Raw genomic sequence first — 54,715 nt, 5'->3', positions numbered from 1 at the left:
AGCGTCTCCCAAGAACTGGAGCGGCCCGGACGGGCCATGAGCAAACGCCCATTGTATCCCTCCCCACCTGGGTTATCCACATGACTGCGCAGTTTCCCGGCAGATAGCCGCCTCAACCGTCGCGACCGGGCGTATGACCGTCAGCACTGTGGATAAGGCCGTCTGACCTCTCTGGACATCCCGGGGTTTTTCTCTGTGGATAATCCGGCTGTGCGTAACAGCTCTGCTTATCCACAGCCCCTGGACAGCCTGACCACCTTCGGCACACCTGTTGAAAACAGACTTTCCGCTGCCGCTCCGACCAGGCTAGACAAGGGCTGCCACGTTCTATCCACAGAAAACCTCTGCACCATACATATTCACTTCAACAGTCTTTTAAAACCTTCTGACCTGTTGATTTTATTTAAGCGCTCGTCTGCCAGCCGGTGCTGGTTGGAAATTGACCTATACCGAGGCTTTCTCTAGAATCGCCGGTCTCTTTGCGCGGGGCACTCATGCCTTGCCGCTTTCACCTAGGTAAAAGTCCATGAAACGCACCTTCCAACCCAGCACCCTGAAGCGCGCCCGTGTCCACGGTTTCCGTGCTCGTATGGCAACCAAGAACGGCCGTCAGGTTCTCGCCCGTCGCCGTGCCAAAGGCCGCAAGCGTCTGGCGATCTGATTGCCCGGTCAGGTGGTGAGTCAGGGTTTCGGTCGGGACAGGCGCTTACTGAGCTCCCAACAGTTCCAGGCGGTCTTTGACTCTCCCACCCACAAGGCATCCGGCAAGCACCTGCTGCTGCTCGCCCATGCCAATGGGCTCGACCATTCCCGCCTGGGGCTGGTCATCGGCAAGAAAAGCGTCAAGCTTTCTGTCGAGCGCAATCGCATCAAGCGGGTCATCCGGGATTCCTTCCGGCTGAATCAGGACCGCCTCGGCAGCTTCGATCTGGTCTTCGTCGCCCGCAAGGGACTCGGCGAGGTCGACAATCCCGAATTGCACGATCAGCTGCTGCAACTGTGGAAACGTCTCAATCGCCAGGCGAGCAAGACGATTGCCCACCCCATTGACAGTCCCGACGGTGCTCATGCGTAAACCGGCCCTGCTGCTGATTCGCTTCTACCGTTATGCCATCAGCCCCTTGATGGCCAGTCACTGTCGTTTCTATCCGACCTGTTCCGGTTACGCCCTCGAAGCCATCGAGTGCCACGGGCTGCTGCGTGGTGGCTGGCTGACCACACGGCGACTGTGCCGGTGCCATCCCTGGCACTCAGGCGGATACGATCCCGTTCCTCCCGCAAAGAACCCAGCCCCGACCTCTTCGATGGCCGAGTAAACATGGATATCAAGCGCCCGCTACTCATTGCCGCCTTGGCGATCGTGTCCTACACCCTGGTTTTCCAGTGGAACAAGGATTACGGCCAAGGCGATCTGCCAACGGCCAAGACGCAGACCAGCGTCCTGCCGGGCGATACCCCCAACGTGCCCACCGACGTCCCGGCCGATGCCAAGGCAGCTGCCCCGGTGGACAACGCGGCTGCCCAACCGAGCACCGCGCTCATCAAGGTGCGTACCGACGTCCTGGATCTGGCCATCGACCCCCGCGGCGGCGACATCGTCCAGCTCGGCCTGGTGCAGTACCCGAGCCGCCAGGACCATCCCAACGATCCCTTCATGCTGTTCGACAACGGCGCCCAGCGTCTCTACCTGGCGCAGAGCGGCCTGACCGGTGCCAACGGTCCCGATGCCAATAGCGCCGGTCGTCCGCTGTACACCTCGGCGCAGTCCAGCTACGTGCTCGCCGATGGCCAGCAGCAGCTGGTGGTGGATCTCAAGTACCAGGCCAATGGCGTCGACTACATCAAGAGATTCACCTTCCACCGGGGCCTGAAGGTCGACTGCTCGGACGCCGAGAAGGCGCAGAAGAAGATCGCCTGCATCAACCCGGACGCCTACCAGATCCAGGTCAGCTACCTGATCGACAACCAGAGCGCCAGCGCCTGGAACGGCGTGCTCTATGCCCAGCTCAAGCGTGACAAGAGCGGCGATCCCTCGGCCACCACCGCCACCGGCGTGTCCACCTACCTGGGCGCCGCGGTCGGTACCCCGGCCGAGCCCTACCGCAAGGTGTCCATGAGCGACATGGACAAGAATCGCCTGCAGGAAGCGGTGCAGGGCGGCTGGGTCGGTTGGCTGCAGCACTACTTCGTCACCGCCTGGGTGCCGAACAAGGACGAGCAGCACCAGATCACCACCCGCAAGGATGCCCAGGGCAACTACATCGTCGGCTTCACCGGTCCGCAGTTCAGCGTGCCGGCGGGTGGCAAGGGCGAGACCTCGCTGACCCTCTATGCCGGTCCGAAGATCCAGGAGCACCTCAAGACCCTGTCCCACGGTCTGGAACTGACCGTCGACTACGGCTTCCTGTGGTTCATCGCCCAGCCGATCTTCTGGCTGCTGCAGCATATCCACAGCATCCTGGGTAACTGGGGCTGGTCGATCATCGTCCTGACCATCATCATCAAGATGCTGTTCTTCCCGCTGTCCGCCGCCAGCTACCGCTCCATGGCCCGCATGCGTGCCGTCGGCCCGCGACTGCAGGCGCTGAAGGAACAGCATGGCGACGATCGCCAGAAGATGTCCCAGGCGATGATGGAGCTGTACCGCAAGGAGAAGATCAATCCCCTGGGTGGCTGTCTGCCCATCGTGGTGCAGATGCCGGTGTTCCTGGCGCTGTACTGGGTGCTGCTGGAAAGCGTCGAGATGCGCCAGTCGCCCTGGATGTTCTGGATCACCGACCTGTCGGCCAAGGATCCGTTCTTCATCCTGCCGATCATCATGGGCGGCACCATGCTGGTGCAGCAGATGCTCAACCCGGCACCGCCGGATCCCATGCAGGCCAAGGTCATGAAGATGATGCCGATCATCTTCACCTTCTTCTTCCTGTGGTTCCCGGCCGGTCTGGTGCTGTACTGGATCGTCAACAACTGCCTGTCGATCCTGCAGCAGTGGTACATTACCCGGAAGATCGAGGCGGCCAGCAAGAAGGCCTGACCCCGCTCACCCTGTCCACACGACGCCCCTTGATTGGGGCGTCGTGCTTTCTGGAGGATTGTCATGTCCCTGCCTTCCGACAGCATCGCCGCCATCGCCACCGCTACCGGACGCGGCGGAGTCGGTATCGTCCGCGTCTCCGGGCCCCTCGCCGCCCCCCTGGCGCGGGCGATCTGCGGCCGTGAGCTGCCCCCGCGGCATGCCCACTATGGCAACTTCCTCGCCGCCGACGGCAGCGTGCTGGACGCCGGCATCGCGCTGTTCTTTCCCGGTCCCAACTCCTTTACCGGCGAAGATGTGCTGGAACTCCAGGGCCATGGCGGCCCGGTGATCCTCGACCTGCTCCTGCGCCGTACCTTGGAAGAGGGCGCGCGCCTGGCCCGCCCGGGCGAGTTCAGCGAACGCGCCTTTCTCAACGACAAGCTCGACCTGGCCCAGGCCGAGGCCATCGCCGACCTCATCGAGGCCAGCACCGAACAGGCGGCGCGCAATGCCCTGCGCTCGCTGCAGGGCGAATTCTCCCGTCGCGTGGAAAGCCTGGTCGAGCAACTCATCCAGCTGCGTATCTACGTCGAGGCCGCCATCGACTTTCCCGAGGAAGAGATCGACTTCCTCGCCGACGGTCGGGTCCAAGGCCTGCTGGAGGGGGTCCAGGCCGAATTGCAGGAGGTCCGTCGCGAAGCCAATCGCGGTGCCCTGCTGCGTGACGGCATGACCGTGGTGATCGCCGGCCGCCCCAATGCCGGCAAGTCCAGCCTGCTCAATGCCCTGGCCGGCCGCGAAGCCGCCATCGTCACCGACATCGCCGGCACCACCCGCGATGTCCTGCGTGAACATATCCATCTGGATGGCATGCCGCTGCACGTGGTCGATACGGCCGGTCTGCGCGATACCGATGACCGGGTGGAACAGATCGGCGTCCAGCGGGCCCTGGACGCTATCGCCGGAGCCGATCGAGTGCTGCTGGTTGTGGACGCCAGCGCACCGGAAGCCTGCGATCCCCAGGCGCTCTGGCCGGAACTGCTAAGCGCCAGACCGCCGCTGGACAAGCTGACGGTGATCCGCAACAAGGCCGACCTCACCGGTGAGCCCACCGGGTTGCTGGCGTCGACCGCCCCGGTGGAGATCGCCCTCAGCGCCACCGATGGCGGCGGGGTCGAGGCCTTGCGCGAGCATCTCAAGGCCTGCATGGGCTTCGAGCAGACCACCGAGGGCGGCTTCAGCGCCCGCCGCCGTCATCTGGATGCCCTGCAGCGGGCGGCCAGCGCCCTGGACCACGGCTATCGTCAGCTCACCCTGGCTGGTTCCGGCGAGCTCTTGGCCGAGGATCTGCGCCAGGCTCAGCAGGTACTCGGCGAGATCACCGGTGCCTTCAGCTCCGACGATCTGCTCGGCCGCATCTTCTCCAGCTTCTGCATCGGCAAGTAACTCCCGCTCCGCTGTAGCAGGCCTGTGCAATGCAGGCCTTGTCTGTCCTCACTTCCCCCTTCCAGAGCCCTGTTGATAACCCTGCCTGAGGTCTGCCCATAAATCGGTGCACGTCCTGTCCATGATTGTCACTGTGGATAAGCGGGCAAAGGGTCCACAGGATGCTGATAGCTTGTGTTCATCCACAGCACAAGACGTACACCGGGTTCATTTTTTCCCCAGCCCAGACCTGCCAAGGGCTGGATAAGCTTATCCACAGCGAAGGGCCTGCATATACATAAGCTCTATATCAGTCCTTTTAAAATTTTCTTCTCTATTGTTTATATTGAGCGTCTACCACGGCGCCTGGTCATTTTTTGGCCAGGGCCCCTTCTGCAAGACTGGCCTAGGCCTTATACTTGCCGGCTTTCCTTCGAATTCCTGCCAACAGGCACGAGGTGCGTGGTGGACTTTCCTTCCCGTTTCGACGTCATCGTGATCGGTGGCGGCCATGCCGGTACCGAAGCGGCCCTGGCGGCCGCTCGCATGGGTGTGCGCACCCTGCTGCTCACGCATAATGTGGAAACTCTCGGCCAGATGAGCTGCAATCCCGCCATTGGCGGCATCGGCAAGAGCCATCTGGTCAAGGAGATCGATGCCCTGGGCGGCGCCATGGCCGCGGCGACGGATCTCGCCGGCATCCAGTTCCGCATTCTCAACAGCCGCAAGGGACCTGCCGTCCGCGCTACTCGCGCCCAGGCCGATCGCGTGCTGTACAAGGCGGCTATCCGCTACACCCTGGAAAACCAGCCTAACCTGTGGATATTCCAGCAGGCCTGTGACGACCTCATCGTCGAAGGCGATCGGGTCGCTGGGGTGATCACCCAGATGGGCCTGAAATTCCATGCCGACAACGTGGTGCTGACCGCTGGAACCTTCCTCGGCGGTCTTATCCACATCGGCATGCAGAATCACAGCGGTGGACGAGCGGGAGATCCGCCCGCCATCGCCCTGGCCCAGCGCCTGCGGGAACTGCCGCTGCGGGTCTCCCGCTTGAAGACCGGCACGCCGCCACGTATCGACGGCCGCTCGGTGGACTTCTCGGTGATGACCGAACAGCCAGGGGATACCCCGCTGCCGGTGATGTCCTTTCTCGGCAATCGCGAGCAGCATCCGGCGCAGGTCAGCTGCTGGATCACCCACACCAACGCCCGCACCCACGACATCATCCGCGCCAACCTGGATCGTTCGCCGATGTACTCGGGCGTGATCGAAGGGGTAGGGCCGCGCTACTGTCCGTCCATCGAAGACAAGATCCATCGCTTCGCTGACAAGGACAGCCATCAGGTCTTTCTCGAACCCGAGGGTCTGACCACCCACGAGCTCTATCCCAACGGCATCTCCACCTCGCTGCCTTTCGATGTGCAGCTCGAGGTGGTGCGCTCCATGCGCGGCCTGGAGAACGCCCACATCCTGCGACCCGGCTACGCCATCGAATACGATTTCTTCGATCCGCGGGATCTCAAGTACAGCCTGGAAACCAAGGTCATCGCCGGCCTGTTCTTTGCCGGCCAGATCAATGGCACCACCGGTTACGAAGAGGCCGGCGCCCAGGGTCTGCTCGCCGGTGCCAACGCCGCGCTGCGTGCCCAGGGCCGTGAAGCCTGGTGTCCGCGCCGCGACGAGGCCTACCTCGGCGTGCTGGTCGACGATCTCATCACCCTGGGCACCCAGGAGCCCTACCGGATGTTCACCTCCCGCGCCGAGTACCGGCTGATCCTGCGCGAAGACAACGCCGACCTGCGCCTGACCGAAAAGGGTCGCGAGCTGGGTCTGGTGGACGACCAGCGCTGGGCGCTGTTCGAAGCCAAGCGCGAGGGCATCGCCCTGGAAGAGCAGCGTCTCAAAGCGATCTGGATTCGCCCGGGCACGCCCGAGGGCACGGCGGTGGCCGAGCGCTTCGGCACGCCGCTCAATCACGAATACAACCTGCAGAACCTGCTGGCTCGTCCGGAGATCGACTATGCCGGTCTGCTGGCCGCGGTAGGCCAGACACCGGCCGAGACCCAGGTCGCCGAGCAGATCGAGATCAAGACCAAGTACGCCGGCTACATCGATCGCCAGCAGGACGAGATCCAGCGCCTGCGCGCCAGCGACGCCGTGGCGCTGCCGGCGGAGCTCGACTACGCCACCATCTCCGGACTGTCCAAGGAGATCCAGCACAAGCTGGCCCAGGCCCGCCCCGAGACCCTGGGGCAGGCCTCGCGCATTCCGGGCGTCACGCCAGCGGCGGTCTCGCTGCTGCTGATCCACCTCAAGAAGCGCAGCGCCGGTCGCAGCCTGGAGCACAGCGCCTGATGGCCAGCGCGATCCAAGCCAACGAACTGCGCCAGGGCGCCGAGACCCTGGGCGTGGCTCTGAGCGCCGCCGTGGAAGAGCGGTTGCTGGGCTACCTGGACCTGCTGGTCAAGTGGAACAAGGCCTACAACCTCACCGCGGTGCGCGATCCCAACGAGATGGTCTCGCGGCACCTGCTGGACAGCCTCAGCATCGTCCCCTACGTGGGCGCGGGGCAGTGGCTGGACGTGGGCAGCGGCGGCGGCATGCCGGGCATTCCCCTGGCGATCCTCTTTCCCGAGTCGCGCTTCACCCTGCTCGACAGCAACGGCAAGAAGACCCGCTTCCTGACCCAGGCCAAGATCGAGCTGGGCCTGGCCAATCTCGAGGTGGTCCACGCCCGCGTCGAGGCCTTCCAGCCTGCCGCGCCCTTCACCGGCATCGTCTCGCGGGCGTTCAGCGCCATCGACGACTTCGCCACCTGGACGCGCCACCTGGGCGACAACCAAACACAGTGGCTGGCGATGAAGGGACTGCACCCCGACGACGAGCTGGCCAAGCTACCAGCGGATTTCCGGGTTGCGGCGGCGCACGTCCTCACGGTTCCCGGTTGCCAAGGCCAGCGGCACTTGCTGATACTGCGCCGCACGAACGGAGAGGGGTAAGGCGGTACATGGCCAAGGTTTACGCGATAGCCAACCAGAAGGGCGGGGTGGGCAAGACCACGACGTGCATCAATCTCGCCGCTTCTCTGGCCGCCACCAACCGGCGCAAGGTGCTGCTGATCGATCTCGATCCCCAGGGTAACGCCACCATGGGCAGCGGGGTGGACAAGCACGCCCTCGAGCATTCGGTGCTGGACGTCCTCACCGGGGCCTGCGGCCTGCTCGACGCCATGCACTTCTCCGAGCACGGCGGCTACCAGCTGCTGCCCTCGAACCGCGACGTCACCGCCGCGGAAGTCGAGCTGCTGGAGATGACCGGGCGCGAGAGCCGGCTACGCGATGCCCTCGCCCCCGTGCGGGACAACTACGACTACGTCCTCATCGACTGCCCGCCGTCGCTGTCCATGCTGACCATCAACGGCCTGGTGGCCGCCGATGGCGTGATCATTCCCATGCAGTGCGAGTACTTTGCCCTGGAAGGCCTGACCGATCTGGTCGGCAGCATCCAGCACATCGCCCAGCGGCTGAATCCGCAGCTGAAGATCGAGGGCCTGCTGCGCACCATGTTCGATCCGCGCATCGGCCTGGCCAACGACGTCGCCGCCCAGCTCAAGCAGCACTTCGGCGACGAGCTCTACGAAACCATCATTCCGCGCAACGTCCGCCTGGCCGAAGCGCCCAGCTACGGCATGCCCGCCCTGGTCTACGACAAGAGTTCCAAGGGGGCCGCGGCCTACCTGGAACTGGCCAGCGAGCTGGTCAAACGTCAGCGCAAGGCGGCTCGCGTCGCCAAGACTGCCTAAGGAATCCTCATGGCTGTGAAGAAACGAGGTCTGGGCCGCGGTCTCGACGCCCTGCTCGGCGGTGCCAGCGTCAAGGTCCTGCAGGAGCAGGCTGCCGCCACCCCGGTCAGCGAACTGCAATCGCTGCCGCTGGACATCATCCAGCGCGGCAAGTACCAGCCGCGCCGGCACATGGATCCGACCGCTCTGGAAGAGCTGGCCAACTCCATCCGCGTCCAGGGGCTGATGCAGCCCATCGTGGTGCGTGCCATCGGTGAAGGTCGTTACGAGATCATCGCCGGCGAACGCCGCTGGCGGGCCAGCCAGCAGGCCGGTCTGGAGCGGATCCCGGCGCTGGTGCGCGACGTGCCCGATCAGGTGGCCATCGCCCTGGCGCTGATCGAGAACATCCAGCGGCAGAATCTCAATCCGCTGGAAGAGGCCATGGCCCTGCAGCGGCTGCAGGACGAATTCGAGCTGACCCAGGCCCAGGTGGCCGAAGCCGTCGGCAAGTCGCGCTCGGGCGTGACCAACCTGCTGCGCCTGCTGGCGCTGGCCGAAGACGCCAAGGAAATGCTGGCCAAGGGCGAGCTGGAGATGGGCCATGCCCGGGCACTGCTCGGTCTGCCCAAGGCGCGCCAGGCCGAAGGGGCGCGGCACGTTGTCGCACGGGGCCTCACCGTCCGCCAGACCGAAGCCCTGGTGCGCCAGTGGCTCAGCGGCGCGGAGCCGGAGGAGAAGGCCGCGGTGGTCGATCCCGACATCAGTCGGCTGGAGCAGCGTCTGGCCGAACGTTTGGGCGCCAACGTGCAGATCCGCCATGGCGAGAAAGGCAAGGGTCAACTGGTGATCCGTTACACCTCTTTGGACGAACTTCAAGGCGTACTGGCGCACATTCGCTGACACAAATGCCTGCGAGCCTGGACGGCAATCTGTCCGGGGTGGCTTGAACCACTCCGGACGCGCCCCTATACTTTGCCCGCTTTTTGTCGGCACAAAGCATGCCAGTGAAAACAACTATTAAGCCGACACCAGAGGACTTCGAGCCGATGGACCGCCGCACGCCCAAACGCCTGCCTTTCCATCACCAGCCTGCCTTTCGCCTGCTGCTCGTCCAACTGGCTGTCGCGTCGTGTGCCGCCGTTGTCTTGTATTGCTTCGTCGGTAAGGTCGCCGGTTATTCCGGATTGTTGGGCGGGCTGATTGCCTGGCTGCCCAATCTGTATTTTTCGTTCAAGGCGTTCCGCTATCGTGGCGCCCATGCCGCCCAAGACATCGTCCGTTCTTTCTACTCGGGCGAGGCGGGCAAACTGATTCTCACGGCAGTGCTCTTTGCACTGACGTTTGCTGGGGTAAAACCGCTTTCGGCTCCTGCACTGTTCGGCGTCTACCTGTTGACGCTGATGGTCAATGCCGGCGCGCCCCTGCTACTGAAAAAACCGACTAGACCTTAAGGCATTCGAGGCACACATGGCAGCAGACTCCGCTTCGGGCTACATCCAGCACCACCTGCAGAACCTGACCTATGGTATGCACCCGGTGAACGGCTGGAGCTTCGCCCACACCCCCGCTGAAGCTAAGGAAATGGGCTTCTGGGCCTTCCACGTGGACACCCTCGGCTGGTCGGTCGCCCTCGGCCTGATCTTCCTGGTGCTGTTCCGCAGCGTCGCCAAGAAGGCCACCAGCGGTCAGCCCGGCGGCCTGCAGAACTTCGTCGAGGTGCTGGTCGAATTCGTCGACGGCAGCGTCCGCGACACCTTCCATGGCAAGAATCCGCTGATCGCGCCCCTGGCCCTGACCATCTTCGTCTGGATCTTCCTGATGAACCTGATGGACCTGGTGCCGGTGGACTGGCTGCCGTCCGTGGCCGGCATGCTGTTCGGCGAGCACACCTACTTCCGCGTGGTGCCCACCACCGACCCGAACGCCACCCTGGGCATGGCCCTGTCGGTGTTCGCCCTGCTGATCTTCTACAGCATCAAGATGAAGGGCCTGGGCGGCTTCTTCGGCGAGCTGACCCTGCATCCCTTCAGCAGCAAGAACATGCTGCTGCAGATCATCCTGGTCCCGATCAACTTCCTGCTCGAATTCGTCACCCTGATCGCCAAGCCGATCTCGCTGGCACTGCGACTGTTCGGCAACATGTATGCTGGCGAGCTGATCTTCATCCTCATCGCCATCATGTTCGCCAACGGTCTGGCGCTGGGTGGCCTGGGTATCGTGCTGCAGTGGGCGTGGGCGGTGTTCCACATCCTCATCATCACCCTGCAGGCCTTCATCTTCATGATGCTGACCATCGTCTACCTGTCGATGGCGCACGAAGAAAGTCACTAAGGAATGGCCCTCGGACGCTGCTGACGGCGTCCGGAGGCGGTTCTGCCGTGAGTCCCGGAGGACGTTGTCCGCCGGGTAACTTGGGAAAACTTTTTCGCTTCAACCTTAACCAAGACGACTAAAAAAGTCGGGAGGAAAGATGGAAACTGTAGTTGGTTTGACCGCGATCGCCGTTGCTCTGCTGATTGGCCTGGGCGCTCTGGGTACCGCCATTGGCTTCGGTCTGCTGGGTGGCAAGTTCCTCGAAGGCGCCGCTCGTCAGCCGGAAATGGTTCCGATGCTGCAAGTCAAGATGTTCATCGTCGCCGGTCTGCTCGACGCCGTGACCATGATCGGTGTTGGTATCGCCCTGTTCTTCACCTTCGCTAACCCCTTCGTTGGTCAGATCGCCGGCTGATCACCCTCACGGGTGTAGGCAGGACTGATGGACAACGAACGAGCGAGGTGTTGGCGTGAACATTAATGCAACCCTGATAGGCCAGTCCGTTGCCTTCTTCATCTTCGTGCTCTTCTGCATGAAGTACGTGTGGCCGCCGATCATCTCGGCGCTGCGTGAGCGTGAGAAGAAGATTGCCGATGGCCTTGACGCTGCCAACCGCGCGGCTCGTGATCTGGAAGTGGCACAGCAGCAAGCCAACCAGAAAGTGAACGAAGCCAAGGGTCAGGCAGCCGAGATCATCGAGCAAGCCAACAAGCGTGCCGCTCAGATCGTCGAGGACGCACAGGCCAAGGCCCGTGCCGAAGGCGACCGGATCAAGGCGCAGGCTCAGGCGGAAATCGAGCAGGAAATCAACACCGCGAAGGACGCTCTGCGTGCTCGCGTCGGCGTGCTGGCCGTGGCCGGCGCCGAGAAGATCCTCGGATCGACCGTTGATGCCAATGCTCATGCCCAGTTGGTCGACCGACTGGCAGCGGAAATCTAAGCGAGGCCACCAATGGCAGAACTGAACACGCTGGCCCGGCCCTATGCCAAGGCGGCTTTCGAGTTCGCACAGTCCCAGCAGCAGCTGACCCAGTGGTCGGCCGCGCTAGGGCTGCTCGCCGCGGTATCCCAAGATGGGACCGTGCGCCAGCTGCTTCAGCAGCCGCAGTTGACTGCGGACGCCAAGGCCGGATTGCTCATCGATGTATGTGGCGATCAGCTGGATGCACAGTCCCAGAACTTCGTTCGGACCGTGGCAGAAAACAACCGGATCGACCTGTTCCCGGCCATCGCCGAGATCTACGAGGCGTACAAGGCCGAGCAGGAAAAATCCATCGAGGCGGAAGTCACCAGTGCTTTCGCCCTGAGCGACGAACAGCAAGACAAACTCGCCAAGGCTCTCAGCGCAAGGCTAGGTCGACAAGTGCGACTAAATGCATCCGAGGATGCGAGCCTGATCGGTGGTGTGGTTATCCGCGCCGGCGACTTGGTAATCGATGGCTCCGTTCGCGGCAAGCTCGCGCAACTGGCCGAAGCGTTGAAACCTTGAGTTTGAAGGGGCAGTAGCATGCAGCAACTCAATCCTTCCGAAATTAGTGAAATCATCAAGGGTCGCATCGACAAGCTCGACGTGACCTCGCAAGCCCGCAACGAAGGCACCATCGTCAGCGTGTCTGACGGTATCGTGCGGATCTTCGGTCTGGCCGACGTCATGTACGGCGAAATGATCGAATTCCCCGGCGGCATCTACGGCATGGCGCTGAACCTGGAGCAGGACTCCGTCGGCGCCGTGGTCCTGGGTAGCTACCTGGGTCTGGCCGAAGGCATGAGCGCCAAGTGCACCGGCCGCATCCTGGAAGTCCCGGTTGGTCCGGAACTGCTGGGCCGCGTCGTCGACGCCCTGGGCAACCCCATCGATGGCAAGGGTCCGCTGAACGCCAGCGCCACCGACGCCGTCGAGAAGGTCGCACCGGGCGTGATCTGGCGTCAGTCGGTCGACCAGCCGGTGCAGACCGGCTACAAGGCCGTCGATGCCATGATCCCGGTAGGCCGCGGTCAGCGTGAGCTGATCATCGGTGACCGTCAGATCGGCAAGACCGCCATGGCGATCGATGCCATCATCAACCAGAAGAACAGCGGCATCCGCTGCGTCTACGTCGCCATTGGTCAGAAGCAGTCGACCATCGCCAACGTGGTGCGCAAGCTGGAAGAGAACGGCGCTCTGCACAACACCATCGTGGTGGCGGCCAGTGCGTCCGAATCGGCGGCCCTGCAGTTCCTCGCGCCCTACTCGGGTTGCACCATGGGCGAATACTTCCGCGACCGCGGTGAAGACGCCCTGATCGTCTATGACGATCTGTCCAAGCAGGCCGTGGCCTATCGCCAGATCTCCCTGCTGCTGCGTCGTCCGCCGGGCCGTGAAGCCTATCCCGGCGACGTGTTCTATCTCCACAGCCGTCTGCTCGAGCGCGCTTCCCGCGTCTCCGCCGACTACGTCGAGAAGTTCACCAACGGTGCCGTGACCGGCAAGACCGGCTCGCTGACCGCGCTGCCGATCATCGAGACCCAGGCCGGCGACGTGTCCGCCTTCGTTCCGACCAACGTGATCTCCATCACCGACGGCCAGATCTTCCTGGAAGCCGGCCTGTTCAACTCGGGCATCCGCCCGGCGGTCAACGCCGGTGTCTCGGTATCCCGTGTGGGTGGTGCGGCCCAGACCAAGATCATCAAGAAGCTGTCCGGCGGTATCCGTACCGCGCTGGCCCAGTACCGTGAACTGGCGGCCTTCGCCCAGTTCGCCTCGGACCTGGACGAAGCCACCCGCAAGCAGCTCGAGCATGGTCAGCGCGTCACCGAGCTGATGAAGCAGAAGCAGTACGCGCCCATGTCCATCGCCGAGATGTCCCTGAGCCTGTACGCCGCCGAGCGTGGTTTCCTGAGCGATGTGTCCCTGGACAAGATCGGTAGCTTCGAGCAGGCCCTGATCGCCTACTTCAACCGTGATCACGCCGACCTGATGGCCAAGATCAACGTGAAGGGCGACTTCAACGACGAGATCGACGCCGGCATCAAGGCGGGAATCGAGAAGTTCAAGGCCACGCAAACCTGGTAAGCCGCGACGGGGGCGCCAGCCCCCGTTTGCCAACCCGATAGGTGTCACATGGCAGGCGCAAAAGAGATTCGCGGCAAGATCGCGAGCATCAAAAGCACACAGAAGATCACCAGCGCCATGGAAAAGGTTGCGGTCAGCAAGATGCGTAAGGCTCAGGCCCGCATGGCTGCCAGCAAGCCTTATGCCGAGCGCATCCGCGCTGTGATCGGCCACCTGGCCAACGCCAACCCCGAGTACCGCCATGCCTTCATGGTGGAACGCGAGGTCAAGCGCGTCGGCTACATCGTGGTCAGCTCCGATCGGGGTCTGGCCGGTGGTCTGAACACCAACCTGTTCAAGGCTCTGGTTCGCGACATGAGCGACCAGCGCGGCAAGGGTGTGGAAATCGATCTGGCGGTGATCGGGGCCAAGGGTGCCTCCTTCTTCCGTAGCTTCGGCGGCAACGTGGTCGCGGCCATCAGCCACCTCGGCGAAGCCCCGGCGATCGGCGATCTGATCGGCAGCATCAAGGTGATGCTGGATGCCTACCTGAACGGCCGTATCGACCGTCTGTACGTGGTGTCCAACGTCTTCGTCAACACCATGACCCAGAAGCCGACCATCCAGCAGTTGGTGCCCCTGGTGCCGGGCGAGGGCGGTGAGCTGCAGGGCAAGCACTGGGACTACCTCTACGAGCCCGACGCCAAGACCTTGCTCGACGGTCTGCTGGTGCGCTACGTGGAATCCCAGGTGTACCAGGCCGTGGTCGAGAACGCTGCCAGTGAACAGGCCGCGCGGATGATCGCGATGAAGAACGCCACCGACAACGCCGGCGATCTCATCAAGGACCTGCAGCTGGTCTACAACAAGGCTCGCCAGGCTGCGATCACCCAAGAAATTTCGGAAATCGTCGGCGGCGCCGCCGCGGTCTGACGGACAGCTTAAACATTCGAGGAACGCGAAATGAGTAGCGGACGTATCGTACAAATCATCGGCGCCGTGATCGACGTGGAATTCCCGCGCGACGCGGTACCGCGCGTCTATGACGCCCTCAAGGTGCAGGGTGCCGAAACCACCCTGGAAGTCCAGCAGCAGCTGGGCGACGGCGTGGTCCGGACCATCGCCATGGGTAGCACCGAAGGCCTCAAGCGCGGCCTGAACGTGGGCAACACCGGCGAGGCCATCAAGGTCCCGGTCGGCGTCAAGACCCTCGGCCGCATCATGGACGTGCTGGGCAACCCCATCGACGAAGCCGGCCCCATCGGCGAGGAAGAGCGCTGGGAAATCCACCGCAAGGCCCCGTCCTACGCGGAGCAGGCCGGTGGTAACGATCTGCTGGAAACCGGCATCAAGGTCATCGACCTGGTCTGCCCCTTCGCCAAGGGCGGCAAGGTCGGCCTGTTCGGCGGCGCCGGCGTGGGCAAGACCGTCAACATGATGGAACTCATCCGTAACATCGCCATCGAGCACAGCGGTTATTCCGTGTTCGCCGGCGTGGGCGAGCGTACCCGTGAAGGGAACGACTTCTACCACGAGATGAAGGACTCCAACGTTCTGGACAAGGTCGCCCTGGTCTATGGCCAGATGAACGAGCCGCCGGGCAACCGTCTGCGCGTGGCCCTGACCGGTCTGACCATGGCCGAGAAATTCCGTGACGAAGGCCGTGACGTCCTGCTGTTTGTCGACAACATCTACCGCTACACCCTGGCCGGCACCGAAGTGTCCGCGCTGCTGGGTCGTATGCCGTCCGCGGTGGGCTACCAGCCGACCCTGGCCGAGGAGATGGGTGTCCTGCAGGAGCGCATCACCTCCACCAAGCTGGGTTCGATCACCTCCGTCCAGGCCGTTTACGTCCCTGCGGATGACTTGACCGACCCGTCCCCGGCGACCACCTTCGCCCACCTGGACGCCACCGTGGTTCTGTCCCGTGACATCGCCTCCCTGGGTATCTACCCGGCGGTCGATCCCCTGGATTCCACCTCGCGCCAGCTGGACCCGAACGTGATCGGCCAGGAGCACTACGACACCGCTCGCGGCGTCCAGTACGTGCTGCAGCGCTACAAGGAGCTGAAGGACATCATCGCGATCCTGGGCATGGACGAACTGTCCGAGTCCGACAAGCAGCTGGTATCCCGTGCTCGTAAGATCCAGCGCTTCCTGTCCCAGCCGTTCTTCGTGGCCGAGGTCTTCACCGGTTCGCCCGGCAAGTACGTGTCCCTCAAGGACACCATCGCCGGCTTCTCCGGGATCCTGCGTGGCGACTACGATCACCTGCCCGAGCAGGCGTTCTACATGGTCGGCGGCATCGACGAAGCCATCGAGAAAGCCAAGAAACTGTAACTGCCGCGCCCGGCGACGGGCGCTCTTAGAGGCACGCTATGGCCAAGACAGTCCAATGCGACATCGTCAGCGCGGAAGGGGAAATCTTCTCCGGCGCGGTGGAGATGATCATCGCCCACGGCCACCTGGGTGATCTGGGTATCGCCCCGGGCCATGCGCCGCTGCTCACCGATCTGAAACCGGGCCCCATCCGCCTGGTCAAGGCGGGGGGCGTCGAGGAGGTGTTCTACATCTCCGGTGGTTTCCTGGAAGTGCAGCCGAATGTCGTCGAAGTGCTGGCCGATACCGCCAGCCGCGCCGGTGACATCGATGAAGCTGCCGCTCTGGAAGCCAAGCAGCGCGCCGAGGCAGCCCTGAGCGACAAGGGCACGGAGTTCGACTACACCGCTGCCGCCACTCAGCTCGCCGAAGCCGCTGCCCAGCTGCGCACCATTCAGCAGCTCAAGCGGCAGGCCAAGCGCTAAGCGCAAGGTCAGGCTGTAACGACAAGGGTAGCTTCGGCTACCCTTTTCTTTTGTCGCCCGAAAAGTGGGCGAGAAATTTCGCGTGGTCGGACTCGAAACGCGCCTTTCGCCTTCGGTCGCCGGCTCCACTCTTCTTCCTGTCTCCGAGGTTCCGATGTCCCTGGAAATCGTCATCCTGGCTGCTGGCCAGGGCACCCGCATGAGATCCGCTCTACCCAAGGTGCTGCATCCCGTGGCCGGTCGCAGCATGCTGGGGCATGTCCTCGACCGCGCCCGTGAATTGCAGCCAGCCGGCATTCACGTCGTCATCGGGCATGGCGCCGACCAGGTCCGCAGCCAGCTGGCCGCCGACGACGTGAGCTTCGTGGTCCAGGCCGAGCAGCTCGGCACCGGGCATGCCGTGGCCCAGGCGGCGCCGGCGCTGACGGCGGAGCGGGTGCTGATCCTCTATGGCGATGTCCCCCTGATCCAGACCGAGACCCTGCAACGCCTGCTGCAGCAGGGGGATGACGGTCACCTGGCGCTGCTGACCGTGGAGCTGGACGATCCCACCGGCTATGGTCGCATCCTGCGCGATGAGCAGGGGCGGGTCACCACCATCGTCGAGCACAAGGACGCCAGCGACGTCCAGCGCGCCATTCGCGAAGGCAATACCGGCATCCTCGCGGTACCTGGTCGGCGACTGGCGGATTGGCTGGGCCGCCTGTCCAACAGCAATGCCCAGGGCGAGTATTACCTGACCGACGTCATTGCCCTGGCGGTGGCGGACGGCCTGACCATCGCCACCAGCCAGCCGGCGGATGCCATGGAAGTCCAGGGCGCCAACGATCGCCGGCAACTGGCCCAGCTGGAGCGGCACTTCCAGCAACGCGCCGCCGAGCGCCTGATGCTGCAGGGCGTGACCCTGCTGGACCCCCTGCGCTTCGATCAGCGCGGGCAGGTAGAGGCCGGCCGCGACGTCTCCATCGACGTCAACGTCATCCTCGAAGGTCGGGTAGTGCTGGAAGATGGCGTGAGCATCGGCCCGAATTGCGTGATCAAGGACAGCGTGCTCAAGCGCGGCGCCATCATCAAGGCCAACAGTCATCTGGATGGTGCCGTGGTAGGGGAGGGTGCCGACGTCGGTCCCTTCGCTCGCCTGCGACCCGGCAGCGAACTGGGCAGCAAGGCCCATGTGGGTAACTTCGTCGAGCTGAAGAACGCTCATCTGCAGGATGGCGCCAAGGCCGGTCACCTCACCTACCTGGGTGATGCCAGCATCGGTCCAGGCAGTAACATAGGCGCGGGTACCATTACCTGCAACTATGACGGGGCCAACAAGTTTCGAACCGAAATCGGCGCGGACGTCTTCGTGGGGTCCAACAGTTCGCTGGTGGCGCCTGTTGCCCTGGGTGCGAGGGCGACTACCGCTGCAGGTTCGGTCATCACTGCGGATGTACCAGAGGATACCTTGGCACTGGGCCGTGCACGCCAGGTCAACAAGACCGGCTGGCAGCGACCGAAGAAGACCCCCAAGACTTGACGGCCGCCTGCTATTAGGTTTTGATTCGATCCATTATCTTTCGAATCGAAATTTATGACTCGTCGCAATACCGCGCAGCGCCGTCATGCAATCCTCGCCCAGCTCCAGGAGCAGGGCGAGGTCAGCGTGGACGGGCTGGCCCGTCAGCTGGAGACCTCCGAGGTCACCATCCGCAAAGACCTGGCCGCCCTCGAGCGCAATGGCCTGCTCCTGCGTCGCTACGGCGGCGCGGTGGCCATGCCCCAGGAACTGCTGGCCGAGGCACCGCCTCAGGCGTCGCCCTTCAAGCAGGCCATCGCCCGAGCCGCGGCCCAGCGCCTGCGCGAACATGCACGGATCATCATCGACTGCGGCAGCACCACGGCGGCGCTGATTCCCCAGCTCGATCGCCGCCCCGGGCTGGTGGTCATGACCAATTCCCTGCAGGTGGCCATGGCACTGCGCGAGCTGGAGCAGGAACCCATGCTGCTGATGACCGGCGGCACCTGGGATCCGCATTCGGAATCCTTCCAGGGCCAGGTCGCCGAGCAGGTTCTCAGATCCTACGACTTCGACCAGCTGTTCATCGGCGCCGACGGCCTCGATCCAGAGCGCGGCACCACCACCTTCAACGAGCATCTGTCGCTGTCACGAGTGATGGCGGAGGTGGCACGCGAGGTGGTGGTCATGGCTGAAGCGAGCAAGCTGGGCAGGCGAATTCCCAATCTGGAACTACCTTGGGAAAGGGTAGACGTGCTCATCACCGATGAGCGCCTGCCCGCCGAGGCAGCCCGGGCGATCGAAACCCGGGGGGTGCAGGTGGTCTGCGCCCCTGTGGAAAACTAGACAATCAGGTCATCCACAGGCGGCCCTGCCGGGTCGCTGTGGATAAGACGGCAACGGGAGGTAAGCATGTGTGGAATCGTCGGCGCCATTGCCGAGCGTAACATCACCGCCATTCTGGTCGAGGGTCTCAAGCGCCTCGAATATCGCGGCTACGACAGTGCCGGCCTGGCGCTGCTGGATGCGCAGGGCGAGCTGCAGCGCCTACGCCGCATTGGCAAGGTCAGCGAGCTAGAAGCGGCGTTGCTGGCCGACCCCCTGGCCGGTCGCCTAGGCATCGCCCACACCCGCTGGGCGACCCATGGTGCACCCACCGAAGCCAATGCCCACCCGCATTTCTCCCAGGGTGAGGTGGCGGTAGTGCACAACGGCATCATCGAGAACCACGAAGCCCTGCGCGCCCAGCTCAAGGCCCAGGGGTATGTCTTCACCTCCCAGACCGATACCGAGGTCATCGTCCACCTGCTGCACCTCAAGTTGCAGGACAGCGGCGACCTGACCTCGGCGCTCAAGGAAGCGGTCAAGGAGCTGCACGGCGCCTACGGCCTGGCGGCGGTCTGGCGCCAGCAGCCGGATCGCCTGGTGGCGACCCGCAGCGGCAGTCCCCTGGTGATCGGCCTCGGCCTCGGCGAGAACTACCTCGCTTCCGACCAGCTGGCGCTGCGTCAGGTGACCGACCGTTTCGTCTACCTGGAAGAGGGCGACGTGGCCGAGATCCGCCTGGATCAGGTCCACCTCTGGGACGTGAACGGCGTGCCGGTCCAGCGCGAGACGGTGCAGTACCACGAAGGCAGCGAGGCGGCCGACAAGGGCGCCTATCGCCACTTCATGCTCAAGGAGATCCACGAGCAGCCCAGCGTGGTCCAGCGCACCCTGGAAGGGCGCCTGGGTGATGGGCAGGTGCTGCCCGAGGCCTTTGGTCCCTCGGCGTCCGCCTTGTTCGCCAAGGTGCGCCAGGTGCAGATCGTCGCCTGCGGCACCAGCTTCCACGCCGGTTCGGTGGCGCGCTACTGGATCGAGGAATACGTAGGGATTCCCTGCCAAGTGGAGGTGGCCAGCGAATTCCGCTATCGCCGCGTCGCCGTCAGCCCGGATACCCTGTTCGTCACCATCTCCCAGTCCGGCGAGACCGCCGATACCCTGGCCGCGCTACGCATGGCCAAGCAATCCGGCTATCTGAGCAGCCTGGCGATCTGCAACGTGGCGACCAGCTCCCTGGTACGCGAATCCCAGCTGAGCTTCCTGACCCAGGCCGGTCCGGAGATCGGCGTGGCCTCGACCAAGGCCTTCACCACCCAACTGGTCTCCCTGCTGTTGCTGACCCTGAGTCTGGGACGCTGCCAGCAACGCCTGGATACCGGTGTCGAAGCCGAGCTGGTGGCCGAGCTGCGCCGGCTGCCGGCACGCCTGGATGAGGCGCTGGCCATGGACAAGACCGTCGAGAAGCTCGCCGAGTCCTTTGCCGAGAAGCACCACACCCTGTTCCTGGGGCGGGGCGAGCAATATCCCGTGGCGATGGAAGGCGCGCTCAAGCTCAAGGAGATCTCCTATATCCACGCCGAGGCCTATCCGGCCGGCGAACTCAAGCACGGCCCGCTGGCGTTGGTGGATGCCGACATGCCGGTGGTGACGGTGGCGCCCAACAACGAGCTGCTGGAAAAGCTCAAGTCCAACCTGCAGGAGGTGCGGGCGCGGGGTGGTCAGCTGATCGTCTTCGCCGACGAGCGCGCCGCTTTCGAGGAAGGCGAGGGCACGCGGATCGTGCCGATGCCGCACATCCACGATGCCCTGTCGCCGATCCTCTACACCATCCCGTTGCAGTTGCTGTCCTATCACGTGGCAGTGTTCAAGGGCACCGACGTGGATCAGCCGCGCAACCTGGCCAAGTCGGTGACCGTGGAGTAAACGGTTCCACGTGGAACCTCAGGGCACGCGCCAGCTGCCCTGATTCTGCTGACTGCAGGCGACGGCCAGGAAGCGGCCGTCGCCGAGCTCGCCGTAATAGTGGATGTCCTGCCGATAGGGCACACCCGGGCTGCGCGCACCCTGGCAGATACCGATCTCGCCCACCGGGCAGCGGTCGACGAAGCGCACCTCGGTCTGCTGACCCTTGAGCTGCGGCTGGCAGAAGCCGTCACGAAACAGCTGGGCGGGGATATCGATGTTGCTCTGGCAGATCTGCACGTCCACACTGCCCTGACGACTGCGGATCACGCAGGCATCGGCGAGTGCCAGTGACGGCAACAGCAGCAGCGGGATCAGCGATCGCCACATTCCAGCTCCTCTCCTCGATCAAATCGCCACTCTAGCATTCGACCTCCCGCCATGCGCTTCGCCGATATCAAGACCCATGTGATTGCCGGTCCTCTGGGGGCTGGCAAGACCACCCTGATCCGCCAGCTGTTCGCCCAGCGTCCCGCCCATGAACGGTGGGCGATCCTGGTCAATGAATTCGGCCAGGTCGGACTCGATGCGGCGCTGATGACCCCGGACGACGAGGGCCTGAGTATCGCCGAGGTCCCGGGTGGTTGCCTGTGCTGCGTCCAGGGCGTACCCCTGCAGGTGGCCCTCACACGGCTGTTGAGACGTGCTCGGCCGCAGCGGCTGTTCATCGAGCCCTCCGGTCTAGGCCATCCCGCCAGCCTCTATCGGCAACTCCAGGCCTCGCCCTGGGCCGGGGTGCTGAGCCTGCAACCCCTGATCTGGGTAGTGGATGCCCGGCAGGTGCTGCAAGGCCAGCCACTGCCGGAGGCCCAGCAACAGGCGCTGGAGCAGGCCGGTCTGGTCGTGCTCAACAAGAGCGCCGGTCTGGACCGGACACTCCTGCCCGCGCAACTCGGCGACACGCCGCTGTACTGGACCGAAGGCGGGCGGATCCCCCTGGCCGAACTGCCCCTGGCAAGTGCCGAGTTATCGGCTGGCAGCGAGCTGCCCGAGCCTGGTGCCACTGCCAGTCCGCAGGCACTGCTACTGCCCGGGCGCCCGCTGCGCTTCAGCCATATCCAGGAGGGACACCAGGCCGTCGGTTGGCGCTGGCATTCCAGTCACCGCTTCGATGGGCCGGCGCTGCTGGCCCTGCTGGGTGGTCTTCCTGGCCTGCTCAGATTGAAGGCGGTCCTGCAACTGGCGGACGGCTGGCAGGCCTACAACGGTCTTGCCGGAGAAGGTCGCTGGGAACCGACGCTATGGCGGCGTGACAACCGGCTGGAGCTGATCCTAGAGGAGAGGCCGGATCTAGAGGCGCTCGAAAAGGCGCTGCGCGGGACCATTCGCGACATTTGAGGTTGCCAAATTTGTTCAGTTAATGATAATGATTATTAAATTTACTTCCTCTGCGTATTGCTCCCATGGCTCCGACGTCGCTTGCCAAGCCTGAACCTCTCGTAATTGCCGCACGTTCCGACGGCGATGAGGTGGAATCCGTCCAGGGATCCGTCAGGGCCGCCCTGACCGGCGACGTGGAGCCGGTGGCCGGGGTCAATGCCGAGCGAAGCGAGCCTTCGGCCACCATCCTTTCGTTCCGCATGCCCGAGCGTAATGAAGAGATCCTGACACCGGTACTGACCCCGGTCGGTGCGGCCGAGCCGGGCGAGCAGCCACCGCGTGGCCGCGGCTGGGGTGCCGCCTCGGCGCTGTCGCTGATCATGCATGCGAGCATGGCAGCGGCGCTGTTCATGGTGGTCCAGGCGCCGCCGGAGTTGAAGATCGCCAAGGGCGATGAGCCCATGCAGGTCAGCTTTATCCAGTTGCCCAAACCGGTTCCCGAGCCGCCGGCGCCGACCCCCGCACCGCCCACGCCGCCGCCACAACCCGAACCGCCGCCCCCGGAGCCTCCCAAGCCCGTGGAACCACCGAAGCCGGTGGAGCCGCCCAAGCCGGTGGTGGAAAAGCCCAAACCCAAGCCGAAGCCCAAGCCGGTCGAACATAGCCAGCAGAAGCCGCTGCCGAAAAAGGTCGAGCCTGCTCCGGAGCCCGTCGCCCAGGCCGCGCCGTCACCGGCACCCGCGCCTGCGGCTACCGCTGCACCCAGTCAGCCGGCGCCGGCCGCGGCGCCGTCCGGCCCGCCAAAGACCGCGGGTCTGCCTACCGGCAGCATCGACGACGCCGATATCCGGCCGGTCAAGATGACACCGCCGGAATACCCGGAAATGCTCCGTCGTCGCGGTGTGGGTGGCGAGGTGCGGGTGATGTTCACCGTGACCGCTGACGGTCGACTGGCCGACATCCAGGTGCTGGAAGCCTCCAACAAGCAACTGGAGCGCGCCGTGCTCGAGGTGCTGGGCGAGTGGCGCTTCGCCCCGCGGGTCTCCGGTGGTCAGATCGTGCCGCGCAAGGCGACCAAGACCTTCAACTTCAAGATCCAGCGCCGCTAGGTCGTCAGGTCGCATAGTCCCTGTTCGCTGGGCCGCTCCAGGTCTGGATAACGGGACGCGCCATGGTCGAGCATTGCCCGAGCCCGATGCCGTCGAACGACGGCGATCTAACTGGTAAAACTCAAAAGGTTTCCTTGAGCGCCTGATAGCGCTCTTGAAGTTCCCGGCGGATCTGCCGGCGCTGCTGGGCCTGCACACAGCGTCGCTTCTCGTCCGTCGTCGCCGGTTCGAGTTGGGGAACCGGGCAGGATTTGCCGTCTTCGTCCACGGCGACCATGGTGAAGAAACAGCTGTTGGTATGGCGTACCGAGCGTTGCTGGATGTTCTCGGTGATGACCTTGATGCCGATCTCCATGGAGGTGGTCCCGGTGTAGTTCACAGAGGCTAGAAAGGTCACCAACTCACCGACGTGGATAGGTTCGCGAAAGATCACCTGGTCCACCGATAGCGTGACCACGTAGCGCCCGGCATAGCGGCTGGCGCAGGCATAGGCCACTTCGTCGAGATACTTGAGAAGCGCGCCCCCGTGGACCTTGCCGGAAAAGTTGGCCAGGTCCGGGGTCATCAGGATGGTCATGCTCAACTGGTGGTTGCCGGCTTCCATGGGCGAATCCTCGAGGGGAAATCCTGTAGACGGCGCAGCGGCGCCGTCTGTCACAGCCATCAACGGCCGGCGGAGAGACCGAAGTCGATGGGCAGGTCGGCGCCGGAAATGGCTGCCGCCTGGGGCTGACAGAGGAAATAGACGAACTCGGCCACCTCTTCCGGCTGGATGAAACGCGCGGTTTCGCCCTGCGGATAGCGATTGAGCAGGTTGCGACGATAGCCCGCCGGATCGCCGCTGCCGTAGTGGGCAGCCTGGAAGTCCAGCATGGGGGTGTCGATGTCGCCTGGCGAGACGGCGTTGACCCGCACGCCATCGCGCGCCAGCTCCACCGCCAGATTCTGGCTGAAGAAGCGCACCGCCGCCTTGGCGGCACCATAGGCCGCTGCACCGGCGATGGGCTGACGCCCGGCGCCGCTGGCGACATTGATGATGACGCCGCGATTTTCCTTGAGGAAGGGGATGGCCGCCGAGCACATGAAAAAGGTGGCCTTGAGATTGACCGCCATCACCAGGTCGTAGTCGTCCTCGGTAAAGGTCTCCACCTCGCCTTCGCGCCAAATGCCCGCGGCATTGATCAGGGCATCCAGGCGCCCGGTACGGGCCATGACCTTGCTGACCAGGGAGCGGCAGCCCTCGGCGCTGGAGATATCGGCGGTCACGCTGGAATCCAGGCCGACGATGCCGTTCAGCCCATGCAGGCCCTCGGCATCGCGGTCGGCGGCGGCAACGCGCCAGCGACTCTGGGCGAAGCGTTGCGCTAGGGCGCGGCCGAGGCCGCCCGCAGCGCCGGTGATCAGGACGACGGGAGTGCTCATGACGCTTCCTCCGGAGTGATGGCCTTATCCAGACCCGTGTCGGGCGGGGTCGTTCAGTACCGGCCCGGTCAGCCTTCCAGCCAGACGTCGCGGGCCCAGATCCAGACCGAATCCCAGGATTCGTCAGTCAGGTCGCCGTCTTCCCACAACAGTACCTCGCCTTCCTGGCTGACGCAGTAGTAGCCGTCGTCGCTGGCGCAGAGCGGAATGTACTCCCGCGGCAGGCCTTCGTCCCAGGCAGTAGCGGCCACTTCCGGCAGATAGGTGTGGGACTGCGGATCGGTGACGGTCACCGGCTCGATACGGCCATAGACCACGTCGCTAACGGTCAGCAGGAATTCACGGAATTCCGGCGGCAGACTGATGAGCAGTTCTTCCTCGATCTCTACCAGCAGGTCTTCGTCGGGCAGCTCCAGGGGTACGGGAACGGGTTCGTTTTCTTCACGCAGGCGTTCGATGACGTCTTCCATAGCAGGCCTCTCTCGAAATGCGCACCGGATAAGATAAAGGGAAAAGAGGCGCGCAAGGTTAGCAGTTCAGTCCGGGATAACGGCAGCTTCCGTGCGGACTTGATAGCGGTTTCGAGAGATGTTCGGCAGGCGGCGCCCATGAAAAAGCCCGGCGTAGAGCCGGGCTTTTCGGTGAAGCGCCGTTATCAGGCGTTCTGGCGGATACCGGCCAGCAGCCAGGGCTGGTTCTCGCCGGCCATGCGCTCCATGCGCCAGCTTTCGCTGAACGGCTGGCCCTGGTCAAAGCGCGATTCCTTGGATACACCGTTGAAGGTGATGGTGGCGATGGTCTTGCCTTGTAGATCCTCGACACCGTCCAGGGTAGCGTTCAGGTTCTCGATGTAGGTGGACTGGAAGCCTTCGCCCAGCGCAGCGCGCTCGTCACGCAGCCACTGCAGCATCTGTGGGGTGACGAACTCGGAGATCTTGTCCATCTCGTTGGCGTCCCAGTGCTGCTGCAGGCTCATGAAGTGATCACGACCGGCTGCCACGAAGCGCTCGGCATTGAACCAGCTCGGGGCGTTAATCACCGGCGCGGCACCGGCAGCAGCACCCCCGAACAGACCGCCATTGCTGGGCTGGTTGGGCATCTCGCGCTGCATGGGTGCATGACCAGCCACGGCGGGCTGCGGACCGGCCTGCTGCTTGCGACGGGCAATCAGGCGGAAGATCACGAAGGCGATGAGGGCCAGGATCAGGAAGTCGAAGAACTGGAAGCCTTCGAAGCCGTCACCCATGAACATGGAGGCCAGCAGACCACCGGCGGCAATACCGGCCAGCGGGCCGAGCCAGCGCGAGGCGCCACTGGGACGGGCGGCGGCGGCGGCGCCAGCACCGGCGGCAGGAGCGGCCATGCCCGGCTGCTGGGTCGGCGCGGCCTGGCGGGTCTGGTGGATGGGCGCGGCGCCAGCGGACTTGCCGGCGCCCATGCGTTTGGCATTGGCATCCAGGCTGAGCGTGAGGCCCAGGCACAGGATCATGAAGATGCTCATCAGGCGTTGCATGTGGTGTTCTCTCTGTGAAGAGTCTGGTGTTGGATACATCTTGCGCTGCCCGGTCAAGTACAGCCAGCGTGAATTGTTTCGGTATTTTGCCCTGTCGGCGTTCCCTGGAAGCAGGGCACCAAGTGCCTGGGACCGTTGAAAATTTCCAAGCACATCAATCTATTACAGATTTTTGCAAAATCCGTCACAAGAGTTTGCAGATGCTAGTCTTGGTCTCCAGTCAGCGCAGGTGTCGGGAGAGTGCCCGGCCCGTCAGAGGAGGGCCCGGCCGATGCATGCTCTAGCTTTTATTCAGGACATGGCCGTCATCATGCTGGTAGCCGGCGTGGTGACCATCCTCTTCCATCGCCTCAAGCAGCCCGTGGTTCTGGGCTATATCCTCGCCGGCTTCATCATCGGACCCCACACCCCGCCATTCGGTCTGATCCACGATGAAGAAAGCATCAAGACCCTCGCCGAGGTGGGGGTCATCTTCCTGATGTTCAGCCTCGGTCTGGAATTCTCGCTGCGCAAGCTGTTCCGGGTGGGCGCCACGGCCTTCATCGCCGCCTTCCTCGAGATCAGCCTGATGCTCTGGCTGGGTTACCAGGTAGGGCAGATGTTCGGCTGGTCGCATATGGATTCGCTGTTCCTCGGTGCCATCCTGGCCATCTCCTCGACCACTATTATCGTCAAGGCGCTCAACGAGCTGAAGATGAAGCACGAGCGCTTCGCCCAGCAGATCTTTGGCGTGCTGATCGTCGAGGACATCCTCGGCATCGGCATCATCGCCCTGCTGTCGGGCCTGGCGGTGAGCGGCTCGGTGGAGCCGGGCGCGGTGGCCTCGACCCTGGGCAAGCTGAGTCTGTTCATGATCGTGGCTCTGGTCATCGGCATCCTGCTGGTGCCGCGCCTGCTGGCCTACGTGGCCACCTTCGAAAGCAACGAAATGCTGCTGATCACGGTGCTGGGACTTTGCTTCGGCTTCTGCCTGCTGGTGGCCAAGCTGGAGTACAGCGTGGTGCTGGGGGCCTTCCTGATCGGCGCCATCATGGCCGAGTCGCGCCAGCTGCTGCAGATCGAAAAGCTGGTGGAGCCGCTGCGCGACATGTTCAGCGCCATCTTCTTCGTCGCCATCGGCCTGCTGCTCGATCCCAAGGTGCTGGTGGAATACGCCTGGCCGATAACCGTGATCAGCGTCGCCGTGGTCCTGGGCAAGATCCTCGCCTGCAGCCTGGGGACCCTGATCGCCGGCAACGACGGCCGGACTTCGCTGCGGGTAGGCATGGGTCTGGCGCAGATCGGCGAGTTCTCCTTCATCATCGCCACCCTGGGGATCACCCTTGGCGTCACCAGCCATTTCCTCTATCCGGTGGCGGTGGCCGTGTCGGCGGTCACCACGCTGCTCACCCCCTATCTGATCAGAGCGGCCGATCCGCTGGCGCTGTGGATCGGCCGCTGGCTGCCGCAGCCCCTGCAGCGCGTGCTGGGCATCTATGGCGAATGGCTGCGCAGCATCCAGCCCCAGGGCGAGAAGGCGGTCCTGGCCGGCATGATGAGGCGCATCCTGCTGCAGGTCGGCATCAACCTGTCGCTGGTCATCGCCATCTTCCTGGGCGGGGCCTATTTCGCCGGCGGCCTGGCGGGCTGGCTCAGCACCTGGATCGCCGATCCCGATCTGCAGAAGGCCTGCATCTGGGGTGGCGCGCTGCTGCTGTCGCTGCCCTGCCTGATCGCCGCCTATCGCAAGCTCAAGGCCCTGGCCATGCTGATGGCCGAACTCAGCGTCAGGCAGAACCAGGCCGGGCGCTATACGCAGCCGGTGCGGCGACTGGTCAGCGAGTTGATCCCGCTGCTGTCGCTGGCCGGCATCCTGGTACTGCTGGCGGCCCTGAGCAGCAGCATCCTTCCGCGCGGCGAGCTGTTGCTGCTGATCGGCCTGGTCGCGGTGGTGGTGATCGCGGTGCTGTGGCGCTGGTTCATCCGCGTCCATTCGCGGCTGCAGATCGCCTTCATCGAGACCCTGGAACAGGACAAGGGCGGACAGCATTAGGCCGCTTTTGCGCAATCCTGCCATTGCCGGCTGGGAATCGACGCGGCAGAATCGCTCTAAGTCGACCGTTTGAATGAACGGGACGATGGCAAGGGAATGCGCAATGCAGGAAATCGGCTTGGCCGCTTCCTGCCGTCCGGCAATCTCCCACCGGCGGTCAGGCCCTTTTCCTGCGCCCCTTCAAGGTCGCCAGGCGAGCAGCAGCACGCCCCCACCGATGGCGGCGATGCCGCACCACTGCCGCAGGTCCAGGCGCTCACCCAGCAGCGCCACGCCAAAGATCGCCACCAGCACCACGCTCAGCTTGTCTACTGGCGCCACCAGCGACGCCGGGCCCAGCTTGAGCGCCCGGTAGTAGCACAGCCAGGACAGGCCGGTGGCCACGCCCGAGAGCAGCAGGAACAGATAGCTGCGCCCGGCGATGCTGGCCAGGGGTTGCGCCTGCCCGGTGGCCAGGACGATGGCCGCCAGGACCACCACGACCACCAGGGTGCGCAGCAGGGTGGCGAAATCGGCGTTGACGTGTTCCACGCCCAGCTTGCCGAAGATGGCGGTCAGGGCGGCGAAGGCCGCCGCCAAGAGCGCCCAGAACAGCCAGGAGGTGGTCATCGCTAGAGGGGTTCGAGCTTGGCGTAGCTCACCATCAGCCACTTGCTGCCTTCGGACTTGAAGTTCACCTGCACCCGGGCATGGGCGCCGGAGCCCTCGTAGTTGAGGATGACGCCTTCGCCGAACAGCGCATGACGCACCGGCTGACCGAGGCTGAAGGTGGTTTCCGGCACCGGTGCCTGGGCGAAGAGGTTGGGACGACTACCGGCGAAGGGCTGCTTGACCGCATTGGACAGGCGCACCTCCTGGATCAGGCCGTCCGGTACCTCGCGGACGAAGCGCGACACCTTGTTGTAGGTCTCGCTGCCGTAGAGACGGCGGGTCTCCGCATAGCTCATCACCAGGCGGCGCATGGCGCGGGTGATACCCACATAGGCCAGGCGACGTTCCTCTTCCAGACGGCCGGGTTCCTCCAGGCTCATCTTGTGCGGAAACAGCCCTTCCTCCATGCCGGCGAGGAACACCAGGGGGAATTCCAGGCCCTTGGCGCTGTGCAGGGTCATCAGCTGGACGCTGTCTTCGTGGCTGTCGGCCTGGGTGTCCCCGGATTCCAGGGCCGCGTGGTCGAGGAAAGCCGCCAGGGGCGTCATCTCCTCGTCACCGCTGAAATCGAAGGAACGCGCGGCGCTGACCAGTTCTTCCAGGTTTTCCACCCGTGCCTGGCCTTTCTCGCCCTTTTCTTCCTTGTGGAAGGTGACCAGGCCGGTCTGCTCGATGATCTGCTGCACCAGGTTGTGCAGGGACAGGTCCTCGGCCTTGAGGGCCAGGGTATCGACCAGCTCGACGAAGACGTTGAGCGCCGAGGCGGCGCGACCCGACACCGCGCGGGCGCCGACCAGGTCGTGCAGCGCCTGCCACAGTGAGGTGTTCTGCGCCCGGGCCGCGCTGCGCAGCGCCTCCACGGTCTTCTCGCCGATGCCCCGCGGCGGCACGTTGATTACCCGCTCCAGAGCCGCGTCGTCGTGGCGATGCTGGATCAGCCGCAGGTAGGCCATGGCGTTCTTGATCTCGGCGCGCTCGAAGAATCTCAGACCGCCATAGATGCGATAGGGGATCTTCTCGCGCAGCAGCGCCTCTTCCAGCACCCGCGACTGGGCGTTGGAGCGGTAGAGGATGGCCATCTCGCTGCGCCGGTTGCCCTTCTTGAACTCGCTCTCGATGGTTTCGACGATGTAGCGGGCTTCGTCGTGCTCGTTGAAGCCGGCATAGAGGGTGATCGCCTCGCCTTCGCCGGTGTCGGTCCACAGTTCCTTGCCGAGACGGCCGAAGTTGTGGGCGATCAGGCCGTTGGCGGCCTTGAGAATGGTATCGGTGGAGCGGTAGTTCTGCTCCAGGCGGATGATCTCGGCCGAGAAGTCCTCGTTGAACTGCTGGATGTTCTCGATCTTGGCGCCGCGCCAGCCATAGATGGACTGGTCGTCGTCGCCCACCACCATGAGGCTGGCGCCGTTCTGGGCGAGGTGCTTGAGCCAGGCGTACTGGACGGCGTTGGTATCCTGGAATTCGTCGACCAGGAGATGCTGGAAGCGCCGCTGGTAGTGTTCCAGCAGGCTGGGATTGTTGCGCCACAGATCCAGGGCGCGCAGCAGCAGCTCGGAGAAGTCGATCACTCCAGCACGGGCGCAGGCCGCCTCGTAGGCTTCGTAGATGCTGCGCATGGTGCTGAGGAAGAGGTCGCCGGCGGCCTGGATATGCTGCGGCCGCAGGCCTTCGTCCTTCTGGCCGTTGATGAACCACTGCGCCTGGCGTGCCGGCCAGCGCTGCTCGTCGAGGCCCAGCTCGCGGATCACCCGCTTGACGATGCGCTGCTGGTCGTCGCTGTCGAGGATCTGGAAATTCTGCGACAGCCCCGCTTCCTGCCAGTGGGCCCGCAGCAGGCGGTGCGCGAGGCCGTGGAAGGTGCCGACCCACATGCCCTGGGGACTCATGCCGAGCAATTGCTCGATGCGGTGGCGCATCTCGGCGGCGGCCTTGTTGGTGAAGGTCACCGAGAGGATGGAGTGCGGCGAGGCGCGCTCGACCTGGATCAGCCAGGCGATGCGGTGCACCAGCACCCGGGTCTTGCCCGAGCCGGCACCGGCCAGGACCAGTTGGCGACCCAGGGGCGCGGCCACGGCCTGACGCTGGGCATCGTTGAGGGAATTGAGCAGCAGGGAGATGTCGTCATTCATCGCCGCATTCTACCGATGCGGTAGAAGGAGCGCCAAACCGGACGGATGGGAGGCGAGGCGGGTGGCGCGGGGCAGCCGAACCCCCGGCCAGCAGGGCTGGCCGGGGATCAGGGGAAGGCTTGGGAGCGGCGCGTCAGGCGGCGATCGGCGAGCGCCAGTCATCGGAACCGGAGGTGCCGGAGACCTCGTGGGTCCAGACGATCTTGCGGTAGGTGAAGTAGACGTCTTCCAGGTGGGTGAAGTGCGCCATGCTCGGGTCCTGGCAGTTGGGCATGCGCGACTGGACATCGACGATGATGGCGTCCTCCAGCTCGATGGTGAAGTAGTGCTCCTGGGTGCCGGTGGCCGAGGTGCGGTACCACTCCAGGCGGCACTTGCCGAGGCGTTCGCCGGAGGTGAGGGCATTGAAGATCAGCGGCGAGGCCTTGTCGAAGACCTTGGTGATCATCAGCGGCTTGTGCACGCGCTGGCCGGTGGGCTGACCCGACTGGGGATCGCGGGGAATGATCACCTGGTGATTGAAGGCCTGGACCAGGATCTGGTCTTCGTGGCCTTCCTGGAAGATGTTGCCGACCGAGTCTTCGGTAAAGGTGCTGGCGGTGATCAGGCCTTGCTTGGTGCCTTCGAGGGACAGATACGCGGGGGTTGGCATGGTGCTCTCCTTGCCTGGTGATAGGGCTTCATGGCCCGGGTACCAGGTCTTAACAAGGGCCGTGCCATAACCGAAAAATCCTTTCTGATCAGTGACTTGTAAAAGGACTACAAGACGGGGCCGGACTACTGTGCGCCACTGCTCGGGAATCTGCGCAAGGCCTTGCGCAGAGCGTTTCAAAAGCTGCTCCGGCTCAGGTAGTCGCCTGTCCGGGCGACTACCAAGTGCTGGCGGGAGGGCGAAAAAGACCCTGCTGAATCGTAATGACCAAGAGCCTTGGCGATCGTTATGTAGTATAAGTGCGACGCACTACATCCGCCCGCTAGACGAGATACGCCTGTGAACCTCATGCAACACATTGCTCAATCCCGCCACCTGCTGCGCAAGTCGGAGCTCAAGGTCGCCGAGCAGGTCATGGTGGATCCGGCTGCCGTCATGCACAGCTCCATGGCCGACCTCGCCCACAACGTCGGCGTGAGCGAGCCCACCATCGTGCGTTTCTGCCGGGCCATCGGTTGCGATGGCTTCCAGGATCTCAAGCTGCGCCTGGCGCAGAGCCTGGCGGCGGGGGCCAGTTTCGGCCAGTTCGCCATCCACGAGAACGACGCGGTGGAAGACTTCAGCCTGAAGATCTTCGACACCACCCTGCATACCCTCATGGACGTGCGCGAGCGCCTGGACATGCGGGCGCTGGAAACGGCCATCGAGGCGATCGCCAAGGCCCAGCGGGTGATGTTCTACGGCTTCGGCGCCTCGGGTTCGGTGGCCAACGACGCCCAGCACAAGTTCTTTCGCCTGCAGCTCAGCGCCACCGCCTATTCCGATCCGCACATGCAGGCCATGTCGGCGGCGACCCTGACACCGTCCGACGCCGCCATCTGCATCTCCCAGTCGGGGCGTTCCAAGGACCTGCTGATCACCGCCAATCTGGTTCGTGACAACGGCGCCGCGCTGATCACCATCTGCCCGGGACAGACGCCGCTGGCCGACCTGTCGACGGTCAACATCGCCATCGACGTGCACGAAGACACCGACATCTATGTGCCCCTGACCTCGCGCATCGCCCACCTGGTGGTGATCGATGTGCTGGCCATGGGCGTGGCCATGTCGCGGGGTCCGGCGCTGGTCGAGCATCTCAAGAGCGTGAAGCGCAGCCTGCGCAGTCTGCGGCTGTCGTCGAAGTCGACCAAGCACAGCGACACCCAATAGTCGTCTCGCTGTCGCCAAACCGTCACCTGTTAGGGTGAAGCTGCCCATTCCGATCCCAGCCCGGAGGAATTGGCATGACCGCTCTCATCCAGCAATCCAGCGTTCGTCTCGACAGCAAGACTCGCAGAAAGCTACAGGATCAACGGCGGATGAAATTCCGCCGGGCCATCGAGGCCCGAGCCGAGGAACAGCGGCTTGCCGTGGAACTCGATGAACTGCTGTTTCTCAATCAGCTGCTGGACGAGCGCCAGGCCCAGCGCCGGCAGCAGGCTCCAGGGCAATACCTAACGCATTGATCAGGCTGCGCTGGCCGCGCAGATAGTCGACGAAGGCCTGGGCCACTGGCGACAGCGGCTTGCTGCGTACCTGGACCACGCACCAGGAACGGCGCAACGGCAGCTCGGCGACGTCCAGCTCGACCAGGCTGCCGGCGGCGAGATCGCTGCGAATGGCCTGGCGCGGCAGCAGGGCCAGGCCGAGTCCGGCGCGGACCGCTTCGCGTTGCGCTTCGAAGGCGCCGATCTCCAGCTGTTCGGCGAAGTGTGCGCGCTTCTGCTTGAGATAGTCCTCGCAGGCCTGGCGCGTGCCTGAACCGACCTCGCGCACCAGCAGCGGATAGGCCGTCAGGTCGCGCAGGCTGAGGCCGCTGCGCTCGGCCAGGGCATGGCCGGGACGCGCCACGGCGACGATGGCATTGTCCAGCAGTGGCAGAAAATCCAGGTCCGCGTTGCTCGGCACCCCGGACATCAGCGCCACGTCTTCGCGATTCTCCGTCAATCGACGCAGCACCCGGGCATGGTTGCCCACGGTCAGCGCCAGGTCGACCTGGGGATGGCTGCTGCGGAACTGGCTGAACAGGTGCGGCGCCAGGTACTGGGCACTGCTTTCCACTCCCAGGCGCAGCTGGCCGTGCAGGGCGCCGCGCAGATTCGACAGCTGCATGTCCAGGCTGCCCAGCCGGGCGAAGAGATCGCGACCGGTCTGGCGCAGGGCCTCGCCGGCCTCGGTGAGGTAGAGAGTGCGATTGAGGTAGTTGAACAGCGGCGCACCCACCACCTCTTCGAGCTGACGCACCTGCAGGCTCACCGCCGGCTGGGTCAGCGCCATGATGTCGGCCGCCCGGCTGTAGGAGCGGGCCTCGCAGACGGCCTCGAACACCTGCAACTGGCGAAAGGTGAGTCGCATCAATGGCTTGCGCATAGGCATCGGCGAGATCCATAAGGAATGACTTATGGAGTATCCAACAATTATTTATTTTCCATAAGAGAAGCCCTGGCGTAGCTTCAGGTCACCGGCAATAACAAGCGGCTGCACGCTGCAGCAGACAAGGAGCCAGGTGTGATCAAGAAGATACTTATCGCCAATCGGGGCGAGATCGCCGTGCGCATCGTGCGTGCCTGTGCCGAGATGGGCATTCGCTCGGTAGCGGTCTACTCCGACGCCGATCGCCAAGCGCTCCACGTGAAACGTGCCGACGAAGCCCATGGGATCGGCAGCGATCCGCTGGAGGGTTATCTCAATCCGCGCAAGCTTGTGAACCTTGCCGTGGAAACCGGCTGCGATGCCTTGCATCCCGGTTACGGCTTCCTTTCCGAGAATGCCGAACTGGCGGAAATCTGTGCCCAGCGCGGCATTCGCTTCATCGGACCGTCCGCCGAGGTCATCCGCCGCATGGGCGATAAGACCGAGGCGCGGCGCAGCATGATCGCCGCCGGCGTGCCCTGCACCCCTGGCACCGAGGGCAACGTGGCGGACATCGCCGATGCCCTGCGCGAAGGCGATCGTATCGGTTACCCGGTAATGCTCAAGGCTACCTCCGGCGGGGGCGGTCGCGGTATCCGCCGCTGCAACTCCCGCGAGGAACTGGAGCAGGCCTATCCACGGGTGATCTCCGAGGCGACCAAGGCCTTTGGCTCGGCCGAGGTGTTTCTCGAGAAGTGCATCGTCAATCCCAAGCACATCGAGGCGCAGATCCTCGCCGACAGCCATGGCAATACCGTGCACCTGTTCGAGCGTGACTGCTCCATCCAGCGGCGCAACCAGAAGCTGATCGAGATCGCGCCCAGCCCTCAGCTGACCCCCGAGCAGCGCGCCTATATCGGCGACCTGGCGGTACGCGCGGCCAAGGCGGTGGGTTACGAGAACGCCGGTACCGTGGAATTCCTGCTCGCCGAGGGCGAGGTGTATTTCATGGAGATGAATACCCGGGTGCAGGTGGAGCACACCATCACCGAGGAAATCACCGGCATCGACATCGTGCGCGAACAGATCCGCATCGCCTCGGGGCTGCCGCTGTCCTTCGCCCAGGAAGACGTCCTGCACCGCGGTTTCGCCCTGCAGTTCCGCATCAATGCCGAGGACCCGAAGAACAACTTCCTGCCGAGCTTCGGCAAGATCACCCGCTACTACGCACCGGGCGGACCGGGGGTGCGCACCGACACGGCCATCTACACCGGCTACGTGATCCCGCCTTACTACGACTCCATGTGCCTCAAGCTGATCGTCTGGGCGCTGACCTGGGAAGAGGCCATGGACCGCGGCCTGCGCGCGCTGGACGACATGCGCGTGCAGGGGGTGAAGACCACCGCACCCTATTACCAGGCCATCCTGCGCGATCCGGAATTCCGCAGCGGGCGCTTCAACACCAGCTTCGTGGAAAGCCATCCGGAGCTGACCCAGTACTCGATCAAGCGCAACCCGACGCACCTGGCCATCGCCATCGCCGCCGCCATCGCCGCCCACGCCGGTCTGTAAGGACGACAGAACAATGAAAAGCATCCAGATCACCGACACCATCCTGCGCGACGCCCACCAATCGCTGCTGGCGACCCGCATGCGCACCGAAGACATGCTGCCGATCTGCGCCAAGCTCGACCAGGTCGGCTACTGGTCGCTGGAAGTCTGGGGCGGCGCCACCTTCGACGCCTGCGTGCGCTTCCTCAAGGAAGATCCCTGGGAGCGCCTGCGCCAGTTGCGCCAGGCGCTGCCCAACACCCGGCTGCAGATGCTGCTGCGCGGCCAGAATCTGCTCGGCTACCGGCACTACAGCGACGACGTGGTCGAGGCCTTCGTCGAGCGCGCCGCAGCCAATGGCACTGACGTCTTCCGCATCTTCGATGCCATGAACGATGTGCGTAACCTGGAAACCGCCATCCGCGCGGTCAAGGCCAGCGGCAAGCATGCCCAGGGTACCCTCTGCTACACCACCAGCCCGGTGCACACGGTGGCGGCCTTCGTCGAGCAGGCGCGGCGCATGGCCGACCTGGGCGTAGACTCCATCGCCATCAAGGACATGGCCGGTCTGCTGACGCCCTATGCCACCGGCGAACTGGTCAAGGCGCTCAAGGCGGCCCTGAGCCTGGACGTGGTGGTGCACTCCCACGACACCGCCGGGGTGGCCGCCATGTGCCAGCTCAAGGCGGTGGAAAACGGCGCCGATCGCATCGACACGGCGATCTCCAGCCTGGCCTGGGGCACCAGCCACCCGGGGACCGAGTCCATGGTCGCAGCCCTGCGCGACACGCCCTACGACACCGGCCTGAACCTGGAACTGCTACAGGAGATCGGCCTGTACTTCCATGCGGTGCGCAAGAAGTACCACCAGTTCGAGAGTGAATTCACCGGGGTCGACACCCGGGTACAGGTCAACCAGGTGCCGGGCGGCATGATCTCCAACCTCGCCAACCAGTTGCGCGAGCAGGGCGCCCTCAATCGCATGAACGAGGTGCTGGAAGAGATCCCGCGGGTACGCAAGGACCTGGGCTACCCGCCCCTGGTGACCCCGACCTCGCAGATCGTCGGCACCCAGGCCTTCTTCAACGTGCTGGCCGGCGAGCGCTACAAGACCATCACCAACGAGGTGAAGCTCTATCTGCAGGGTCGCTACGGCAAGGCGCCGGGCGCCATCTGCGAGCAGCTGCGCAAGCAGGCCATCGGCCAGGAAGAGGTCATCGAAGTGCGCCCGGCTGATCTGCTCAGCCCCGAGCTGGCGCGACTGCGTGCCGAGATCGGCGACCTGGCCAAGAGCGAAGAGGACGTGATGACCTTCGCCATGTTCCCCGACATCGGGCGCAAGTTCCTCGAGGAACGCGCCGCCGGAACCCTGGTGCCGGAACCCCTGCTGCCCATGCCGTCGGCCGATGGCGTGGCCGCGGTGGGTGGCCAGGGCGTGCCGACCGCGTTCAGCGTCGACGTGCATGGCGAGACCTATCAGGTGGACATCACCGGTATCGGCCTCAAGAGCGAGGGCAAGCGGCACTTCTACCTGTCCATCGACGGGGTGCCGGAAGAGGTGGTGTTCGAAGCCAGCGGTGAGTTCGTCGCCGAGGGCGGCCAACGACGCCGTCAGGCGGAGCGTCCGGGCGACGTCAGCACCACCATGCCGGGCAACATCGTCGAGGTGCTGGTCAAGGAGGGTGATCAGGTCAAGGCCGGGCAGGGCGTGCTGGTCACCGAAGCCATGAAGATGGAAACCGAGATCCAGTCCCCCATCGCCGGCACCGTCACCGCGGTACGGGTGGCCAAGGGTGACCGGGTCAATCCGGGCGAGGTGTTGATCGAAATCGAAGGCTGAGATCACTTCGATTTCCCTTGGGGCCCTCGGGCCCCTTTTTTTGTTTCCGCTGGCGGGCTAGTCGGGCCGGTCGTCCGGGCGCAGGCGCCAGGCGCCCTCGTGGCGCTCGGCCAGGCCGCGCTGCTCCAGGTCGCTGAGATAGCGACGCAGACCGCGTTCGCCACGGCGCTGAAAGAACGGCAACAGGCGGGGCAGCAGGTTGGGGACCAGCATCGCCAGCCGGCTCAGCCAGAGTTCGCCGGCGCGCGGGGCGCTTTCCAGCCGCGGTCGATCCAGCACCCGGACCAGCAGCCGCGCCACCGTCTCGGGTGACTGGGGCGGATCCATGAATTGCAGGGCATTGCCGCCCCCGATGGCTTCGCGGCGCAGCATCGGGGTGTCGGTGGCCGACGGCAGGACGCAGCAGACGCGAATGCCCTGGGGCGCGAGATCCTGGGCCAGGGCGAGCATGGCGCCGCGCAGGCCGAACTTGCTGGCGCAATAGACGGGGCTCTCCGGGGTGGGAAAGATGCCCGCCAGGGAGACGGTGGTGACCAGCCGGCCATTGGTCGAGCGCCTGAGCAGGGGGATGGCCAGGCGCGCGAGCAGCAGGGGCGCCAGCAGGTTGATGTCGAGCTCCTGGCGAATGCTGGCCGGACTGCGTTCGGTCAGGGGGCCGACGCGGACGATGGCGGCGTTGTTGACCAGGGCGTCGAGGCGACCGCAGCGCTGCTGTACAAAGTCGATCAGGGCGGCGAGCTGGTCTTCGTCGCAGAGATCGGCGACGTAGGTCAGGGTGGCTTCGCCCAGCTCGGCGCGCAGGGCGGCCAGGCCCCTGGCGTCGCGGTCCACCAGGACCAACTGGACGGGCCGGCGGCTGAGTTGCCGCGCCAGGCATTGACCGATGCCGCCGGCGGCACCGGTGATCAGGATGACGTCGCTCATGGGCAGGCTCGCTCAGGACGGGGTGGCCAGGCTGGCAGGAAGCGGCTCGGGCGCCTGGCGCAGGGGATCGAAATAGCCCGGGGTCAGGTCGCTCCAGCCCAGCCGGCGGCGCAGCTGGCGCAGGTAGGTCTGCAGGGCGTGCACCTCCAGGTAGACGGCGTGGCGTGGCGAGTCGACGAAGCGGATGCCGCCGGAGAGGTCCGGATCGTCCTGCTGGATCAGCGCCTGGAATTCGCGCGCCTGGTGCGGCCGCTGCAGCTGGTCGGCCAGGTGGCAGGCGATCAGGTGGGCTTCCTGGTCGAACAGCTTGTAGGCACTGGAATTGGTCTCCAGGTAGCCGATGCCGAACAGGTTGCGGTGCTCGCGACTGAAGATGGACAGGTAGAGCTGCGGCCGGCCGTGCTGCCAGGTGAAGTAGTCGGCGGCGTAGCGGCAACTCCAGCGATAGCCGGTGGCATAGAGCACCAGGTCGAGACTCTCCCGGCTGCCATCGCGAAACACCACCTGGTCGCCCTCGAAGTGGGCGATGTCCGGACGCGCCTGGATGTTGCCGTGCTGCAGATGGTGCAACAGCTGGCTGTTGAGCAGCGGATGGCTCTCGAACAGGCGATGGTCCGGCCTGGGCAGGCCGAAGCGGGTCAGGTCGCCCTGCAGCAGGCGCAGCAGCCCTTGGAACAATGGGCGCTCCAGCCACAGCGGCAGGCGCGGACCGCGTTCGTCGAAGACGTCCGCCGGCACGCCAAAGAGGTGCTTGGGGATGAAGTGATAGCCGCGCCTCAGGCTGATGAAGGCGCGCCCGGCGTTGGCCGCGGCGTCACAGGCGATGTCGGCCCCGGAGTTGCCGGCGCCGACGATCAGTACCCGCTTGCCCTGGAATTCCGACGCACGCCGGTAGCTGACCGCATGGCGGATCTCGCCGCTGAAGTGCCCCGGGATCTCCGGCAGGTTGGGGTCCCAGTTGCAGCCGGTGGCGCAGATCAGCGCCCGGTAGCGGCGGCGTTCACCGCTGTCGAGGGTGACGATCCAGCGGCCGTCCGTATCCTGGTCGACCCGCTCGACTGCGGTGTTGAAGCGGGCCTGGGCGTAGAGCCCGAAGGTGCGGGCGAAGGCGCGCAGGTAGTCGAGGATCTGGCGATTGCCCGGATAGTCGGGAAAGGTGGCGGGCATCGGATAGTCGAGAAAGCCCGAGAGGTCCCGCGACGAGATGAAGTGGGCGGATTCGTACATGGGGGTGCCGGGATTATCCAGGTCCCAGACGCCGCCGAAGTCGCTGTGGCGCTCGAACTGCTCGTAGTCCAGGCCGCGGCGCTTGAGGGCACGGGCCATGCACAGGCCGCCGGGGCCGCCGCCGACGATGCAGATGCGCTCGCCGCAATCCTGGTAGGGAAGGTCGTCGTTCATGCGGGTCTCCACGGATGGGTGTCGAGGCAACCTTAGCGGCGGGTCGAGGGCCCCCGGCAGGGTGGCGGTGGCCAGCGAGGGGGGCCGAAACGGACAGCCGTTGCCAGGGGATGTCCGCCTGGTCGCCACTGGGTTAACGTCCAGGCAGGTTCTCGTCCGTGGAGCGTCGTCATGCCAGACCCCATCGATCCGCGCTTTTCCCGTGCCTCGGCGCCGCCGCAGGTGTCGCGGCTGCTGCTGCGGGTGGCGGCCGAACGCCAGGGCGATGTCGAGCGACTTTGCCGCGGCCTGGGGTTCACGGCGGCCGATGTGCAGCGACCAGGCTTTCGGTTGTCGCACCGGCAGGGCTATCTGCTGGTCAGGCGCTGCCTGGCGCAGCTGGGCGACGAGGGCCTGGGCCTGGCCGTGGGCGCCCGGCAGACCAGCGTCTCGCTCGGCCTGGTCGGACTCGGCATGCAGGCTTGCGCCACGCTGGGCGCGGCCCTGGAGCTAGGGCTGCACTATCAGCGGCAGGCCGGTGCCATGCTCGACTATGCCTTGGAGCAGGAGCGCTCGGCGGTGCGACTGGTGCTGACGCCACGCTTCCACGAGCCGGCGGTGACCGCCTTCTACACGGAGGAGGGGCTGGCCAGCGTGCTGAGCGTCGCCCGGCATCTGGCCGGGACCCGACTGCCGCCGCGGGCGCTGAGTCTGGACTATCCCGCGCCGCCGCATGGCGAGCGCTATCCGGCTTTGTTCGAGTGCCCGGTGCGCTTTGCCGCACTAACGACCGCCATCGAATTCGACTCCGCCTGGCTGGACCTGCCCCTCGCCACCCGCGACGATGCGGTGGCCGCCGAGGTGATCGAATTGCTGGACGCAGCTGCCGGCCACGATCCGCTGCGAACGGATCTGGTCGAGGGCTTGCAGCGCGAGATCCGCAAGCGGCTGGATGCGCCGCCGACCCTGGCGCAACTGGCCGCGCCGCTCAATCTCAGCGAGCGTACGCTAAGGCGTCGACTCGAGGCAGCGGGTACCCGCTACCAGGCCCTGGTCGACGAAGCGCGTCGTGAGCGGGCCCTGACGCTGCTCGGTCGGGCTGACCTGGCCCTGGCCGAGGTGGCCTTTCAGACCGGCTTCGGCGATCTGCGCAACTTCCGTCGGGCCTTCCGGCGCTGGACCGGCCTGGCGCCGCAGGAAGCCCGGCGCCGCCTGAATGCGCGGGTGGCGGAAGGCGACCAGGCGTCGCCTGTGGCACGTCCGAGCGCGCTAGCGCCTGCTGTTTAGGGCGCCTCTATTTATCTGATTGAGAAAAAGCACTAACACCTCTCGATAGGGTCTGCTATTTAATATAGCCAAGGCTATAACGATCCCGGGAGGATTCGCGATGCTGAAAGATCTCAAGAAACGCGCCCTGCGTGGTCTGCTGGACAAGCTGCTCGACGGGCACGCCGAACGTCGCCCGCTGGAGACCCAGCCCGAGCGCTCTCGCGGCATGACGGTCCACGCCGCGCACTGATCCTTGCCGATCAGGTAGGCGCCACTCGGCCTCTACCGCCCTCATAGGCGCCTCCGCCATGTCCCGAGCGAGGTGTCTTGTCCTGTTCGTCTCTGTCCTGGACTCCTCTCATCCCAGGTTACAAAGTCTTCCTGCACCTCTGATAGGTTGTGCTATCTAATTTAGCCAAGGCTATAACCACCGAGAGGCGGGCCGGATGCTGGAGAAGACGAGACGCTGGACCCTGGCGGGTCTGCTGGGAGTGCTGCTGGGCAACGCCGCCCAGGCCGCGGAGCCGTTCAAGGTGGTCACCACCTTCACGGTGATCGCCGACATGGCGCGCAACGTGGCGGGCGACGCCGCACGGGTGGAATCCATCACCAAGCCCGGCGCCGAGATCCACAACTACCAGCCTACCCCGGGCGATCTGCTCAAGACACGCGATGCCCAGCTGGTGCTGTGGAACGGCCTGAATCTGGAGCTCTGGTTCGAGCGCTTCTTCAGCCGCATGAAGGACGTGCCCAGCGCGGTGGTCTCGCGGGGCGTCGAGCCCATCGCCATCGCCCAGGGCCCCTATGCCGGCAAGCCCAATCCCCATGCCTGGATGTCGCCCCGGGCAGCGCTGATCTACGTCGACAATATCCGCGATGCCCTGGTGGCGCATGACCCGGGCCAGGCCGACACCTACCGGCGCAACGCCGAGGCCTACAAGACGCGCATCACCGCCACCCTCGAACCCCTGCGCCAGCAGCTGCAGGGGATTCCCGAACAGCGACGCTGGCTGGTGTCCAGTGAGGGCGCCTTCAGCTACCTCGCGCGCGACCTGGGGCTCAGGGAGCTCTATCTCTGGCCGATCAACGCCGATGCCCAGGGCACCCCGCAGCAGGTCCGCCGGGTGATCGAGACGGTGCGCGCCGAGCGGATTCCGGCGGTGTTCAGCGAAAGCACGGTTTCCGCGGCCCCGGCCGAGCAGGTGGCACGGGAGAGCGGCGCGCGCTACGGCGGGGTGCTCTATGTGGATTCCCTGAGCGCCGCCCACGGGCCGGTGCCCACCTATCTCGACCTGCTGCGGGTCACCACCGAAACCCTGGTCAAGGGACTGGCGCCATGATCGCCCTCGACGGAGTCGGCGTTACCTATCGCAATGGCCACACCGCCCTGCGCGACGCCAGTCTGGTGGTGCCCGGCGGCTCCATCACCGCCCTGGTGGGCGTCAATGGCAGCGGCAAGTCGACGCTGTTCAAGGCGATCATGGGCTTCGTACCCCTGCGCACTGGCCAGGTACGGGTCGATGACCTGCCGGTGGCCCAGGCGCTCAAGCGCAACCTCGTCGCCTACGTCCCCCAGAGCGAAGACGTGGACTGGGACTTTCCGGTGCGGGTGGAAGACGTGGTGCTCATGGGTCGCTATGGCCGCATGAATTTCCTGCGCCTGGCCCGCGCCGCCGATCATCAGGCGGTGGACGCCGCCCTGGCCCGGGTGGGGCTGACCGACTTGCGCAAGCGGCAGATCGGCGAACTCTCCGGCGGCCAGAAGAAGCGGGTCTTCCTCGCGCGCGCCCTGGCCCAGGACAGCCGGGTGATCCTGCTGGACGAACCCTTCACCGGGGTGGACGCCACCTCCGAGCGCGCCATCATCGAATTGCTCCAGGCCCTGCGCGCCGAGGGTCGCTCGATGCTGGTGTCGACCCATGACCTGGCCAGCATCGAGCGCTTCTGCGACCGCACCGTATTGCTCGATCGCACCGTGCTGGCCCAGGGGCCGACGGCCGAGGTCTTTACCCGGGAAAATCTGGAACGCACCTTTGGCGGTGCGCTGCGCCTGTTCGAGGCGAGCCAGGCTGCGCCGCGGCGCCGGGAGCGTGCCTGATGGAAGGGCTGCTGGAACCCCTGGCCTATGGCTACATGAGAAACGCCCTGGGCGCGGCGGCGCTGGTGGGCGGACTGTGCGCCTTTCTCTCCGCCTACCTGATGCTCAAGGGCTGGTCGCTGATCGGCGATGCCCTGTCCCATGCCGTGGTACCCGGCGTGGCTGGCGCCTATCTGCTCGGCCTGCCGCTGGCCCTCGGCGCCTTTCTCGCCGGTGGCGCGGCGGCCGGGGCCATGCTCGGCCTGCGGCAGTACACCCGGCTCAAGGAAGACGTCATCATCGGGCTGATCTTCAGCGCCTTCTTTGGCGGCGGGCTGTTCCTGGTCTCGCTGGCGCCGGTCGCGGTGGACATCCAGACCATCGTCTTCGGCAACATCCTGGCCATCACCCCCGAGGCCAGTCGCCAGTTGCTGATCATCGCCACCCTCTCTCTGCTGGTTTTGCTGCTCAAGTGGCGCGATCTGCTGCTGGTGTTCTTCGACGAGGGCCAGGCGCGTGCCTGCGGCCTCAATCCCACCGGCTACAAGCTACTGTTCTTCATCCTGCTGGCGCTGAGCACCGTGGCGGCGATGCAGACGGTGGGCGCCTTCCTGGTCATCGCCCTGGTGGTGACGCCGGGGGCGACGGCCTATCTGCTCAGCGACCGCTTCTCCCGGGTGGTGCTGATCAGCGTCGCCATCGGCGTCGGCAGCGGGCTGCTGGGCACCTATTTAAGCTACTTCCTCGACGGCGCCACCGGTGGCTGCGTGGTGGTCTTGCAGACCCTGATCTTCCTGCTGGCCTTCGTGCTGGCGCCGCGTCACGGCCTGCTGGCCAACCGCCGGCGGGCGCGGCAGACGGCGGAGGCGGGCTGATGGACTGGCTGTGGCTGACCCTGGAAGTCGACTTCATGCGCCAAGCACTGCTGATGGCCGTGCTGGTGGCGGTGCCCGCGGCACTGCTGTCCTGCTTTCTGGTGCTCAAGGGCTGGGCGCTGCTGGGCGATGCCATCGCCCACGCGGTGTTTCCCGGCCTGGTGCTGGCGTCGGCGCTGGGCGCGCCGCTGGTGGCGGGCGCCTTTGTCGCAGGACTGGGCTGCGCCCTGGCCACCGGCTATCTCAAGCGGCACAGCCGGGTAAAGCAGGACAGTCTGATGGGCGTGGTCTTTTCCGGCATGTTCGGCCTGGGCCTGGTGCTGCACGCCAGGCTGCCTACCGAGCTGCACCTGGACCACATCCTGCTCGGCGACCTGCTGGGGGTGACCTCGGAGGCCTTCTCGCAGATGGCGGTGATCGCCGGTCTGGTGGTGCTGGCGCTGGCCTGTCGCTGGCGCGACTTGCTGGTACTGGCCTTCGATGCGGCCCAGGCACGGGCCCTGGGCCTGCGGGTAGGGCTGCTGCACTACGGCCTGCTCGGCCTGATCGCCCTGACCGTGGTCGGCGCCCTGCAGGCGGTGGGCATGGTGCCAGTGGTGGCGCTGTTGATCGCCCCCGGCGCCACCGCCTTCCTGCTGACCCGCTCCTTTGGCTGGATGATGCTGGTGGCCACCGCGCTGGCCGTGACGGCGGCCCTGGGCGGGGTGCTGCTGAGCCTGGTCTGGGACAGCGCGCCGGCGCCGACCCTGGTGGTGTTGCTGACGGCCGGTTTCCTGTTGGCCCTGGCATGGCGCCTGTGGCGGGATCGACGTCGTTCGGGCGACAAGGGCGTTCAGGTGGCCTGATGTAATCGGCTGACCGGCCCTGCCAGGCGTTTCCGGTCACGCTCGCCTCACCTCAGGAGAACCACAATGAAAACCGTCGCCCAGTTGCTCGCCCTGAAGACCCAGCAGGACGTCTACACCATCGCCCCCGACGCCTGGGTGCTCGACGCCCTGCGGCTGATGGCGGAAAAGAACGTCGGGGCGCTGCCGGTGATGCGCGACGGCGAGCTGGTGGGCATCGTCAGCGAGCGCGACTATGCGCGCAAGGTGGCCCTGCAGGGACGTTCCTCCTATGCGACCCCGGTCAGCGAGATCATGACCGAGGCGGTCATCATCGTGCTGCCGCAGCAGACCGTGGGCGACTGCATGCAGATGATGACCGACCACCACCTGCGCCACCTGCCGGTGATGGGCAACGGCAAGCTGATCGGATTGCTGTCCATCGGCGATCTGGTCAAGGCCACCACCGTCCAGCAGGCGGAGCTGATCCGCCATCTGGAGGGTTATATCCGCGGCGAGTGAGTGCCGCTGTCCCAACCTGTCCCAATTTCCGTAACGCCAATCATTACCATCCATGCCCTTTCCCCGGAGGGCATGGCTCATGGCCAGGTTGCAATATTTCATCGCTACGCCGCTGGCGCTCGGCCTGGCCGCCGCCAGCCTGGCGGTCCAAGCCGAAGAGATCACCGATCTCGACACCACGGTGGTCACCGCCGCCGGCTTCGAACAGCGTCTGGAGGACGCTCCCGCTTCAGTCACCGTGATCGACGCCGAGACCTTGCGCAAGCGCCCGATCCGCGACCTGGGCGATGCCCTGCGCGACGTCGAGGGGGTAGTGGTCAACGGCGCGGCCAACGAGACCGACATCTCCATTCGCGGCATGCCGGGGGACTACACCCTGATCCTGGTGGACGGCAAGCGGCAGAGCGCGCGGGAGTCGCGGGTCAACGGCAATCGCGGCTACGAGCAGAGCTTCATCCCGCCAGCCGCGGCCATCGAGCGCATCGAAGTGGTGCGTGGGCCCATGTCATCACTGTACGGCTCCGATGCCATCGGCGGGGTGATCAACATCATCACCAAGAAGAACACCGCTACCTGGCACGGCTCCCTGACCACCGACTACATCGCCCAGCAGCACCGCGACCAGGGCAATTCGCGCCAGGGCCAGTTCTTTCTCAGCGGACCGCTGCACAGCGAACTGCTCGGCCTGCAGCTGTGGGGCCGCTACCTGGATCGCCAGGCCGACGACGACATCGAGCGGACCCAGGGCTTCAGCAAGGCGCGCCATCGCGACCTGACCGGGCGCCTGGCCTTTACCCCGAACGAGAATCATGAATTCCTGCTGGAGGCCGGGCAGACGCGCTTGCGCAACGGCGACGGCCTGAGCGACAACTGGGCGACCCGCCAGCAGGACAATGAACGCGATCACTGGTCGCTGAGTCACACCGGCCACTGGGACAGCGGACTGCGCTCGGACGTGTCGCTGCTGCACGAGGAGACCTCCCGCGAAGGCCTCGCCACGCCGGCGCAGACCGATGTCTATGGGCGCAAGCCGCAGGTTGAGAACACCGTGTTCGATGCCAAGCTGGTGACGCCCCTGGACGACCATCTGCTCACCACCGGTCTGCAATACAACCGTGGCGAGGTGCAGGATTGGAACCAGGGGCTGAACGATCGCCGCCAGTATTCCTTCGCGGTGACCCAGCAGGCACTGTTCGCCGAGGACGAGTGGGCCATCACCGACAGCTTCGCGCTCACCGGCGGGCTGCGCCTGGATCACCACGAGCTGTATGGCAATCACTGGAGTCCGCGGCTCTACGGGGTCTGGCATGCGACCCCTGAATGGACCTTCAAGGGCGGTGTCTCGCGCGGTTTCAAGGCACCGGAAATCCGCGCCGTGGCACCGGGTTATGCCTATCTGCGGCGCAACCGCTTCGTCATGCTCGGCAATCCGGATCTCAAGCCGGAAACCAGCACCAACTACGAGGTGGCGGCGCTCTGGTCCAACCGGCGCAATCTGGAGGCGGCGGCGACGCTGTTCTACAACGACTTCCAGGACAAGCTGTCCACGGTCACCACCACCGAGCGCTGGAACGGCTACATCCGCATGGATCGCATCAACGTCGACGAGGCGGTGATCCGCGGTGTGGAGCTCAGCGGTGGCTGGGATATTACCGAGGCCCTGCGTCTGGGCGGCAACTTCACCTATCTCGACTCGGAGCAGCGCAGTGGCCCCAACCAGGGTGCGCCCCTGGCCCTGACCCCGGAGCGCAAGGCCAACGTCCGCCTGGACTGGACCCTGTCGGACCGGCTCAATCTGTGGACGGCGCTGGATTACTACGGTGAGGAACACGACGCCACCCTGACCGGCGAAGCGGCGCCGGCCTACACCACCTGGGACGTGGGCGGCGGCTTCGTGGCAACGCGCAACCTGAGCTTCAATGCCGCTATCCGCAATCTGAACGATCGGCGCCTGGACGACGAGACCTATGGCACGGTGAACTACGGTCGGCATCTCTGGGTGAGTGCGACCTTGAGTTTCTAGGGGAGCCAGATGCTCCACGTGGAACCTGCACCGGGGTGGACGCGCGTGGGTGCCGGAACCGTAGCGTGGAAAACGGCGGAGCCTTTTCCACCGGGAAATCCGCTGTGCGGCGCGCCCTCACCCCAACCCTCTCCCGGAGGGAGAGGGGGCTATTCGAGCAGGCGTTCATCTCCAGCATCAGCCAGATCCTGATCGATCAAGCACCGTAGCGTGGAAAACGGCATAGCCTTTTCCACCAGGGAGTCCGCTGTGCGGCGCGCCCTCACCCCAGCCCTTTCCCAAAGGGAGAAGGGGGCTAGCCGAGCAGGCGTTCGCCTCCAGTAGCAGGATCCTGATCCTACAGGGTGTCGCCAGCTTGGGAACCACTGTCTTGGCGCGACCAGAGCGGTTCGCTGCTCTGGCTTTGGCTATCGCGGCCATGGGCCGCTCCTACAGGCACGGAAGCTACCGTAGGAGCGGCCGCATCGGCGGACCGCCATGGCCGCGATCAGCTGAGAGTATCCAAACTTCAAAGTCCGGCATTGCCTGCCCTAACCAAAGGGCCGTTGGACTTCGTTGTGCACGACCCGAACTAGGTGGCCGATGGCAACAGGATCCGGGCGCAGAGGCCGCCTTCCGGGCGATTGTGCAGATGCAGCTCCCCGCCATGGGCGAGGATGCAGGCGCGGGCGATGGCGAGACCCAGGCCCAGGCCGCCGGGGGACGCCTGTCCCGGAGGCCGGTAGAAGGGCTCGAAGACCTGCTCCAACTGATGCTCGGGCACGCCAGGGCCGTCGTCGAGGATGTCCAGGCGGAGCAGCTGTGGCTCGGGGCACGACAGCTCCAGTGCGGCGCTGCTACCGTGCTGCAGGGCGTTGTCGAGCAGATTGCCCAGGGCGCGCTTGAGCGCCAGTGGGCGACCGCGGAGCAGTGCCGCGCCGATGCCCGACCAGGTCACCGTCTGGCCCAATGCCTGATAGCGATCCTGCAGTTCCTGCAGCAGGGCGACGAGGTCGACATCCCGATGGATTTCGGTCCGGCGCTCGCCACGGATGAAGTCGAGGGTTTCCTGCACCATGGCGTCCAGTTCGGCCAGGCTTTCTTCCATGTCATCGCGCTCGACCGAGGGCTCCAGCAGGGCCAATTGCACCCGCAGCGCGGCCAGTGGAGTGTTGAAGTCGTGGCTGATGGCGGCCAGCATACGCACCCGATCATCCAGGTGGCGCAGCAGCCGTTCCTGCATCAGCTCGAAGGCCGCGGCCAGCTCCCTGGCCTCGCGTGGGCCCTGACGGACCTCCAGGCGACTGCGCTCGCCCCGGCTGAGTCCCTCCGCGGCGCGGGTGAGCCGTTGGAGCGGCCGTACCAATTGGCCGATCAGCAGCCAGGCCAGCAGCAGCACCGGCAGGGCGCCCAGCAGCAGCGACCAGCCCAGGGCGGTCAGCCAGCCGTCGCTGCGTGCCGGATACTGCACGGCATTGAGCCAGCGACCGTCCGGCAGGCGCACGCTGCTGCGCAAGCGCAGGGGTGCCCAGCCGGCTGGGGTCAGCGGCGAGGCGCGGGCGGCGGCGCCCGCGAGGCCTTCCAGCTGCATCACCAGACCCTCTTCGGCCTGTCCCAGACGCCGCGCCAGATCCCGGGTCAGGCGGCGTTCCTCCGCGAGCATGGGGAAGGGCGCCACCTCCGGCGTCGCGGCTATCCAGACCTGTGCCGGTGACTCGGCCAGCACCCGCAGCAGGGCTTGCGCCTGCGCCGTCGGCAGGCGCTCGACCGCCGTACGGGCTACCGCCAGGCGCTCCAGGGCCTGGCCATAGGACAACGGATGGACCAGCGAACCGGTCTGGTGCAGGACCAGCGCCGCGGCCGCGTGTGCCAGCAGCAAGGCCACGCAGAACAGCAGGCAGAGGCGGGGGGTGATGCCCTGCAGCCAGCGACGCCAGGGCGCGATCATGGGCCGTCCAGGGCCTCTACCGGGCAGTCCAGCAGATAGCCGCGGCCCCAGACGGTGCGCAGTGGCGATTCGCCTGCCGGATCGGCCAACCGCAGGCGTAGCCGACTGACCTGGCGATCCAGGCTGCGGTCTTCCAGTGCGCGATCGGGCGGCTGTACCTGATGCAGCAATAGATCACGATGCAGCACGGTCTGGGGCTGACACAGGAAGGCCAGCAGCAGGCGAGCCTCCGCCTGACCCAGGCGGCGGGTGCTGCCGTCCGGGTATTGCAGGCGCTGACTGACGGCGGCGTAGTGCCAGCCCGCGAAACGATAGTTTGCCGCCGGCACAGGCTCGCTCGGAGAGGTTGGAGCGGTCGCCTGGTAGCGACGATGCAGGGTGCGAATCCGTGCCACCAATTCTCGCGGTTCGAACGGCTTGGTCAGGTAGTCGTCGGCGCCCTGTTCCAGGCCAAGCACCCGATCGTCCACCTCGCCCCGGGCGGTGAGCAGGATGATCGGCGTCGTGTCGCGCTGGCGCAGCTCACGGCAGAGACTGAAGCCGTCGCCATCCGGCAGCATCACGTCGAGGACGATGACGTCGAAGCGTTGCTGCGCGAGCAACGCCTTCATCCGCGTGGCATCGGCTGCGGTGGTGGCTTCGAGTCCCTGGCGACGCAGGTAGATCGCCAGGGGCTCACGCAGCTTGCGGTGGTCGTCGACGAGGAGGACGTGGATGGCGGTCACGGCTAAGGGGGACTGGTGGTAGCAACCTCTCTAGGATAACGCTTTGCCTGCTCCGTTGGTATTGCTTCTCATTTGCCAGTCGTGACAGCAAGGGCGCTGAGCTGGCGCCCTTCGGCATCGAAATTTTCCGCCGCCAGCCAGCGCCGGAAGCCGGCGTCCACCATGGGCCATTCGTGATCCAGCAGGCTGAACCAGGCGGTGTCGCGGTTGCGGCCCTTGACCACCCGGTGCTGCCGGAACAGCCCCTCATGGCGCATGCCCAGCCGCTCGGCCGCGCGCTTCGAGCGGGCATTGGCGTCGTCGCACTTCCACTCCAGGCGCCGATAGCCGAGGGCGAAGGCTTCCTGCATCAGCAGATAGAAGGCTTCGGTGGCCAGGGGCGTGCGCTGCAGGCGCCCGCCAAAGGCAACATGGCCGATCTCGATGCTGCCGTGTTCGGGGACGATGCTCATCAGGCTGAGTTGCCCCAGGGCACGGCCATGGCGGGGATCCACCACAACGTAGAACAAGGGATCGCGCCCCTGGGCCAGGCCCGCCAGCCAGCTGTCGAAGACCGCCCGCTCGGTGAAGGGGCCATAGGGCAGATAGTCCCACAGGGCCGGGTCCTGGTCGTGCAGGGCCTCCCAGAGATCGTCGCCGTGACGCTGAGGGTTCAGGGGTTCCAGGCGTACATGGCGACCCTGCAGCAAGCGGGGCTGGGGCAGTTGGGCCGGGGTCCAGTCGAGCGGGGTCATGGTCTGTCTCCCAGCAGGTGGCGGTACTGGATGAAACCGGAGCGGGTGGCGATGCGATCATAGAGCTGGCGTCCCGGGTAATTGGTCTCCTGGGTCAGCCAGTGCACCCGATCGCAGCCGTCCGCTGCGGCGCGGGCGTAGACGTGCTCGATCAGGGCACGGCCCAGTCCGCTGCCACGATGGCCTTCAGCGACATAGAGATCCTGCAGGTAGCAGTAGTCGCCCTCGGTCCAGCAGGACGGGTGATAGATGAAATGCACCAGGCCCAGGGGGCGCTCGCCGTCCCAGGCCAGGGCGCCGTGCAGGGGCTGGGCGGGGTCAAGCAGCCGTTGCCAGGTGCGGGCATAGGTGGTTTCCGGCAGCCGGGTCTCGTAGAAGGCCAGGTAGGCCTGCCACAACGCGTGCCAGACGACGTGATCGGCTTCGCTCAGGGGGCGGATGGTCATGGGTGGCTCCAGGGTCAGGCGGGAAAGGGGATCAGGGCGGCCAGGGCCTGGTCGCCGGGTACCGGGCTGGCGGCCAGTCCCTGGCGGACGCCTTCGCGATCGGCGGCGTTGCGATTCTGGCTGAGCTTGGCGATGCCCTGGAGGCTGTCCAGCGGCAGGCGCAGGCCGCGGATGGCGCGCAACATGCCCTGGACATAATCCGCAGGCGCATCCGCGACCTGCCAGGGGCGGGCACGCCCGGCTTCGTGCTGGTCGGTGAGGCGTTCCAGCAGCTGTAGCAGTCGCTCGGGGTCATCGAACACCTCGACGCTGCCGCGGGCGTGCACGGCCTGGTAGTTCCAGGTCGGCACCACCCGGCCATGTTCGGCCTTGCCGGGATAGAAGGCCGGGCTGACATAGGCCTGGGGGCCCTGAAACACCGCCAGCACCGGGCCTGCCTCGACCAGCGCCTGGGCCTGGGCCTGGGGATTGCTGCGCGCCAGATGGCCGTAGAGGGTGCCACAGGGACCCTCGTCGGGCGCCAGCCAGAGCGGCAGATGGCTGACCAGCGGACCGGCATCGGTCTGGCTGATGAGTAGCGCCAGGGCATGATCGCGCAGATGCTGGTGCAGCCTGGGCAGGTCTTCGAGACAGAAGGCGGGGTTGGGGTACATGGCAAGGCTCCAGCAACGTCTCGCCATGCTAAGGTCGGCTTTGGCTCCCTGTAAGAGCCAATTCCTGCAACTTTCAGGGTGCCAATCCATGCTGGGATTCGATCCGTCGGGGCTGTTGCTGGAGCCCGGACAGGGCTTGGCGCGCCAGCTTTACCAGGGCTTGCGGGGGCGGATCCTGACTGGTGAGCTGGCCGCCGGGGTGCGCCTGCCGGCCAGTCGCGAACTGGCGCGGCTGCTGGGCGTGTCGCGCAATACCGTAACCGCGGCCTACGAGCAGCTGCTGGCCGAGGGCTTTCTCGACAGCCGCCCGGGCGACGGTACCTATGTCGTGCCCGTGACCCAGGCCCTGACCGCTCCCGATGCCACGGTTAGGGCCACGCCTGCGCCTCCAGCCAGCGTGCCACCCGGCGCGCCGTGCGCCTTTCGCGTCGGTCTGCCTGCGGTGGATCTGTTTCCCTTCGCCACCTGGGCGCGGCTGCAGCAGCGTTTCTGGCGCCAGCCCGAGCCGGCCCTGCTCGGCTATCGCGAACCCGGCGGCGAACTACGCCTGCGGCGCTTGCTGAGCGCCTACCTGCGCCAGGCGCGGGGCCTGGTCTGCGCACCCGAGCAGATCCTCATCACCAGCGGCGCCCAGCAGGCCATCGAACTCTGCGCCCGGTTGCTGCTGGCGCCCGGAGCCCGGGCGGCCATGGAGGATCCTGGCTATCGCGCCGCGGGCCTGGCCTTGCAGAGTGGCGGGGCGCGATTGCAGGGAGTCGCGGTGGATGGGGCCGGGCTGGTGGTGGAGCAGCTGGCAGGGCTGCCGGACTGCCGGCTGGTCTATGTCACCCCGTCGCACCAGTATCCCACCGGCGCGGTACTGTCCCTGCCGCGCCGCCTGGCGCTGCTGGACTGGGCGCAGCAGGCCGACGGCTGGATTGTCGAGGACGACTACGACGGCGAATACCGCTACCAGGGCGCGCCACTGGCACCCCTGGCCGCGCTGGATCGTCACGGCCGGGTGCTCTATGTCGGCACCTTCTCCAAGATCGCCTTTCCCGGCCTGCGCCTGGGCTATCTGGTGGCCCCGCCCGCGCTGCTGCCGGCGCTGTTGGAGCTGCAACGGGCCGGCATCCGCCATCTCGACAGCGCCACCCAGACGGTCATGGCCGATTTCATCGAACAGGGCCACTTCCAGCGCCATATCCGCCGCATGCGACGGGCCGCGCGCAATCGCCGCGATGCCCTGCTGGCCGGCTGGCCAGCGGTTGCCGGCTGCGCCCCGCCGGGCGTCCCGGTGGCCGGCCTGCATCTGTGCCTGCCGGTCACCCACCTGGCCCGCGAAGCCGAGCTGGTGACCCGGGCGGCCGCGGTCGGGGTGGAACTCAATGCGCTGTCGCGCTACTGGCTGCCCGAGGGCCCGACCCCGCCCGACGCCCGCGCCGGACTGGTGCTGGGCTTCGCGGCGGTGCCGGAGGCACGGATCGTCGAGGCGCTGGCCAGGCTGCGGGAAGCCTGGATGGAGTAGTTATGCTGGCAATAACGTTAGTTATGATATTGCCGTGAGATTATTAGGCTGACCCAAGTTTGGCTGTCATTGCAATTGAGCCTACTTCTGCTTCACTTGCCATCCCCGATATCGGGATATAATCCAGGCTTCTATCCTGCTAGATAGAGCACCCGCCGTTTTCATGGATGAAACATCATAGGTCGTTTCATCCTGGTTATCCGTTATCTCCAGTAACCAGGAGTCACTTACGTGAGTCAGGCTTCTTTGCTTCCTTCCCGGCCAGTACGCCTTGCTGCGCTGGCCGTAGCCATTTCCTTGGGCGTCACCGGCTGCGCCACCGTCGATAATTTTTCTAGCGGCCAAAGTCGCACCGTCAACTGCCTGGCCGGCGGTTTTCTCGGTGCCGCTACCGGGGTCGCCGCTGCTGCATTGGCCAAGGGCGATGGGGCAACGCTGATCGCCGGGGCCGTGGTCGGCGCCTCGGTTGGCTGTGGCGCCGCCCTGGCCTACAAGGATCGTCTTGAGCGACTCAAGCAGATCGCCGAGCAGGAGAAGATCCCGCTTCAGGTGGAAACGTTGCAGACCGCCGCTGCTACACCTTCGGCCGCGCCCCAAGAGGCGGGTCTGGTGGCCCAGATCGCCGATGAAGGCATGTTCCCGATAGGGAGCGCCCAGCTCAACGACGAAGGTCGCCGCAAGATCGGCAAGTTGGCCAGTGCCTATGTAGGCAAGGAAGCCACGCCCATTCTTATCGTTGGCCATACCGACGCTACCGGCACACCGGCCATCAATCAGGCATTGTCGGAGCAGCGGGCGCGTGCGGTGGCGAGCATTCTGGTCGAGCAGGGCATTTCGCGAGATCGCATGTACTTCCAGGGCGCCGGCGCCTCACGCCCCATTGCCGACAACAGCGATCCACTCGAGCGCGGCAAGAATCGTCGCGTCGAGATCGTTGAGTTGAACGACAAGGCGATGCTGGTCAAGCGCATCAACGCGGAAAAGAACAACGCCAAGTATCTGGCCCATGGCACCGCCACGGAAGCTGTAGCCAAACCCGAGGGTAAAAAACCGGTTGTTGCCACGACTTCGTCGAACGCGACCAAGACGGCTGATGCCGAGGCGCCTCGGCAGACGAAGCAGAGCCTGGCAAAAATCGACTTCGGCGGTCAGCCGGTTGATAGCGGTGCCTGGAAGCTCGGTCAGGCCCTGCGTCCGAAAAGCGGTGGATTCGCGTTGATCTCCAGTGCCTACGCCCAGGTACCCATGAGCAGCTGTCAGCAGGACGCCCCGCGCATCAGCGGTGAAGTCAAAAGCTTCGCCACAGGCGCTGCGCTGTCTGACCACGCCACGCGCGAATACCTGCCAGGCATGAACGGGCGTGCCTGGGCGGGTCTGGTCAATGGCCATCTGGTAACCCTGTCGCCGGTTGCCGTGCTGCGTGATAACGCAGCGCTGGTGAAGGATCCGAAAGTCTTCGTCACCCAGAATTACGAAAAAAACAAAGGCGGACCCAGCGATGCCTACACGGCCATCGCCAATACCTATGAAGGTGAAGACGCCATTCTCTACCGG

The 54,715-nt window shown here is 65.3% G+C and carries 54 protein-coding genes (1 of these 54 only partly in view); 38 read left to right on the top strand and 16 right to left on the bottom strand.

The window, feature by feature from the left end; all coding sequences use genetic code 11:
* The first annotated feature begins 526 nt into the window (after nt 1-526).
* The 21 genes from rpmH (at nt 527) to glmS (ending at nt 20,626) form a co-directional block, all read left to right on the top strand.
* On the top strand, nt 527-661 hold the full coding sequence (gene rpmH, locus AABM56_RS23110; protein ID WP_017641476.1) for a 50S ribosomal protein L34: 135 nt from the start codon (nt 527-529) through the stop codon (nt 659-661).
* A gap of 12 nt (nt 662-673) precedes the next feature.
* Nucleotides 674-1,075: a ribonuclease P protein component gene (gene rnpA, locus AABM56_RS23105; RefSeq protein WP_133860591.1), complete on the top strand. Its 402-nt coding sequence runs from the start codon at nt 674-676 to the stop codon at nt 1,073-1,075.
* On the top strand, nt 1,068-1,316 hold the full coding sequence (gene yidD / locus AABM56_RS23100) for a membrane protein insertion efficiency factor YidD (RefSeq protein WP_133860224.1): 249 nt from the start codon (nt 1,068-1,070) through the stop codon (nt 1,314-1,316). Before rnpA ends, yidD begins: the two co-directional genes overlap by 8 nt.
* Nucleotides 1,317-1,318: 2 nt before the next feature.
* Nucleotides 1,319-3,034 (top strand): membrane protein insertase YidC, encoded by a 1,716-nt coding sequence (yidC, locus tag AABM56_RS23095; protein ID WP_133860223.1) that lies wholly within the window; start codon nt 1,319-1,321, stop codon nt 3,032-3,034.
* Between the two features lie 63 nt (nt 3,035-3,097).
* Nucleotides 3,098-4,462, top strand: a complete 1,365-nt coding sequence (gene mnmE / locus AABM56_RS23090) for a tRNA uridine-5-carboxymethylaminomethyl(34) synthesis GTPase MnmE (RefSeq protein ID WP_133860222.1) — start codon at nt 3,098-3,100, stop codon at nt 4,460-4,462.
* A gap of 444 nt (nt 4,463-4,906) precedes the next feature.
* On the top strand, nt 4,907-6,799 hold the full coding sequence (gene mnmG, locus AABM56_RS23085) for a tRNA uridine-5-carboxymethylaminomethyl(34) synthesis enzyme MnmG (protein ID WP_133860221.1): 1,893 nt from the start codon (nt 4,907-4,909) through the stop codon (nt 6,797-6,799).
* A complete protein-coding gene (gene rsmG, locus AABM56_RS23080) occupies nt 6,799-7,443 on the top strand; it encodes a 16S rRNA (guanine(527)-N(7))-methyltransferase RsmG (RefSeq protein WP_133860220.1) in 645 nt (214 codons plus the stop codon). Before mnmG ends, rsmG begins: the two co-directional genes overlap by 1 nt.
* An 8-nt stretch (nt 7,444-7,451) precedes the next feature.
* The gene (locus tag AABM56_RS23075; RefSeq protein WP_133860219.1) at nt 7,452-8,246 is read left to right on the top strand and encodes a ParA family protein; all 795 of its coding nucleotides are present in this window, start codon (nt 7,452-7,454) and stop codon (nt 8,244-8,246) included.
* A 9-nt stretch (nt 8,247-8,255) separates the two neighbouring features.
* Nucleotides 8,256-9,128, top strand: coding sequence for a ParB/RepB/Spo0J family partition protein (locus AABM56_RS23070; protein WP_133860218.1), 873 nt, complete (start codon nt 8,256-8,258; stop codon nt 9,126-9,128).
* A gap of 146 nt (nt 9,129-9,274) precedes the next feature.
* Nucleotides 9,275-9,679, top strand: coding sequence for a F0F1 ATP synthase subunit I (locus tag AABM56_RS23065; protein WP_133860217.1), 405 nt, complete (start codon nt 9,275-9,277; stop codon nt 9,677-9,679).
* 16 nt (nt 9,680-9,695) lie between these two features.
* A complete protein-coding gene (gene atpB, locus AABM56_RS23060; protein ID WP_133860216.1) occupies nt 9,696-10,559 on the top strand; it encodes a F0F1 ATP synthase subunit A in 864 nt (287 codons plus the stop codon).
* A gap of 139 nt (nt 10,560-10,698) precedes the next feature.
* Nucleotides 10,699-10,956 carry a F0F1 ATP synthase subunit C gene (atpE, locus tag AABM56_RS23055; RefSeq protein ID WP_003097235.1) on the top strand — a complete coding sequence of 86 codons (258 nt, stop codon included), beginning with the start codon at nt 10,699-10,701 and terminating at the stop codon, nt 10,954-10,956.
* A 55-nt stretch (nt 10,957-11,011) separates the two neighbouring features.
* The gene (locus AABM56_RS23050; RefSeq protein WP_007160122.1) at nt 11,012-11,482 is read left to right on the top strand and encodes a F0F1 ATP synthase subunit B; all 471 of its coding nucleotides are present in this window, start codon (nt 11,012-11,014) and stop codon (nt 11,480-11,482) included.
* Between the two features lie 12 nt (nt 11,483-11,494).
* Nucleotides 11,495-12,031, top strand: a complete 537-nt coding sequence (locus tag AABM56_RS23045; protein WP_007160121.1) for a F0F1 ATP synthase subunit delta — start codon at nt 11,495-11,497, stop codon at nt 12,029-12,031.
* Nucleotides 12,032-12,049: 18 nt separating this feature from the next.
* Complete coding sequence (atpA, locus tag AABM56_RS23040) at nt 12,050-13,594, top strand: F0F1 ATP synthase subunit alpha (protein ID WP_017641467.1); 1,545 nt, start codon at nt 12,050-12,052, stop codon at nt 13,592-13,594.
* 48 nt (nt 13,595-13,642) lie between these two features.
* Nucleotides 13,643-14,506: a F0F1 ATP synthase subunit gamma gene (atpG, locus tag AABM56_RS23035; protein ID WP_133860215.1), complete on the top strand. Its 864-nt coding sequence runs from the start codon at nt 13,643-13,645 to the stop codon at nt 14,504-14,506.
* Nucleotides 14,507-14,536: 30 nt separating this feature from the next.
* Nucleotides 14,537-15,913, top strand: coding sequence for a F0F1 ATP synthase subunit beta (atpD, locus tag AABM56_RS23030; protein WP_059228664.1), 1,377 nt, complete (start codon nt 14,537-14,539; stop codon nt 15,911-15,913).
* A gap of 38 nt (nt 15,914-15,951) precedes the next feature.
* Nucleotides 15,952-16,377, top strand: coding sequence for a F0F1 ATP synthase subunit epsilon (locus tag AABM56_RS23025; RefSeq protein ID WP_133860214.1), 426 nt, complete (start codon nt 15,952-15,954; stop codon nt 16,375-16,377).
* 154 nt (nt 16,378-16,531) lie between these two features.
* Nucleotides 16,532-17,899 carry a bifunctional UDP-N-acetylglucosamine diphosphorylase/glucosamine-1-phosphate N-acetyltransferase GlmU gene (glmU, locus tag AABM56_RS23020; protein ID WP_347883774.1) on the top strand — a complete coding sequence of 456 codons (1,368 nt, stop codon included), beginning with the start codon at nt 16,532-16,534 and terminating at the stop codon, nt 17,897-17,899.
* Between the two features lie 54 nt (nt 17,900-17,953).
* The gene (locus AABM56_RS23015; protein WP_133860212.1) at nt 17,954-18,724 is read left to right on the top strand and encodes a DeoR/GlpR family DNA-binding transcription regulator; all 771 of its coding nucleotides are present in this window, start codon (nt 17,954-17,956) and stop codon (nt 18,722-18,724) included.
* A 66-nt stretch (nt 18,725-18,790) separates the two neighbouring features.
* On the top strand, nt 18,791-20,626 hold the full coding sequence (gene glmS / locus AABM56_RS23010; protein ID WP_133860211.1) for a glutamine--fructose-6-phosphate transaminase (isomerizing): 1,836 nt from the start codon (nt 18,791-18,793) through the stop codon (nt 20,624-20,626).
* Between the two features lie 18 nt (nt 20,627-20,644).
* Here glmS and AABM56_RS23005 read toward each other — a convergent pair whose 3' ends face one another.
* Nucleotides 20,645-20,995, bottom strand: coding sequence for an NADH:ubiquinone oxidoreductase (locus tag AABM56_RS23005; protein WP_133860210.1), 351 nt, complete (start codon nt 20,993-20,995; stop codon nt 20,645-20,647).
* 51 nt (nt 20,996-21,046) lie between these two features.
* On the opposite strand from AABM56_RS23005, the gene AABM56_RS23000 reads away from it, so the two are divergent.
* Entirely contained in the window at nt 21,047-22,003 is a 957-nt protein-coding gene (locus tag AABM56_RS23000; protein WP_133860209.1) for a GTP-binding protein, read from the top strand.
* A 131-nt stretch (nt 22,004-22,134) separates the two neighbouring features.
* Nucleotides 22,135-23,094 (top strand): TonB family protein, encoded by a 960-nt coding sequence (locus tag AABM56_RS22995; protein WP_347883773.1) that lies wholly within the window; start codon nt 22,135-22,137, stop codon nt 23,092-23,094.
* 121 nt (nt 23,095-23,215) lie between these two features.
* Here the strand turns inward: AABM56_RS22995 and AABM56_RS22990 are convergent, their stop codons facing one another.
* The 4 genes from AABM56_RS22990 to AABM56_RS22975 form a co-directional block, all read right to left on the bottom strand.
* Nucleotides 23,216-23,698 carry an acyl-CoA thioesterase gene (locus AABM56_RS22990; RefSeq protein ID WP_133860207.1) on the bottom strand — a complete coding sequence of 161 codons (483 nt, stop codon included), beginning with the start codon at nt 23,696-23,698 and terminating at the stop codon, nt 23,216-23,218.
* Nucleotides 23,699-23,757: 59 nt separating this feature from the next.
* Nucleotides 23,758-24,516, bottom strand: coding sequence for an SDR family NAD(P)-dependent oxidoreductase (locus tag AABM56_RS22985; RefSeq protein WP_027598710.1), 759 nt, complete (start codon nt 24,514-24,516; stop codon nt 23,758-23,760).
* Nucleotides 24,517-24,584: 68 nt separating this feature from the next.
* The gene (locus AABM56_RS22980; protein WP_133860206.1) at nt 24,585-24,986 is read right to left on the bottom strand and encodes an SMI1/KNR4 family protein; all 402 of its coding nucleotides are present in this window, start codon (nt 24,984-24,986) and stop codon (nt 24,585-24,587) included.
* 185 nt (nt 24,987-25,171) lie between these two features.
* Nucleotides 25,172-26,029: a Tim44 domain-containing protein gene (locus AABM56_RS22975; RefSeq protein ID WP_263258561.1), complete on the bottom strand. Its 858-nt coding sequence runs from the start codon at nt 26,027-26,029 to the stop codon at nt 25,172-25,174.
* 271 nt (nt 26,030-26,300) lie between these two features.
* Here AABM56_RS22975 and AABM56_RS22970 point away from each other — a divergent pair, with 271 nt between their 5' ends.
* Nucleotides 26,301-28,061, top strand: coding sequence for a cation:proton antiporter (locus AABM56_RS22970; RefSeq protein WP_133860204.1), 1,761 nt, complete (start codon nt 26,301-26,303; stop codon nt 28,059-28,061).
* A 180-nt stretch (nt 28,062-28,241) separates the two neighbouring features.
* On the opposite strand, the gene AABM56_RS22965 is transcribed toward AABM56_RS22970, so the two are convergent.
* The 3 genes from AABM56_RS22965 to AABM56_RS22955 all read right to left on the bottom strand — a co-directional run bounded on the left by AABM56_RS22965 (nt 28,242) and on the right by AABM56_RS22955 (nt 31,493).
* Nucleotides 28,242-28,670 (bottom strand): EamA family transporter, encoded by a 429-nt coding sequence (locus tag AABM56_RS22965; RefSeq protein WP_007160104.1) that lies wholly within the window; start codon nt 28,668-28,670, stop codon nt 28,242-28,244.
* Nucleotides 28,671-28,672: 2 nt separating this feature from the next.
* Nucleotides 28,673-30,841, bottom strand: coding sequence for a DNA helicase II (gene uvrD / locus AABM56_RS22960; RefSeq protein WP_133860203.1), 2,169 nt, complete (start codon nt 30,839-30,841; stop codon nt 28,673-28,675).
* 133 nt (nt 30,842-30,974) lie between these two features.
* Entirely contained in the window at nt 30,975-31,493 is a 519-nt protein-coding gene (locus AABM56_RS22955; protein WP_347883772.1) for an Hcp family type VI secretion system effector, read from the bottom strand.
* Between the two features lie 339 nt (nt 31,494-31,832).
* On the opposite strand from AABM56_RS22955, the gene hexR reads away from it, so the two are divergent.
* Both hexR and AABM56_RS22945 read left to right on the top strand, forming a co-directional pair.
* Nucleotides 31,833-32,702 (top strand): transcriptional regulator HexR, encoded by an 870-nt coding sequence (hexR, locus tag AABM56_RS22950; protein ID WP_017639169.1) that lies wholly within the window; start codon nt 31,833-31,835, stop codon nt 32,700-32,702.
* Between the two features lie 74 nt (nt 32,703-32,776).
* Nucleotides 32,777-32,998: a PA3496 family putative envelope integrity protein gene (locus tag AABM56_RS22945; protein ID WP_081594569.1), complete on the top strand. Its 222-nt coding sequence runs from the start codon at nt 32,777-32,779 to the stop codon at nt 32,996-32,998.
* On the opposite strand, the gene AABM56_RS22940 is transcribed toward AABM56_RS22945, so the two are convergent.
* Nucleotides 32,928-33,902, bottom strand: a complete 975-nt coding sequence (locus tag AABM56_RS22940; RefSeq protein WP_178083890.1) for a LysR family transcriptional regulator — start codon at nt 33,900-33,902, stop codon at nt 32,928-32,930. The genes AABM56_RS22945 and AABM56_RS22940 overlap by 71 nt on opposite strands.
* A gap of 138 nt (nt 33,903-34,040) precedes the next feature.
* Here AABM56_RS22940 and AABM56_RS22935 point away from each other — a divergent pair, with 138 nt between their 5' ends.
* Nucleotides 34,041-35,456, top strand: a complete 1,416-nt coding sequence (locus tag AABM56_RS22935) for an acetyl-CoA carboxylase biotin carboxylase subunit (RefSeq protein WP_133860201.1) — start codon at nt 34,041-34,043, stop codon at nt 35,454-35,456.
* Between the two features lie 13 nt (nt 35,457-35,469).
* Nucleotides 35,470-37,275: a sodium-extruding oxaloacetate decarboxylase subunit alpha gene (gene oadA / locus AABM56_RS22930; RefSeq protein WP_263258562.1), complete on the top strand. Its 1,806-nt coding sequence runs from the start codon at nt 35,470-35,472 to the stop codon at nt 37,273-37,275.
* A 57-nt stretch (nt 37,276-37,332) separates the two neighbouring features.
* Here the strand turns inward: oadA and AABM56_RS22925 are convergent, their stop codons facing one another.
* Together AABM56_RS22925 and AABM56_RS22920 are read right to left on the bottom strand one after the other, a co-directional pair.
* Complete coding sequence (locus AABM56_RS22925) at nt 37,333-38,199, bottom strand: SDR family oxidoreductase (protein ID WP_133860199.1); 867 nt, start codon at nt 38,197-38,199, stop codon at nt 37,333-37,335.
* 12 nt (nt 38,200-38,211) lie between these two features.
* Nucleotides 38,212-39,600, bottom strand: coding sequence for an NAD(P)-binding domain-containing protein (locus AABM56_RS22920; protein WP_347883771.1), 1,389 nt, complete (start codon nt 39,598-39,600; stop codon nt 38,212-38,214).
* A gap of 171 nt (nt 39,601-39,771) precedes the next feature.
* On the opposite strand from AABM56_RS22920, the gene AABM56_RS22915 reads away from it, so the two are divergent.
* From AABM56_RS22915 to AABM56_RS22880, 8 genes are all read left to right on the top strand, one after another.
* On the top strand, nt 39,772-40,866 hold the full coding sequence (locus tag AABM56_RS22915) for an AraC family transcriptional regulator (protein WP_347883770.1): 1,095 nt from the start codon (nt 39,772-39,774) through the stop codon (nt 40,864-40,866).
* Between the two features lie 100 nt (nt 40,867-40,966).
* Complete coding sequence (locus tag AABM56_RS22910) at nt 40,967-41,098, top strand: hypothetical protein (protein ID WP_256664437.1); 132 nt, start codon at nt 40,967-40,969, stop codon at nt 41,096-41,098.
* Nucleotides 41,099-41,294: 196 nt separating this feature from the next.
* Nucleotides 41,295-42,188: a metal ABC transporter substrate-binding protein gene (locus AABM56_RS22905; protein ID WP_133860196.1), complete on the top strand. Its 894-nt coding sequence runs from the start codon at nt 41,295-41,297 to the stop codon at nt 42,186-42,188.
* Nucleotides 42,185-42,946, top strand: a complete 762-nt coding sequence (locus tag AABM56_RS22900) for a metal ABC transporter ATP-binding protein (RefSeq protein WP_133860195.1) — start codon at nt 42,185-42,187, stop codon at nt 42,944-42,946. The genes AABM56_RS22905 and AABM56_RS22900 overlap by 4 nt, the downstream gene beginning before the upstream one ends.
* Nucleotides 42,946-43,800, top strand: a complete 855-nt coding sequence (locus AABM56_RS22895; RefSeq protein WP_133860194.1) for a metal ABC transporter permease — start codon at nt 42,946-42,948, stop codon at nt 43,798-43,800. Before AABM56_RS22900 ends, AABM56_RS22895 begins: the two co-directional genes overlap by 1 nt.
* Nucleotides 43,800-44,645, top strand: a complete 846-nt coding sequence (locus AABM56_RS22890; RefSeq protein WP_133860193.1) for a metal ABC transporter permease — start codon at nt 43,800-43,802, stop codon at nt 44,643-44,645. The genes AABM56_RS22895 and AABM56_RS22890 overlap by 1 nt, the downstream gene beginning before the upstream one ends.
* A gap of 66 nt (nt 44,646-44,711) precedes the next feature.
* Complete coding sequence (locus tag AABM56_RS22885; protein ID WP_007160094.1) at nt 44,712-45,146, top strand: CBS domain-containing protein; 435 nt, start codon at nt 44,712-44,714, stop codon at nt 45,144-45,146.
* A gap of 79 nt (nt 45,147-45,225) precedes the next feature.
* The gene (locus AABM56_RS22880) at nt 45,226-47,169 is read left to right on the top strand and encodes a TonB-dependent receptor (RefSeq protein ID WP_263258565.1); all 1,944 of its coding nucleotides are present in this window, start codon (nt 45,226-45,228) and stop codon (nt 47,167-47,169) included.
* 571 nt (nt 47,170-47,740) lie between these two features.
* Here AABM56_RS22880 and AABM56_RS22875 read toward each other — a convergent pair.
* The 5 genes from AABM56_RS22875 to AABM56_RS22855 form a co-directional block, all read right to left on the bottom strand.
* Entirely contained in the window at nt 47,741-49,096 is a 1,356-nt protein-coding gene (locus AABM56_RS22875) for a HAMP domain-containing sensor histidine kinase (RefSeq protein ID WP_347883769.1), read from the bottom strand.
* The gene (locus AABM56_RS22870) at nt 49,093-49,821 is read right to left on the bottom strand and encodes a response regulator transcription factor (RefSeq protein WP_133860190.1); all 729 of its coding nucleotides are present in this window, start codon (nt 49,819-49,821) and stop codon (nt 49,093-49,095) included. Before AABM56_RS22870 ends, AABM56_RS22875 begins: the two co-directional genes overlap by 4 nt.
* A 68-nt stretch (nt 49,822-49,889) precedes the next feature.
* The gene (locus tag AABM56_RS22865) at nt 49,890-50,555 is read right to left on the bottom strand and encodes a GNAT family protein (RefSeq protein WP_347883768.1); all 666 of its coding nucleotides are present in this window, start codon (nt 50,553-50,555) and stop codon (nt 49,890-49,892) included.
* Nucleotides 50,552-51,001 (bottom strand): GNAT family N-acetyltransferase, encoded by a 450-nt coding sequence (locus AABM56_RS22860; RefSeq protein WP_347883767.1) that lies wholly within the window; start codon nt 50,999-51,001, stop codon nt 50,552-50,554. The genes AABM56_RS22865 and AABM56_RS22860 overlap by 4 nt, the downstream gene beginning before the upstream one ends.
* A gap of 14 nt (nt 51,002-51,015) precedes the next feature.
* Nucleotides 51,016-51,654, bottom strand: coding sequence for an FMN-binding negative transcriptional regulator (locus AABM56_RS22855; RefSeq protein WP_347883766.1), 639 nt, complete (start codon nt 51,652-51,654; stop codon nt 51,016-51,018).
* Between the two features lie 88 nt (nt 51,655-51,742).
* On the opposite strand from AABM56_RS22855, the gene AABM56_RS22850 reads away from it, so the two are divergent.
* Together AABM56_RS22850 and AABM56_RS22845 are read left to right on the top strand one after the other, a co-directional pair.
* On the top strand, nt 51,743-53,161 hold the full coding sequence (locus AABM56_RS22850; protein WP_133860186.1) for a PLP-dependent aminotransferase family protein: 1,419 nt from the start codon (nt 51,743-51,745) through the stop codon (nt 53,159-53,161).
* Between the two features lie 231 nt (nt 53,162-53,392).
* A protein-coding gene (locus tag AABM56_RS22845) for an OmpA family protein (protein ID WP_133860185.1) crosses the window boundary here: on the top strand, nt 53,393-54,715 show its 5' portion. The gene runs 147 nt beyond the window's last position; 1,323 of the gene's 1,470 nt are visible here — the first part of the coding sequence; its start codon is at nt 53,393-53,395; its stop codon lies beyond the right edge, outside the window.

This window comes from Pseudomonas aestiva, from assembly GCF_039908605.1.
GTDB classification, from domain to species: Bacteria; Pseudomonadota; Gammaproteobacteria; order Pseudomonadales; family Pseudomonadaceae; genus Chryseomonas; species Chryseomonas aestiva.
This window is presented reverse-complemented; position numbering and strand designations above follow the sequence as displayed.

What these genes read in the sequence shown, in the direction of transcription:
- AABM56_RS22880 (WP_263258565.1), top strand. Translation starts at nt 45,226, where the DNA reads ATGGCCAGGTTGCAATATTTCATCGCTACGCCGCTGGCGCTCGGCCTG.
- glmU (WP_347883774.1), top strand. Translation starts at nt 16,532, where the DNA reads ATGTCCCTGGAAATCGTCATCCTGGCTGCTGGCCAGGGCACCCGCATG.
- AABM56_RS22925 (WP_133860199.1), bottom strand. Translation starts at nt 38,199, where the DNA reads ATGAGCGACGTCATCCTGATCACCGGTGCCGCCGGCGGCATCGGTCAA.
- AABM56_RS22900 (WP_133860195.1), top strand. Translation starts at nt 42,185, where the DNA reads ATGATCGCCCTCGACGGAGTCGGCGTTACCTATCGCAATGGCCACACC.
- AABM56_RS22985 (WP_027598710.1), bottom strand. Translation starts at nt 24,516, where the DNA reads ATGAGCACTCCCGTCGTCCTGATCACCGGCGCTGCGGGCGGCCTCGGC.
- AABM56_RS22955 (WP_347883772.1), bottom strand. Translation starts at nt 31,493, where the DNA reads ATGCCAACCCCCGCGTATCTGTCCCTCGAAGGCACCAAGCAAGGCCTG.
- AABM56_RS22940 (WP_178083890.1), bottom strand. Translation starts at nt 33,902, where the DNA reads ATGCGCAAGCCATTGATGCGACTCACCTTTCGCCAGTTGCAGGTGTTC.
- atpG (WP_133860215.1), top strand. Translation starts at nt 13,643, where the DNA reads ATGGCAGGCGCAAAAGAGATTCGCGGCAAGATCGCGAGCATCAAAAGC.
- oadA (WP_263258562.1), top strand. Translation starts at nt 35,470, where the DNA reads ATGAAAAGCATCCAGATCACCGACACCATCCTGCGCGACGCCCACCAA.
- AABM56_RS22890 (WP_133860193.1), top strand. Translation starts at nt 43,800, where the DNA reads ATGGACTGGCTGTGGCTGACCCTGGAAGTCGACTTCATGCGCCAAGCA.
- AABM56_RS22990 (WP_133860207.1), bottom strand. Translation starts at nt 23,698, where the DNA reads ATGGAAGCCGGCAACCACCAGTTGAGCATGACCATCCTGATGACCCCG.
- atpD (WP_059228664.1), top strand. Translation starts at nt 14,537, where the DNA reads ATGAGTAGCGGACGTATCGTACAAATCATCGGCGCCGTGATCGACGTG.
- AABM56_RS23000 (WP_133860209.1), top strand. Translation starts at nt 21,047, where the DNA reads ATGCGCTTCGCCGATATCAAGACCCATGTGATTGCCGGTCCTCTGGGG.
- AABM56_RS22885 (WP_007160094.1), top strand. Translation starts at nt 44,712, where the DNA reads ATGAAAACCGTCGCCCAGTTGCTCGCCCTGAAGACCCAGCAGGACGTC.
- AABM56_RS22850 (WP_133860186.1), top strand. Translation starts at nt 51,743, where the DNA reads ATGCTGGGATTCGATCCGTCGGGGCTGTTGCTGGAGCCCGGACAGGGC.
- AABM56_RS22975 (WP_263258561.1), bottom strand. Translation starts at nt 26,029, where the DNA reads ATGCAACGCCTGATGAGCATCTTCATGATCCTGTGCCTGGGCCTCACG.
- AABM56_RS22860 (WP_347883767.1), bottom strand. Translation starts at nt 51,001, where the DNA reads ATGACCATCCGCCCCCTGAGCGAAGCCGATCACGTCGTCTGGCACGCG.
- AABM56_RS22965 (WP_007160104.1), bottom strand. Translation starts at nt 28,670, where the DNA reads ATGACCACCTCCTGGCTGTTCTGGGCGCTCTTGGCGGCGGCCTTCGCC.
- rsmG (WP_133860220.1), top strand. Translation starts at nt 6,799, where the DNA reads ATGGCCAGCGCGATCCAAGCCAACGAACTGCGCCAGGGCGCCGAGACC.
- AABM56_RS23025 (WP_133860214.1), top strand. Translation starts at nt 15,952, where the DNA reads ATGGCCAAGACAGTCCAATGCGACATCGTCAGCGCGGAAGGGGAAATC.
- AABM56_RS23070 (WP_133860218.1), top strand. Translation starts at nt 8,256, where the DNA reads ATGGCTGTGAAGAAACGAGGTCTGGGCCGCGGTCTCGACGCCCTGCTC.
- AABM56_RS23075 (WP_133860219.1), top strand. Translation starts at nt 7,452, where the DNA reads ATGGCCAAGGTTTACGCGATAGCCAACCAGAAGGGCGGGGTGGGCAAG.
- AABM56_RS22875 (WP_347883769.1), bottom strand. Translation starts at nt 49,096, where the DNA reads ATGATCGCGCCCTGGCGTCGCTGGCTGCAGGGCATCACCCCCCGCCTC.
- AABM56_RS22920 (WP_347883771.1), bottom strand. Translation starts at nt 39,600, where the DNA reads ATGAACGACGACCTTCCCTACCAGGATTGCGGCGAGCGCATCTGCATC.
- AABM56_RS22945 (WP_081594569.1), top strand. Translation starts at nt 32,777, where the DNA reads ATGACCGCTCTCATCCAGCAATCCAGCGTTCGTCTCGACAGCAAGACT.
- AABM56_RS22905 (WP_133860196.1), top strand. Translation starts at nt 41,295, where the DNA reads ATGCTGGAGAAGACGAGACGCTGGACCCTGGCGGGTCTGCTGGGAGTG.
- atpA (WP_017641467.1), top strand. Translation starts at nt 12,050, where the DNA reads ATGCAGCAACTCAATCCTTCCGAAATTAGTGAAATCATCAAGGGTCGC.
- atpB (WP_133860216.1), top strand. Translation starts at nt 9,696, where the DNA reads ATGGCAGCAGACTCCGCTTCGGGCTACATCCAGCACCACCTGCAGAAC.
- atpE (WP_003097235.1), top strand. Translation starts at nt 10,699, where the DNA reads ATGGAAACTGTAGTTGGTTTGACCGCGATCGCCGTTGCTCTGCTGATT.
- AABM56_RS23005 (WP_133860210.1), bottom strand. Translation starts at nt 20,995, where the DNA reads ATGTGGCGATCGCTGATCCCGCTGCTGCTGTTGCCGTCACTGGCACTC.
- AABM56_RS22915 (WP_347883770.1), top strand. Translation starts at nt 39,772, where the DNA reads ATGCCAGACCCCATCGATCCGCGCTTTTCCCGTGCCTCGGCGCCGCCG.
- AABM56_RS23015 (WP_133860212.1), top strand. Translation starts at nt 17,954, where the DNA reads ATGACTCGTCGCAATACCGCGCAGCGCCGTCATGCAATCCTCGCCCAG.
- AABM56_RS22855 (WP_347883766.1), bottom strand. Translation starts at nt 51,654, where the DNA reads ATGTACCCCAACCCCGCCTTCTGTCTCGAAGACCTGCCCAGGCTGCAC.
- AABM56_RS22910 (WP_256664437.1), top strand. Translation starts at nt 40,967, where the DNA reads ATGCTGAAAGATCTCAAGAAACGCGCCCTGCGTGGTCTGCTGGACAAG.
- AABM56_RS23065 (WP_133860217.1), top strand. Translation starts at nt 9,275, where the DNA reads ATGGACCGCCGCACGCCCAAACGCCTGCCTTTCCATCACCAGCCTGCC.
- AABM56_RS22865 (WP_347883768.1), bottom strand. Translation starts at nt 50,555, where the DNA reads ATGACCCCGCTCGACTGGACCCCGGCCCAACTGCCCCAGCCCCGCTTG.
- yidC (WP_133860223.1), top strand. Translation starts at nt 1,319, where the DNA reads ATGGATATCAAGCGCCCGCTACTCATTGCCGCCTTGGCGATCGTGTCC.
- yidD (WP_133860224.1), top strand. Translation starts at nt 1,068, where the DNA reads ATGCGTAAACCGGCCCTGCTGCTGATTCGCTTCTACCGTTATGCCATC.
- glmS (WP_133860211.1), top strand. Translation starts at nt 18,791, where the DNA reads ATGTGTGGAATCGTCGGCGCCATTGCCGAGCGTAACATCACCGCCATT.
- uvrD (WP_133860203.1), bottom strand. Translation starts at nt 30,841, where the DNA reads ATGAATGACGACATCTCCCTGCTGCTCAATTCCCTCAACGATGCCCAG.
- rpmH (WP_017641476.1), top strand. Translation starts at nt 527, where the DNA reads ATGAAACGCACCTTCCAACCCAGCACCCTGAAGCGCGCCCGTGTCCAC.
- AABM56_RS22970 (WP_133860204.1), top strand. Translation starts at nt 26,301, where the DNA reads ATGCATGCTCTAGCTTTTATTCAGGACATGGCCGTCATCATGCTGGTA.
- mnmE (WP_133860222.1), top strand. Translation starts at nt 3,098, where the DNA reads ATGTCCCTGCCTTCCGACAGCATCGCCGCCATCGCCACCGCTACCGGA.
- AABM56_RS22980 (WP_133860206.1), bottom strand. Translation starts at nt 24,986, where the DNA reads ATGGAAGACGTCATCGAACGCCTGCGTGAAGAAAACGAACCCGTTCCC.
- AABM56_RS23045 (WP_007160121.1), top strand. Translation starts at nt 11,495, where the DNA reads ATGGCAGAACTGAACACGCTGGCCCGGCCCTATGCCAAGGCGGCTTTC.
- AABM56_RS22895 (WP_133860194.1), top strand. Translation starts at nt 42,946, where the DNA reads ATGGAAGGGCTGCTGGAACCCCTGGCCTATGGCTACATGAGAAACGCC.